General features: G+C 34.3%; 35 protein-coding genes, 1 tRNA gene and 2 pseudogenes (1 of these 38 running past the window's edge). 28 read left to right on the forward strand and 10 right to left on the reverse strand.

What is annotated here, in order from left to right:
• Positions 1 to 67 precede the first annotated feature (67 nt).
• The 3 genes and pseudogenes from Q4Q39_RS00005 to Q4Q39_RS00015 form a co-directional block, all read right to left on the reverse strand.
• Positions 68 to 919: pseudogene (locus tag Q4Q39_RS00005) on the reverse strand (DUF4407 domain-containing protein); the annotation flags it as partial.
• An 84-nt stretch (positions 920 to 1003) separates the two neighbouring features.
• Complete coding sequence (locus Q4Q39_RS00010) at positions 1004 to 1864, reverse strand: DMT family transporter (RefSeq protein WP_303280321.1); 861 nt, start codon at positions 1862 to 1864, stop codon at positions 1004 to 1006.
• Between the two features lie 139 nt (positions 1865 to 2003).
• Complete coding sequence (locus Q4Q39_RS00015) at positions 2004 to 3392, reverse strand: dipeptidase (protein WP_303280322.1); 1389 nt, start codon at positions 3390 to 3392, stop codon at positions 2004 to 2006.
• A gap of 161 nt (positions 3393 to 3553) precedes the next feature.
• Here Q4Q39_RS00015 and Q4Q39_RS00020 point away from each other — a divergent pair.
• Positions 3554 to 3635: transfer RNA gene (locus tag Q4Q39_RS00020), tRNA-Leu, on the forward strand.
• A gap of 1779 nt (positions 3636 to 5414) precedes the next feature.
• Here Q4Q39_RS00020 and Q4Q39_RS00025 read toward each other — a convergent pair.
• From Q4Q39_RS00025 to Q4Q39_RS00040, 4 genes are all read right to left on the reverse strand, one after another.
• A complete protein-coding gene (locus tag Q4Q39_RS00025) occupies positions 5415 to 8393 on the reverse strand; it encodes a TonB-dependent receptor domain-containing protein (protein ID WP_303280323.1) in 2979 nt (992 codons plus the stop codon).
• A 101-nt stretch (positions 8394 to 8494) separates the two neighbouring features.
• A complete protein-coding gene (locus Q4Q39_RS00030; RefSeq protein ID WP_303280324.1) occupies positions 8495 to 9637 on the reverse strand; it encodes a FecR family protein in 1143 nt (380 codons plus the stop codon).
• Between the two features lie 678 nt (positions 9638 to 10315).
• A complete protein-coding gene (locus Q4Q39_RS00035) occupies positions 10316 to 10843 on the reverse strand; it encodes an RNA polymerase sigma-70 factor (protein ID WP_303280325.1) in 528 nt (175 codons plus the stop codon).
• Positions 10844 to 11083: 240 nt separating this feature from the next.
• Entirely contained in the window at positions 11084 to 11851 is a 768-nt protein-coding gene (locus Q4Q39_RS00040) for an IclR family transcriptional regulator (protein WP_303280326.1), read from the reverse strand.
• A 148-nt stretch (positions 11852 to 11999) separates the two neighbouring features.
• Between Q4Q39_RS00040 and Q4Q39_RS00045 the strand changes: the two genes are divergently transcribed.
• The 20 genes and pseudogenes from Q4Q39_RS00045 to Q4Q39_RS00140 all read left to right on the forward strand — a co-directional run bounded on the left by Q4Q39_RS00045 (position 12000) and on the right by Q4Q39_RS00140 (position 42581).
• Positions 12000 to 13070 (forward strand): L-rhamnose/proton symporter RhaT, encoded by a 1071-nt coding sequence (locus Q4Q39_RS00045; RefSeq protein ID WP_303280327.1) that lies wholly within the window; start codon positions 12000 to 12002, stop codon positions 13068 to 13070.
• Positions 13071 to 13295: 225 nt separating this feature from the next.
• On the forward strand, positions 13296 to 14447 hold the full coding sequence (locus Q4Q39_RS00050) for an ABC transporter substrate-binding protein (protein ID WP_303280328.1): 1152 nt from the start codon (positions 13296 to 13298) through the stop codon (positions 14445 to 14447).
• A 4-nt stretch (positions 14448 to 14451) separates the two neighbouring features.
• Positions 14452 to 15594 (forward strand): CaiB/BaiF CoA transferase family protein, encoded by a 1143-nt coding sequence (locus Q4Q39_RS00055; RefSeq protein ID WP_303280329.1) that lies wholly within the window; start codon positions 14452 to 14454, stop codon positions 15592 to 15594.
• A 6-nt stretch (positions 15595 to 15600) separates the two neighbouring features.
• A complete protein-coding gene (locus tag Q4Q39_RS00060; RefSeq protein WP_303280330.1) occupies positions 15601 to 16746 on the forward strand; it encodes a CaiB/BaiF CoA transferase family protein in 1146 nt (381 codons plus the stop codon).
• The gene (locus Q4Q39_RS00065) at positions 16746 to 17978 is read left to right on the forward strand and encodes an ABC transporter substrate-binding protein (protein ID WP_303280331.1); all 1233 of its coding nucleotides are present in this window, start codon (positions 16746 to 16748) and stop codon (positions 17976 to 17978) included. The genes Q4Q39_RS00060 and Q4Q39_RS00065 overlap by 1 nt, the downstream gene beginning before the upstream one ends.
• Positions 17979 to 17980: 2 nt before the next feature.
• Positions 17981 to 19051 carry a Gfo/Idh/MocA family protein gene (locus tag Q4Q39_RS00070; RefSeq protein ID WP_303280332.1) on the forward strand — a complete coding sequence of 357 codons (1071 nt, stop codon included), beginning with the start codon at positions 17981 to 17983 and terminating at the stop codon, positions 19049 to 19051.
• A gap of 12 nt (positions 19052 to 19063) precedes the next feature.
• Positions 19064 to 20080 carry a zinc-dependent alcohol dehydrogenase gene (locus tag Q4Q39_RS00075; protein WP_303280333.1) on the forward strand — a complete coding sequence of 339 codons (1017 nt, stop codon included), beginning with the start codon at positions 19064 to 19066 and terminating at the stop codon, positions 20078 to 20080.
• 76 nt (positions 20081 to 20156) lie between these two features.
• A complete protein-coding gene (locus Q4Q39_RS00080; RefSeq protein WP_303281294.1) occupies positions 20157 to 20921 on the forward strand; it encodes an SDR family NAD(P)-dependent oxidoreductase in 765 nt (254 codons plus the stop codon).
• A gap of 21 nt (positions 20922 to 20942) precedes the next feature.
• Positions 20943 to 21395: a MaoC family dehydratase gene (locus Q4Q39_RS00085; RefSeq protein WP_303280334.1), complete on the forward strand. Its 453-nt coding sequence runs from the start codon at positions 20943 to 20945 to the stop codon at positions 21393 to 21395.
• A 56-nt stretch (positions 21396 to 21451) separates the two neighbouring features.
• Entirely contained in the window at positions 21452 to 22108 is a 657-nt protein-coding gene (locus Q4Q39_RS00090; protein WP_303280335.1) for an RraA family protein, read from the forward strand.
• Between the two features lie 191 nt (positions 22109 to 22299).
• Positions 22300 to 23136, forward strand: a pseudogene (locus Q4Q39_RS00095) (phosphohexomutase domain-containing protein); the annotation flags it as partial.
• A gap of 779 nt (positions 23137 to 23915) precedes the next feature.
• Positions 23916 to 26510, forward strand: coding sequence for a T9SS type A sorting domain-containing protein (locus tag Q4Q39_RS00100; protein ID WP_303280336.1), 2595 nt, complete (start codon positions 23916 to 23918; stop codon positions 26508 to 26510).
• Positions 26511 to 26954: 444 nt separating this feature from the next.
• Positions 26955 to 29195 carry a T9SS type A sorting domain-containing protein gene (locus Q4Q39_RS00105; RefSeq protein ID WP_303280337.1) on the forward strand — a complete coding sequence of 747 codons (2241 nt, stop codon included), beginning with the start codon at positions 26955 to 26957 and terminating at the stop codon, positions 29193 to 29195.
• Positions 29196 to 29394: 199 nt separating this feature from the next.
• Positions 29395 to 31257, forward strand: coding sequence for a tetratricopeptide repeat-containing sensor histidine kinase (locus tag Q4Q39_RS00110; RefSeq protein ID WP_303280338.1), 1863 nt, complete (start codon positions 29395 to 29397; stop codon positions 31255 to 31257).
• A 1-nt stretch (position 31258) separates the two neighbouring features.
• On the forward strand, positions 31259 to 32020 hold the full coding sequence (locus Q4Q39_RS00115) for a LytR/AlgR family response regulator transcription factor (RefSeq protein WP_303280339.1): 762 nt from the start codon (positions 31259 to 31261) through the stop codon (positions 32018 to 32020).
• 149 nt (positions 32021 to 32169) lie between these two features.
• Positions 32170 to 35217, forward strand: coding sequence for a T9SS type A sorting domain-containing protein (locus tag Q4Q39_RS00120; protein ID WP_303280340.1), 3048 nt, complete (start codon positions 32170 to 32172; stop codon positions 35215 to 35217).
• A 252-nt stretch (positions 35218 to 35469) separates the two neighbouring features.
• The gene (locus Q4Q39_RS00125; protein ID WP_303280341.1) at positions 35470 to 38820 is read left to right on the forward strand and encodes a SusC/RagA family TonB-linked outer membrane protein; all 3351 of its coding nucleotides are present in this window, start codon (positions 35470 to 35472) and stop codon (positions 38818 to 38820) included.
• A 9-nt stretch (positions 38821 to 38829) separates the two neighbouring features.
• Positions 38830 to 40329, forward strand: a complete 1500-nt coding sequence (locus Q4Q39_RS00130) for a RagB/SusD family nutrient uptake outer membrane protein (protein ID WP_303280342.1) — start codon at positions 38830 to 38832, stop codon at positions 40327 to 40329.
• A gap of 15 nt (positions 40330 to 40344) precedes the next feature.
• The gene (locus Q4Q39_RS00135) at positions 40345 to 41226 is read left to right on the forward strand and encodes a substrate import-associated zinc metallohydrolase lipoprotein (protein ID WP_303280343.1); all 882 of its coding nucleotides are present in this window, start codon (positions 40345 to 40347) and stop codon (positions 41224 to 41226) included.
• An 11-nt stretch (positions 41227 to 41237) separates the two neighbouring features.
• On the forward strand, positions 41238 to 42581 hold the full coding sequence (locus Q4Q39_RS00140) for a DUF4302 domain-containing protein (RefSeq protein WP_303280344.1): 1344 nt from the start codon (positions 41238 to 41240) through the stop codon (positions 42579 to 42581).
• A 200-nt stretch (positions 42582 to 42781) separates the two neighbouring features.
• Here the strand turns inward: Q4Q39_RS00140 and Q4Q39_RS00145 are convergent, their stop codons facing one another.
• From Q4Q39_RS00145 to Q4Q39_RS00155, 3 genes are all read right to left on the reverse strand, one after another.
• A complete protein-coding gene (locus tag Q4Q39_RS00145; protein ID WP_303280345.1) occupies positions 42782 to 43852 on the reverse strand; it encodes an isoaspartyl peptidase/L-asparaginase family protein in 1071 nt (356 codons plus the stop codon).
• Between the two features lie 82 nt (positions 43853 to 43934).
• Positions 43935 to 45404 (reverse strand): T9SS type A sorting domain-containing protein, encoded by a 1470-nt coding sequence (locus Q4Q39_RS00150; RefSeq protein WP_303280346.1) that lies wholly within the window; start codon positions 45402 to 45404, stop codon positions 43935 to 43937.
• 199 nt (positions 45405 to 45603) lie between these two features.
• On the reverse strand, positions 45604 to 46188 hold the full coding sequence (locus Q4Q39_RS00155; RefSeq protein WP_303280347.1) for an RNA polymerase sigma factor: 585 nt from the start codon (positions 46186 to 46188) through the stop codon (positions 45604 to 45606).
• A gap of 123 nt (positions 46189 to 46311) precedes the next feature.
• Here Q4Q39_RS00155 and Q4Q39_RS00160 point away from each other — a divergent pair, with 123 nt between their 5' ends.
• The 7 genes from Q4Q39_RS00160 to Q4Q39_RS00190 all read left to right on the forward strand — a co-directional run.
• Positions 46312 to 47442, forward strand: a complete 1131-nt coding sequence (locus Q4Q39_RS00160; protein ID WP_303280348.1) for a FecR family protein — start codon at positions 46312 to 46314, stop codon at positions 47440 to 47442.
• A gap of 214 nt (positions 47443 to 47656) precedes the next feature.
• Positions 47657 to 50992: a SusC/RagA family TonB-linked outer membrane protein gene (locus tag Q4Q39_RS00165; protein WP_303280349.1), complete on the forward strand. Its 3336-nt coding sequence runs from the start codon at positions 47657 to 47659 to the stop codon at positions 50990 to 50992.
• A gap of 12 nt (positions 50993 to 51004) precedes the next feature.
• Complete coding sequence (locus Q4Q39_RS00170; protein WP_303280350.1) at positions 51005 to 52591, forward strand: SusD/RagB family nutrient-binding outer membrane lipoprotein; 1587 nt, start codon at positions 51005 to 51007, stop codon at positions 52589 to 52591.
• A gap of 10 nt (positions 52592 to 52601) precedes the next feature.
• On the forward strand, positions 52602 to 53759 hold the full coding sequence (locus tag Q4Q39_RS00175) for a hypothetical protein (RefSeq protein WP_303280351.1): 1158 nt from the start codon (positions 52602 to 52604) through the stop codon (positions 53757 to 53759).
• A gap of 19 nt (positions 53760 to 53778) precedes the next feature.
• Positions 53779 to 55215, forward strand: coding sequence for an IPT/TIG domain-containing protein (locus Q4Q39_RS00180; protein ID WP_303280352.1), 1437 nt, complete (start codon positions 53779 to 53781; stop codon positions 55213 to 55215).
• 95 nt (positions 55216 to 55310) lie between these two features.
• The gene (locus Q4Q39_RS00185; RefSeq protein WP_303280353.1) at positions 55311 to 56789 is read left to right on the forward strand and encodes a hypothetical protein; all 1479 of its coding nucleotides are present in this window, start codon (positions 55311 to 55313) and stop codon (positions 56787 to 56789) included.
• Positions 56790 to 56997: 208 nt separating this feature from the next.
• Positions 56998 to 57671: the 5' portion of a hypothetical protein gene (locus Q4Q39_RS00190; RefSeq protein WP_303280354.1), read on the forward strand. The gene runs 349 nt beyond the window's last position; the window shows 674 of its 1023 coding nt (coding positions 1-674); its start codon is at positions 56998 to 57000; its stop codon lies beyond the right edge, outside the window.

Raw genomic sequence — 57671 nt, forward strand, 5'->3', positions numbered from 1 at the left:
TGAAAATGGAAATTAGGAACCTTGCAATTGCAATAATTATAACTCATACTGGAGGTGATCCCAATATGATTTTTAAAAAAGAAACATAAAAAAAGTGGTCAGAATTTCTTCCGACCACTACTAGTAACCAAGGTAGCTTTCCTAATGCGTTTACACGAGCCATTAAACCATCAAAATTATTAATGACGGGTTGTGTGGTTACAATTTTAGATTCATAATTACCTTTAAGTGTCGCAATTTGATTTTCTGCAGCAGTGATTTTTGACTTATTCTCAGCTTTTAACTGTTGTAATTCGGCCAACAAAGCGTCGTGCTTTTCTCGTTTTTCTTTATAAACAGGGCCTTTACCTAATAGTTTAGTCCCTGCTGTACCTTCAGCTTCGGCAATATAAGTGTCGTATAAGGCATTTACCTCAGTTTCTTTTGTATCTATTTGTTGTTGTAAAGTAGCAATGTCATTATTTAAACCTTGGATTGCTGGAGTAAATTGCTCGGCAATTTGATTTTTATTTGCTAAGGTTAGTTCATTCTTTTGTTCTAATAATACCTGATTGATTTCTTTTTCAAAAATCTTCAATTCTAATGGCTTAGAAATAACAATGGCAATAATAACGGCTAGTACTATTCTGGGAGATGCTTGTATGAGTTCATCTATTACATTTCCTGTTTTTTTAATAGTAGAAACAATATATCGGTCTAAATTAAAGATAAGTAAGCCCCAAATAAAACCAAAGCCAATGGCAATAAATACATTGTCGAAAACAGTGTAAAGGGCATAACTAGCAGCTATAAAGGCCATAACAGCAGTAAAGAAAACAGTAGCGCCAATACCTGCATATTTGTTTTGTTCACCTTTAGAACATTGCTCTAAAATATCGGTATCCGAACCCGAGCAGATAATAAAAAATTGCTTTAACATAATGTGATTTATTTTGATTGATTGACTATTAGAACGTTTAGGCGATCAATTTGTTACATGATTTCATAAAAAATGGAGTAATACTTACCTCTTTTTAGATAAGATGCTTTCGACAATAACTGTAGAAACAATCAAAGTACCACCAATAAAAATGTTTGAATCTGGTATTTCTTTTAAAAAAATAAAAGCCAGAATAATAGCGTAAAGCGGCTGTGTGCTAATAATAATGCTTGCTGTACTTGCAGAAAAGTGTTTAAGACTTTTTATAAACAAACTATGTCCAATGGCAGTAGCTAGTAAGGCTAACATTATTATGTACGGGTACTGTGTTTTGATTTCTGAAATACCCAAAAAGTATAAAACCGGAGAAAGTACAATAGTAACTATTAAAAGCTGGTACATCATAATCATGGTACCATTGTATTTTTGAGAACTATTTTTTATAATGATGTTTCTTAACGAAAAGAATAAAGCAGAGAAGACACCCCAAAGTATACCTTTTACGTCAGAATTCTCAATATTAAATTCTGGTACTAGCATATAAATTCCAATTAAGACCAAAACCCCCATTAACAAATGGATTTTATTAACTTTTGTTCTTGTAAACAAAGGTTCTAAAATAGACGTTATAGCTGGAAATGTAAATAATGAAAGTATACCAATGGAAACATTTGATAATTTTATAGAATAGAAATAAGTAAGCCAATGAGCTCCTAAAAATAATGCACTTAAAAAGAATGTTGATTTATCTTTTGTAGAGTATATCTTTAGACTAATTTTTTTAATTCTACAAAAAACATACAATATAATTAAAGCCAGCGAAGCTCTCCACCAAATAATTAGAGGAGTAGGCATATCTATATATTTTCCTAAAACGGCAGACGAACTTACTATTAACGTTGCAAAACTAAGCTCTAGAACGTTTTTTATATGTTGGTTATTCATAATTGTGTTAGCGATTGCAATGGAAATCCTTTTTAAGAGGCACGAGTAAAAAGATTGTAACCTTTCGACTATGCTCAAGATAAATTCCAAGAGCTATCGTTTGCTTTGAGCTTAGTCAAAGCAAACGGTAACATCTAGATTATTTTGATAGTTCGGTGAAATATTTATAGAATAAAGGAATGGTTTCGATACCTTTTAAATAATTGAAAATCCCAAAATGCTCGTTCGGTGAGTGAATGGCATCACTATCTAAACCAAAGCCCATAAGTATGGTTTTACTTTTTAGCTCTTGCTCAAAAAGAGATACAATGGGAATGCTACCACCACTACGTTGTGGGATAGGCGTTTTGCCAAAAGTATCTTGGTAAGCTTTACTGGCAGCTTTATAACCAATACTGTTTATAGGAGTTACATAACCTTGACCTCCATGATGCGGTGTTACTTTTACAGTAACCCCTTCTGGAGCAATACTTTCAAAATGATTTTTAAATAACTGAGTAATGTCCTCCCAATCTTGATGAGGTACTAAACGCATAGAAATTTTAGCATAGGCTTTGCTTGCTATAACCGTTTTTGCTCCTTCACCAATATAACCTCCCCAAATACCATTAACATCTAAAGTAGGTCGAATGGAGTTACGCTCATTAGTAGTATATCCAGTTTCTCCATATACAGCTTGTATATCTAAAGCTTTTTTATAAGCATCTAAACTAAATGGTGCTTTAGCCATTTCTGCACGTTCTTCTTTAGAGAGTTCTTCCACCTTATCATAAAAACCTGGAATAGTAATATGATTATTTTCGTCATGAAGTGACGCAATCATTTTTGTTAAAATATTTATTGGGTTTGCCACGGCACCTCCATACAGTCCAGAATGTAAATCACGATTAGGCCCAGTAACTTCAACCTCTACATAGCTTAGTCCACGTAAGCCAGTTGTAATAGAAGGAACATCTTGAGCAATCATTCCCGTATCAGAAATAAGAATAACATCATTTTTTAGTTTTTCCTGATTGTTTTTTACAAAAACAGCAAGGTTAGAGCTGCCTACCTCTTCTTCACCTTCAATCATAAATTTTACATTACAAGGTAGTTGGTCTGTAGAAGTCATAAACTCCAAAGCCTTTACATGCATATACATTTGCCCTTTATCATCACATGCACCACGAGCAAAAATAGCACCTTCAGGATGTAATGCTGTTTTTTTAATCACAGGCTCAAAAGGGGGCGAGTTCCAAAGATCTAATGGGTCTGGTGGTTGTACATCATAGTGTCCGTAAACCAAAACAGTTGGCAAGTTTTTATCTATGATTTTTTCACCGTAAACAATAGGGTATCCATCTGTTTTACAAATTTCAACCATATCGCATCCAGCTTTTACTAAACTAGCCTTGATAATTGCAGCCGTTTTTAAAACATCATTTTTATAAGTCGAATCTGCACTTATAGAAGGTATTTTAAGGAGTTCTATTAATTCATTTAGAAATCGGTCTTTATTTTCTTTTATATAAGATTGAATGTTATTCATGAAGTAATTGTATAGTTCGTTCAAAAGTATAAAAAAAGAATGTTTTAAATGGTTAATACTAATTTGATTATGAAATGAACGATTTCAGATAAATTTATTTTAATTAAATTACGCTATTGAGTTTGGAATTTAAAAATCTTGTTTATATTTGCAGTCCTTTTGCGGGCGTGGTGGAATTGGTAGACACGCTAGACTTAGGATCTAGTGCCGCGAGGTGTGGGAGTTCGAGTCTCCCCGCCCGCACAAAAAGTCGGAGAGTAATTTTCGACTTTTTTCTTTTAAAATAACCCTCATTTTTTACTCAGGTACAACATAGGTACAACATTTTGTACTTTTTCATTGTGTAATTCAATTTGATGTTGTTTGGATTTATTTGGTATTAAATAAAAAGGTAATAAGAGCTAACTAATCGTAGTTTGATAAAGTTCAGTTCCCTCCAGTAGTTTGCTGTTTTGTACTTGCGTGTACTTGCGTACATCTCTATCCACACTAGCTAACCTATTTAAACTTTAAAATGTACTTCTTTATACTTTTGCAATTGAGTATTCGAGAGCATATAATAGAGCTATCTATTGTTTCGTGAAATCTTAACAAAGCACTCTATTTTTTAACTAAGATTATCAGCATTTGGGTAATCTAAACCATTGTTTACGGATAATGACACGAAAATTATCCAATAAAGCATATAAGCATTCCACGATTAAGATTTTTATAGTTCTTAAAAAAATGAAGATTCTACTAAATTTAAATAATAACTTTTTAAATCTATATTTTGGGTAAATATTGCAATTTAGGTCTAACAAATGCGTATATAAACACTTAAAAAAGTGATTTTTACAAAATGGTACAGTTAATACAAGCATTTAAAAACTATCTATACTTTACGTGTATTCCAAAATAATTAGCTATTTTCTTTAAACATTTGTTTGTTTTTTAGTTTGGGCTTATCGTTAAACTTTTTTGTCCTTGTCAGCTTTTGTTACTTACTTTAGTCGTTTATAATTTCCCAAGCTTATAGCAATAAAGGCGTATTTATAATTTCATTAGTTTTCTCTCTCGTTTGTTGCATATCCAATAGTTATTATCTATTCCAACAGTTATTTAGTCAATGTTAGTTCTTTTAAGGTCTTTTTATTTTTGTCCTCTCTCAAATACCGAGATTTAATAGCGTTATCTGATATTACCTTATACTCCTCTATTAATTCTTTATGATTATCAAGTATTCTGTTATAAACTTAATCAAGATAAGAGTTCAATACTCGTATCCTTTCCAAGTTACCCTTAACCCCTTATTTTTTTGTAGAGTCCCATTCTTTTTCCCGAAAATTTAGTTTAACGCTTATCTCAGAATATTTGCCGTTTACGATGACTAACATAGATGGAAAGTTGGTTGGTCTTTCGCAGTGGTTTTTAGTAAAGTATGAACATCAAATTCATTAATCAAAGTCGCTCTAATTCGTTCTTCCGATTTTTTCCTTTCATGTACTATTCGAAGGTAGAGCGGGCATCGGTTGTCTATTGTACTTTTTTCGCCCTTGTGAATAAAAAACTTTATTGTCGTCCCCGTAGTTTTCTAATTTTGCCGAAACATTGGTAGAACAAAAATGACATTAAACGAATTGTTTCAAAATCAACTAAAAACAAACCCCCCGCAGTTCCTATAAACTGAGGGCAATGAATTAAACTGTATTTTACGTAATAATGTTATAACAGGATTCGAAATTTTTCTAAAAACCCTGCATTTATACTGTATTTTTACACTTTAATAATAAGACGAAACAATGGTGAAACGTCAATTTTTCACACCTAACCAAATATACATAAAACTATTTATCATAGTTTAATAAATAAAATACTAGGCTTTTTATTATAAAAATACCGATAGGCAGTACATTAGTAAATTGCTATCATAAAAAACGATGCCAAGTACAATAAAAGTTGATTCCTTGACTTTTATTGTACTTGGCACCTTTACAGACAATATCAGTTCTTAGCCGAACTGTATTATCAATAGAATTTATATTAAAACTTAAAAATTAAAGACGTACTAATTACAGTACCTGGAAGTGCTTGGGCAAGTGCGTACTTACCACCTACTAACACATCTACAGGACCATTACCATCATTAGGATTACCTTGCGTATAAGCTAATACATTTGTTAGGTTTGTAGCTTGTAAAGACAACATTAGATTATCAGTAAAGTCATAGTTAACACCTGCATCAAAAGATGTATACGGGTCGAACTCTAAAGAATTAGCACCATCTGCAAATCGGTTACCTACATACTGTGCACTAACATAAGCTTTTCCTTTATTAAAATTAAATGTTGGAACAAATCGTAATTGTGTATTAGGAATCCTTGCAGGTCTTTTTCCAACGATAAGGTCGTTTGAAGCTGTTTTCTCTATTTTAGAACTTTGGATAACACCACTAAATTCAAAAGAAAGCTCGGTAATAGGCTTCCACGTACTTGAGAATTCAATACCTGAAGTCTTATTATCTGCTGCTGTAAAATCTAATGCTGCTGTTTCTGGGTCTATAGACCTAACTGGGAAGCCCAAGTTTTCCGAGAAGAATGCCGTCGCCCAAAAGGCTAAAGTCTTACTTTGATAACGTAGCCCTATTTCTCCAAAATTAAGTTTTGCTGGGTCATTAACCAATCCAAGGTTTGGTGTTCCAGCGTTAAAATAACTAAATTCATTACTAGCTGCAAAGTCATGAGCCTTGGTATATCTACCATAAACTGCAAAATTATCGCTAAACTTAAAATTAGCTCCTACCGTCCAAGTAGTTTCGGAAGCACTAATAGTCCCGTTATACAATTGACCGTTCCTAGCAAACCAACCATATGCTCTATTGGCCAAAATATTAGAGCTAGGGTCTAAAGGTGCGGAACCATCAGCACCTTCTCCTGTTGCGTTAAACCTCACGGTTTCATGTCTAATACCAGCATCTAACCATAAACCTTCTATAGGCTGAACCTGAATATTAAGATATGGATTGGTAGACCTTGTATCTAATGAACCATGATTATCCAATAAACTATGGGTAACAACACCAGCATCGGTTAAATGACCAACAGCATCGCCATTTGCATCCAAAGCTTCAATGTCATAACGTTCAGACTGGTGTTTAGCATCCGTTAAAAAATGCCCTGAAACATAGCTTGATTTCGTAGCCATATCCCAATACTGCAATCCTGCAGTAGCGATAAAATTATCTTTTTCATAAGTCAACTGGAAGTCATTAATAAAATTCCTGTGCTCTTTTTGATACGAAAGCATCTCTTGAAGTAAGAGCAGACCATTTCCATTCAATGTAGAAGGGTTATTAACCACCTGACCATCATTTACCCTTACCAATTGAGTACTAACAGCACTAGGGAAGGCATCTAGTAAAACTGTGGTTTGGTCTGCAACATAATCTGAAGCTACCAACATAGAATTAAACCAACGCGTGCGTAAATCTACGCCATTTGTATTTATGTTAGAAATACGGGCATGCTCCTTTACACGAAACCCACTACCCAAATCGTAATTAAACTTAACAGAAAATTGGTCGGTAATAGATTCTTGACCAGTATCTAAATCAATGATTTGGGTACCATTCCTTGTTTTTAAGTGCATGGTTTTAACGTCTGGCCCCATGAGGCTTTCATTTCTTGGGTCTAATCCAGGAATAGCCTTAGGGTTTCCGTCTCCACTGGCATCGGTTGGTACTGCCCAGTAAAAAATAGAATGGTCTCGAATACCCTTATAGCTAAAGGTAACGTCTCCGTTTTCAAAAACTTTTTTAAGGTTTGCTCTTATTTGCCCACCATGGTCTCCTGTAAAACCAACATCTCTAACGCCATCACCTCTTCTATAATATCCCCCAATAGTAGCATACCAACCATTATCGTTAATTGGTCCACCGTAAAAAAGGTCTGTACGAATACGTCCGTAATCTGTAACGGCAAGACGCACTTCGCCTCTAACACTTTTTGGAATACGGCTGATAAAATTCACAGATGCGGCTGCTCCTTGAGCCGTAAATATTCCCGAAGGCCCGCCTAATACTGTTTCAATTCTATCATAAGTAGCATCCGGACGAATTTCATATTCTGTTAAAAATGGGGTATACAATACGGGCAATCCGTCTTCCTGAAGACTTATAAACGAATTAAACCCTCCCGTAGTACCACGGGCCGTTAAAAGTGTATTAACATCTCCACCTGAAGGCTCTCCATATAAACCAGGAACAGCATCTATTAAATCTACAACCCCAACAGGCATCTCTCTATCCATAACAGCTGGCCCTAAAATAGCTACGCCATACGAGGTCTCTAAGGCCGTTTGTGTCTTTCTGGCTGTTCCTGTAATAATCACATTACTTAAAGCTAGTGAATCTTCTTCAAGAACTACGTTTACTGTGTCCTTTTCACCAACTATTATTTCAACAGTCTTCATTCCTACATAGGAAAACCGTAGTACATCGCCTTTGTTGGCATTGATTATATAATTTCCGTCAAAATCTGAAGTAGTACCATTGGTTGTCCCAACAATAATAATACTTACTCCAGATAAGGGGTCTCCTTGACTGCTTGTAACACTACCCTTTATTTCTCTTTGTACAGGCTTAACATCTTTAATAACAGGCTTTTTCTTAATTAATATGGTATTGCGCTCAGTAAATTCAAAACTAAGATTGATACTCAATAAGCTCTGATTTAATAATTCTGACACACTTATCTTTCCTTTCTTTAATGAGACTTTAGGTTTATTTAAGAATAGTTTTTTAGGGTATACAAAACTATAATCGGTTTGTTTTTTTATGATTTTAAATACTTCATCAATGACAACCGATTCATTTTTCTCAATGACAACCTCAACCTGAGAAAATGAGTTGTCTGTCGTTAGACAGAAAACGGTTGTACACATAAAAAAAATCATCACTCTCATAATTACGATTAGGCACTTCTTTCCTGCTGGAAAGTGGCTTTTAATTAATTTAATTTCCATAAATTTACATAGTTTAGTTAGACTTCTGTTTAATTAAATGAACTCGGGGGATGTGAAGTCTTTGACACCGCTAAATGTTTGACCTTCAGTCCCCTTTTCTTTTATTCTAATATTACTTTTTTATCATCTATTTCGAAATTTTTAATAACGCCGAAGTTTTTAATACTTCTAAGAATATCCTCTAAATTTTCGTTTTTTCTTAGGATTCCTACAAACTCTTCGTTTTCAATTGTTTTATTTTTAAATACTATATCCATATCGTACCATCTGGAAAGTACCTTCATCATTTCTTTAAGTGATTTAGAATTAAAACTAAACACACCTTCCTTCCAGGATACTTCATTATATACATCTACCTCTAAAACGGAAGATACACCCGTATTCACATCTAGATTTAGCTGTTGATTGGGGGTTAAGACCTGATTTCCATTTTCAGTATTCACATCAACTTTGCCTTCTACCAGAGTGGTATAAACATTCGTTTCGTCTTTATAAGCCTTTATATTAAATTCTGTTCCAAGTACATATACATCTTGTTCATTACAACTTACCCTAAAGCCATCACCATGATTTTTTTCACTTGTGGACACATCAAAATAAGCTTCTCCATAAACTAATTCAACTTGCCTAACCTCTCCTTCTTTAAAGTGAACCGGGTACTTTAATTGAGATTCTGAATTCAACCATACTTGTGTTCCATCCGAAAGTTTAACAGAGAATTGCCCTCCTCTTGGTATGGTGAGATGATTATATACCGTCTTTGTGTGCGTTTTTGCCCCAGTTTCATACACAATTTCCTCTCCATTACTATTCGCATTATTAGTTTGAAAAGACATCCCACTTTCTAAAACTACTTGAGAACCATCTTCTAATGTTAATGTTGCCTTATCAACACCTGGCGCAACACTCGTATTTACAGTAACTGGGGCAATAGGTTGTTGTTCGTTTTTTTCATTAAAAAATAGGGTAAGCCCAAAAATAAGTAGTACCGATGCAGCAGCTATGTACTTTAGGTAACCGCCAAATAAATTTTTCACTTTTTTATCCTTATTATTAACGTAAGGCTCTATTTTTGTCCATGATTTCTTTTTAAACGTTTCTTCGCTATCAATTTTGAATTTTGGCCAAACATGCTCTTTATCTTGATAAGAATCTAAAAACGCATCCAATAATTCTTGTTCTTCTTTAGAACACTCATTATTAATATATTTTGTGAAAAGCTTTTTCACCTCTTTTTCATTCATGTTTTATGCATTAATCCACCTTTTAAGTGTTGGGGTTTTATAATAGGTAACAAAATAAACGTCTTGGTACATGTCTAAAGTCATTTTTTTTTTAATTTTTTTATTTAGGAAGTAAAATTCTAGTCTATATATAATAGATTTAAGACCAATTTTTCCAATTATAGTGCGCTTTAGGAGCTGTAATATTATTGTTTGATTTATAGCCACACTCCCGTTCCTACTAAAAACAAAAAAATATTAGAATGAATAAAATTGGTCTAAGAATAAAACTCGTTTTAGAGCTGGTTTGTCATTTCGAACGCTACTGAAATCAAAATATATTTTTATTGATAAGTATATTGCGTAGCATTCATGGATTAAATCAAATTGGATTTAATGGAAGCATCGGTATGTCTAATTGCGGAAACTTATCATTTCAATTATTTGGTATAGATGATAAGTCAGATGAATTTTGCAAATAGTATTTGGGTCTGTTAGATGTATTTTGCAGAGGTATTGATTTGTCTGATGGAGCAACCTTATCTAAACAAGCGTTCGATTTTTATGTCCATTTATTAATCGAGAAAAAAAGCCTTAGATAAAGGAGGCAACTTTATGGGCTACGACGATGCTCCATAAATAGCTAATAACTCTATTAATCTATCAAGCAAGGCGCTTTATTGATAAGTTTCTGTGCTTTTAATTCTGAAGTTCTTTTCTTAAAAATACCAAAGCTTTCGAAATTTGATTTTTAACTGCTTGAATTGAAATTTCTAATTCTTCCGAAATTTCTTTGTGAGATTTATGTTGAAACCTACTCAACTCGAATATTTCCCTGCATCGTTTAGACAGCTTCATAACAGAAGCTAATATGGTTTCCTCCAGTTCTAGGTATTCCATTTTTCTTGAAGCATTGGGAGACATCTCCAATATATTAAGCCGGGTAATATCTTCTTTTGTAATTTTCTTATCCCTAAAATAATTGAAAACCTGATATTTTACAGCCACAAACAAGTAAGACTTAACATTAGTTATCTTCATGTCTTTACGTTTCAGCCAAAAGTCAACAAAAATATTCTGTACAATATCTTCACAAGATTCTTTATGATTTAAGATATTAAAAGCATAAAGAAACATGTCTCTTGCATACAAATCGTGCAATGCCTTAAACGCTATTGGGTTATCAAGAGCGATTTCTTCAAGAAGTTCTTTATCACTATAAAACATTGACCTCATTCTAGAAAACAGAAAGGATTAGTTAAAATATATCTTAAATTAAAAAATTTCTTGAAACGAACTATCCTCGAGGCAGAGCCATAGGAGTATTTCGCTTGTCTTATTTTGGCTTTAGATTCCCATTTTATTCATAAATTCTTATTTCACATTTTTGAATTCATGAATCTTCGATTTAATGGGAATAACAATTCCAAGGAAACCCAACGCAAAGCGTCGAGAAATTCTTTTCGATTAAAGCCCAATCAAACTATTGATTTTCTTTTGGGTGTCCTTCAAAGCATTAATGATATCTTCAAGGTTTTTCTTTTTTTCAAGGTTAGATGAGAACACAGAGACTCCCAATACACTGCTCACTTCAGAACCTTTTGACCCTATTGGAATTGCAATATCGGTCACGCCTCCCGTCAATTCACTCTCGGCAAATAAATACCCTTTTTCCTTAGCTTCATTTATCTCCTTATTTATGACTTCTTTCTGGGCTTTGCTCCATTTCTTATAATGCATATCTCTTGCCAAAATGTTTTTTATTGTTTCCGAAGAAAAACAAGATAGCAGCACTTTTCCTGAAATAGTCATTGATAGTGGAAAGTGCCTCCCCTCTTCAATTGATAAGGACACGGGATTAGGGCTTGATGCTTGCGAAATAACCAAAAGCTGATTCTTATGCATAATACTCAAGTGACAAGATTCCCTGACCTTTTCTGCTAATAATTGCATCGGGTAATGCGCCGCTCGTTTTAGCTCATAAAAAGGTGTATGCCTATGGGATAGCTCATACATCTTTAACGACAGTCTATATTTCCCTGCGTTTGAGCCTCTTATAATATATCCTCTCTCTTCCAGGCGCATTAACATTCTATATATCTCGCTAGACTTCTTATTAATCCCCTGGGCTATTTCCAACTGTGTTAAAGGAACCCCTTCTAGAGATAAATACTCAAGAATATCTAACCCCCTATCCAGAGCTGGCGCAGCATAACTTGTTGTTTTTGCAGTCATTTTATTAAGTCATTATAAAACAATATTAATAAAACTATTTAAATATTAAAATTTTCATATATAAAAATAATTTTTATATTTGTATTTTCATATTTGAAATCTATTTTTGTATATAGAAATAAATTTCTTTAAAAAGACCAATAATATTATGTCAAATCCAGTTTTAGGCACCATAATACATGCTATTGGAGGCGTAGCCGCGTCAACCTGTTACGTTCCCTTTCAAAAAGTAAAAAAATGGTCTTGGGATTCTTATTGGATTGTACAAGCGTCTTTCGCTTGGTTTATCTTTCCGTTTTTAATAGGATTTTTAACCGTTCCAAACTTAATGAGTGTCTTTACTGATGCTTCTTCTACAGTATTATTTAATGCCACTTTACTAGGAGCTATTTATGGTTTTGGAGGGATGTGTTTTGGCTTTGCCATTCGCCATATAGGTTACTCATTAACCTATACCATTTCCATTGGTATATCAGCCATTTTAGGAACTATCGTCCCTTTAATTATGCACGGAACTTTTATGGAGAAGTTTAACGGCCCTGGGGGCTATACTATTTTCTTCGGCATGTTTTTAGCACTTATAGGTATTATTATTTGTGGTATTGCAGGATATAGAAAGGAAAAAGATTTAAAAAGCAACAAGGCCAATAGTGGAGAACCTTTAACGTTTAACATGAAAAAAGGGTTAACACTTACCATTATAGCAGGGGTGTTATCTGCTGTTTTTGGAATTTCTTTAGAAGTTGGAGCCCCTGTAGCTGAAATTGCAGGAAATTACGGTGCCGGAAATTTTGAAGGTAATGCAAATTTAATCCTATCTACAGGCGGCGCCTTTATCACCAATTTTGTTTGGTTTACCGTAGTTGGGCTTAAAAACAATACATTAAAGGAGCTCGTGGATATAAAAGGAGTAGGCAAACAAAATTACTATCTAAATTTAGGCATGTCTGTTTTAAGTGGGGCTTTATGGTACGGACAGTTTTTCTTCTATGGCATTGGTCATGTACAAATGGGAGCATATAAATTTGCCAGTTGGGTATTGCACATGTCCATGCTTATATTCTTCAGTTATATAGTAGGTATTGTATTAAAAGAATGGAAACAGGTAACCAAACGCACCTATTTCACACTGATTATTGCCTTGGTGGTTTTGGTAGTATCATTCATCATCATTGCCTACGGAAGTAAACTGGGCAGTGATGTAACTAATGGCCATTAAAAATGAAACCAATATACCTTAAAAATAAATAGGTCAGATTTTGAATAAAATTCGATGAAAACAAAAAATAGAAGACAGAAGACGGAGGACTGAACTTCCTGTTAGTATCTACTTAGGTCAGTAGTCATCCGCCATCTGTCCAAAAATAATTTCATCTATCGAAACTAAAACAGGTTCAATAAATTACAAGTTTTTAACCTATAACCAGATAATAAAAAACATAAAATGAGTACTGAACGTATACAACTAAAAGGAATTACATGGAATCATAGTAGGGGATTTACATCTGTAGTAGCAACAGCACAACGTTTCTGTGAACTAAATCCTAACGTAGATATTGTGTGGGAGAAACGTTCACTTCAAGCCTTTGCAGACGAGCCCATAGACCAATTAGCAAAACGATACGATTTGTTAATAATTGACCATCCCTGGGCAGGATTTGCAGGTAAAAACAATGTGATTTTGCCCTTAGATGAGTACCTCCCTAAAGCATTCATGAAAGACCTTGAAGAAAATACAGTTGGTCGTTCCCATGAGAGTTATTCGTCAAACGGACATCAATGGGCTTTGGCCGTAGATGCCGCTACACCGGTAGCTGCCAGTCGCCCCGATATTTTTGAAAAAAAAGGTTTAGATTTACCTAAAACTTATGATGATTTATTAGCGCTTGCAAAACAAGGATTGGTTATCATGCCTGGGATTCCACAAGATACCCTGATGAATTTTTACATGATGTGCTGCAATTTGGGCGAAGAAGTTTGTTCCTCTCCAGATTATGTGGTTAGTGAAGCCATTGGAATAAAAGCATTACAAATGTTAAGGGAACTGGCCATAGAAATGGACCCACAGATTTTTGATTGGAACCCCATTCAAATCTTCGAGGCCATGACTCAAACCGACAAATATGCTTATTGTCCGTGGGCTTATGGCTATACCAATTATAGCAGAAAAGGTTATGCCCGCAAACAGTTGCACTTCCATGATATGATAGAGATTAATGGTGTTGGTGCTATTTCCACTCTAGGGGGTACTGGATTAGCCGTTTCTGCCCAAACAAATGACATTGAAACCGTTATGAAATATGTAGAGTATACAGGGTCGGAAGCCTGTCAAAAAACTGTATTTTTTGACAACGGCGGACAACCTGGTCATAGAAAAGCCTGGATCGACGCACATACTAACGAAGTGTCGGCAAATTTCTTTAAAAATACTTTACCAGCATTAGATAGAGCATTCTTAAGACCAAGATATAACGGGCATATTTATTTTCAAGATAGGGCGGGTGCACCAATATCAGATTATATGATGAACGGAGGTGATGAAAAAGCCCTACTCTCTCAACTAAATAAATTGTATAAAAAATCATTGGAAATCTAAATAGATGAAACTATTAGAAGGTATAACAATTCTGGAATTCTCCCAATTCATGGCAGGGCCTTCGGCTGGTTTAAAGTTAGCCGACCTTGGAGCACGTGTTATAAAAATTGAACGCCCTGTTCAAGGTGAAGGCTGTAGACAAATTGCTTTAAAGAATTTATTCTTAGACGGTAGCAGCCTAGTATTCCATACTGTTAATCGAGATAAAGAGTCTTATGCTGCAAACCTTAAAGACCCAGAAGATTTAGAACGCATAAAAAAATTGATTGCGCGAGCAGATGTGATGACCCACAATTTTCGTCCAGGAGTGATGGAAAAAATCGGGTTGGATTATAATACGGTTCAACAAATAAACGCAAAATTGATTTATGCTACAGTAACCGGATATGGTACTACTGGGCCATGGGCTAAAAAACCCGGGCAAGATTTGTTGATTCAATGCATGTCTGGCCTTGCAAATTTAACTGGAAATAAAGATGACAACCCGATACCCGTAGGAGTTGCCGTCTCCGATTTAATAACCGGAACCCATTTAGTACAAGGCATTATAGCAAGTTTAATTAGAAAAGAAAAAACCGGAAAAGGCGCCCTTGTTGAAGTAAGCCTGTTAGAATCTACTTTAGATTTTCAATTTGAAGTTATTACCACATATTTAAATGATGGCAACAAACAGCCTGTTAGAGCCAAACAAGGGGCTGCACACGCTTACCTTGGTACGCCATATGGCATTTACAAAACCAAAGACGGGTATTTGTCTTTGGCCATGGGAGATTTGTCAAAGCTTGGCCAGGTATTGCAATGTGAGCCACTAGCTGAATACTCAAATCCAGAATCATGGTTTACAGAACGAGATGCTATTATGGATATTCTGCGTTCGTTCTTAATAAAAGAAACCACATCACATTGGTTGGAAATATTGGAGCAGAAAGGTATTTGGTGCTCTGATGTTTATGATTATAAGACCTTATTAAATCATAACGCATATAAAGTACTCCAATGGGACCAGAAATTATCTTTACTTTCAGGAGAAGAGGTACATACAACCCGTTGTCCGATTCGCATAAATGACAAACGTATTTTTGCCAGCAAACCCGCTCCAAGAGTAGGACAACATACAGAAGACATCGTTAAAGAATTTAATCTATAATAGAAAATGAAACCATTACAAGACATATTAATTATAGATTTAAGCCAGTTTTTATCAGCGCCATCGGCAACCTTACGTCTGGCAGACCTTGGTGCCAGAGTTATTAAAGTTGAACGCCCTGAAATAGGAGATATTTGTAGGCAACTATACGTTTCCAACACTATTTTAAATGGAGAATCATCAGTATTTAGAGCTATCAACAGAAACAAAGAAAGTTTTCAGGCAGATTTAAAATACGATGTTGACAAGCAGCGTGTTCTAAAGCTCATAAAAAAAGCAGATGTTTTAGTTCATAATTTCCGCCCAGGAGTAATAGATAGACTTGGCTTTGATTATGACACTATAAAAAAAATAAATCCGAAAATAGTTTACGGCGAAATTTCGGGATATGGTTCTGAAGGTCCTTGGACTAAAAAACCAGGGCAAGATTTATTATTACAGTCTTTATCCGGCCTAACCTGGTTAAGTGGGAATGAAGGCAATGGTCCAACACCGGTAGGCTTAGCTATAGCAGACATTTTATCTGGAGCACATTTGGTTCAAGGTATTTTAGCCGGTTTATTACAACAAACAAAAACAGGAGTGGGCTGTAAAGTTTCGGTGAGTATGCTAGAATCTATCTTAGATTTTCAATTTGAATTCATTACCACTTTTTATCACGATGGCGGACAACCAACAATTAGGCCTAAACAACACAGTGCCCATGCCTACTTAGGTGCTCCTTATGGGGTTTATCCAACTGTTAATGGTTATTTGGCTCTTGCCATGGGTTCCATACCTTTTTTAGGAGAATTATTAGGCAATGAAAAACTTAAAGAGTTTAAAGAAATTGAAAGCTGGTATAATCAAAGGGACGAAATCAAAGCTCAATTGGCAGGTACCCTTGCACAGAAAACTACCGAGTATTGGCTATCTATTTTAGAGCCAGCAGACATTTGGTGCGCCAATGTCATGGATTGGGATGAGTTATTTCAACATGAAGGCTTTAAAGTATTAGATATGATTCAGAATGTAAGAATGGGAGACGGTTTTGAATACCAGACCACACGCTGCCCTATTAGAATTGATGGTGAAATTTTAAAATCACCTTTAGGCTCCCCTGCATTGGGCGAGCATACACAGAATATCATAAACGAATTAATTTCTGCATAATGACAACAAAATTTAGTATTGCAGTACGAAAATTTGACGCCTTTGAATCGGCAATCGATAAAATATGGAAAAAATATTGCCAAGAAACAGGTTGTGACTTGGAGTTAGAAGCTGTTTCTTTGGATTTACACCCTTTACATGATACTATTTTAAAAGACGAAGGTTTAAAAAATGGCGATTGGGATGTATCACTCATAAACACCGATTGGATTACCGAGGCTTACACATCTGGCTCTATAGAAGATTTAACCCCATTAATTGAAAAAAATCCACCAGAAGATTTCCCATACGGATGGTCTGACTCCTTATTACAAAAACAAGTCTTTGAAGGAAAAACAGTAGCATTACCTTTTCATAATGGTCCCGAATGTTTAATTTACAGAAAAGATTTATTTGAATCTGTTGAAGAAGGTGTTAATTTCTATGAAAAACACGGTAAACCACTAGAGATACCGGAAACTTGGGATGACCTTATGGAAGTGGCAGAGTTTTTTAACAGGCCAGAAGAAGGTTTATACGGAACTACGTTTGCAGCTTATCCTGACGGACACAATACGGTTTTTGATTTCTGCTTGCAACTTTGGACACGAGGTGGAGAGCTTTTTGACGACAATAAGAACATTAAGTTAAACTCACAAGCTGCTATTGAGGGAATGACTTTTTATAGAAAAGCCTTAAAGAATGATAAAGCTATGCATCCAGAATCTCGAGACTTCGACTCTGTAAAGTCAGGGATGGCATTTGCAAATGGAAATTTGGCCATGATGGTTAATTGGTTCGGATTTGCCTCTATGTGTGAGTTTTTTGAAGGGTCTAAAGTAAAAGGCAAAGTAGATATTGCCAATGTACCTGCTGGACCAAATGGAGAAGGCAGCTCTTTAAACGCCTATTGGATGTACGTGATTGGTAGTGGCAGTAAACACAAAGATTTGGCATATGACTTCATCAAATTTGCTATCAATGCCGAAAATGACAAACTACTTACTTTAGAGGGTGCCGGAGGTTGTAGAAAATCTACGTGGCACGATACCGATGTAAACAAAGAAGTTCCCTATTATTACAAGTTGGAAACACTCCACCAAAACACCAAGTCGTTGCCCAGAAAATCAAATTGGTCTGAAGTTGCCGATGTTATAGACCAATTGGTTTTAGACGTTATAAACACCTCGGAACCTATTGAAAACATCTTGAACCGAGCTCAAGAAAAAATCAATCGTATAGAAAATATTTAATTATGGAACTCATTTATAAGCCAGAATTACCAAAAGAAAAAAGGCCCATTTATATTATTGGTGCAGGTGGTATTGTTCGTGACGCACATTTACCCGCCTATAAAAAAGTAGGTTTTAATGTAACCGGAATCACTAATAGGACCAAACAACGTGCATTGGATTTAGCAGAAACATTCAACATTCCTAATGTTTATGATTCTGTTGAAGATATGGTAGCAGATGCTCCAGAAAATGCGGTATTCGACTTAACATTAATGCCTAGCCAATTTGTAGCAGTCCTCGAATTATTACCCGATGAAGCCGCAGTGTTGATTCAAAAGCCTATGGGGGATAATTATGAGCAAACCTTAGAAATTTTGAGCGTTTGCCGCAGAAAAAAGTTAAAAGCAGCTATTAACTGTCAAATGCGTTTTGCACCTTACATAATGGCCGCTAAATATTTAATAGAAAACGGGTTTATTGGAGAACTATATGACTTTGAAGTTAGGTTGTCCACGTATACACCATGGGAATACTTCCCTAATGTGATGCATCACCCGCGTTTGGAAATCCAACAACACAGTATTCACTATATAGATTTAATTCGTTCGTTCTTAGGAAACCCTAAAAAAGTTTATTCAAAAACGCTTAAAAATCCTGCCAAAACCATGTCGTCTACCAGAACTACTACTATAATGGATTATAGTAATGCCATGCGAGCTATTATCAATACCAATCACGACCACAATTTTGGTGAAAAGAATCAGGAGAGTTTTGTAAAATGGGAAGGTACCAAAGGCGCCATTAAAGCCAGAATTGGCCTCTTACTAGATTACCCAAACGGAAAACCAGACCTTTTTCAATACTGCATTTTAAAAGAAGGCGAAGCACCTCAATGGGTCGAAGTAAACCTGGAAGGTTCTTGGTTCCCGGATGCTTTTATTGGCACCATGGCATCTTTGATGCGATATGTAGAGGGTTCATCCAACATGCTTCATACCAATGTTGAAGATGTGGTGCATTCCATGGCCATAGTAGAAGCCGCTTACAAATCCAACAATGATGGTGGCGTTTCACCCTATTACAATATATAAAACTGAACCCAAATGATAGCAACGCAATACAAAGGGAATAAGACATTTTCGGTTATAGAAAAAGAAATCGAAGCTCCGGCAGAAGGTGACGTAAGAATCAAAGTAGCCTACTCAGGAGTTTGTGGCACAGATGTTCATATCTATCATGGTATGATGGATAAAAGGGTGGCCATGCCCCAAACCATAGGTCATGAAATGTCAGGCGTTATCGATGCCGTAGGGAGTGGTGTGAAAGGGTTTAAAAAGGGAGATAAAGTTGTAGTACGCCCCTTAGACGACAGGAAAGCCAAACCTTCAGACAAAGGATTCAACCACATTTGTGAAGAATTGAATTTTATAGGGATTGATAGTCCCGGTTCCATGCAGCAATATTGGAATGTACCAGCATTCACTTTACATAAATTAAAAGAGAACACAGATTTAAAGTTGGCGGCTTTAATCGAACCCTTATCGGTAGCCACCCATGATGTTAGATTGAGCGGGTTGCAAGCTGGCGAAACCGCTATAGTGCTTGGCGGTGGCCCTATCGGACTTTTAGTGGCTATGGTAGCTAAAGAAGTAGGAGCTCAGGTAATTATTTCCGAGGTGAACCCAACAAGGATTGAAAAAGCCAAATCCATGGGGCTAGAAGCAGTAAGTCCAATCGATGTGGACCTGGTAGAATATGTGCATTCTAAAACCGAGGGAAGACTGGCCGATGTCGTTTTTGAGGTAGCAGGCGTACAACCAACATTAAATATTATGACCGAAGTGGCCGGTATCAGAGGCCGTATCGTCATGGTGGCCATTCATGGGCAGCCAAAACCTGTGAACTTATTCAAGTTCTTTTGGAAGGAATTAAAGTTAATAGGCGCACGAGTTTATGAAAAAGAAGATTATGAAAAATCCATTGCGCTGATTACTGCCAATGAATCGCCCTTTGAGGATATGATAACTGATGTACAACCATTATCAAACATTCAACAAGTATTCGAAAACATTGATGAAAATCCTGACGGCATGAAAGTCTTAATGGACTGCCAACTTTAAAAATAAATGTCACGCTGAGCGCAGTAGAAGCATCTTCACAAAATCTTTAAATAAAACAAAAACATTAAAAATGAGTATCCTAAATAAATTCAGTTTAGAAGGAAAAACAGCTTTGGTAACCGGTTGTAAACGAGGCATTGGTAAAGCCATGGCCATTGGTTTGGCAGAAGCAGGAGCCAATATTATTGGCGTATCGGCTTCATTGGAACCGGAAGGAAGTGAAGTTTCTAAAGCAGTAGAAGCAAAAGGGAAAAGCTTTAGCGCATACCAATGTGATTTTTCAGATAGAAAATCATTATATGCTTTTATCGAGGCGGTTAAAGCAGACCACCCACAAATCGATATTTTGGTAAATAATGCGGGAACCATCTTAAGAACTCCTGCCGCTGAGCACCCGGATGATATGTGGGACAAGGTGATTGAAGTCAATCAAAATGCACAATTTATTCTGACTAGGGAAATTGGTAAAGAAATGGTAGCAAGAGAATACGGTAAAATTATTTTCACAGCTTCATTATTGACTTTCCAAGGCGGTATTACGGTGCCAGGATATGCAGCAAGTAAAGGAGCTGTAGGCCAGTTAACCATGGCATTTGCAAATGAATGGGCAGGAAAAGGTGTTAATGTTAACGCTATTGCGCCAGGATATATTTCAACAGATAACACAGAAGCTTTGCGCAACGACCCTGTAAGAGCCGAATCCATTTTATCAAGAATACCAGCAGGGCGCTGGGGAGAGCCTCAAGATTTTGCTGGACCGACCGTATTTCTAGCTTCAGATTCGGCAGCTTATATGAACGGGGCTATTGTTCTTGTTGACGGGGGCTGGATGGGCAGATAATAAGATTTAAAAACTAAAATAATGCATATAAAATCACAGTTTTACGAAGATTATGAATTAGGTCATAAAAGAGAAACTTTAGGGCGTACTATTACTGAAACGGACTTTGTGGTTCACGCAGGACATACCGGTGATTTTTTTCCACATCATATGGATTCAGAATGGTGCAAAACCCAACCCTTTAAACAACGTATCGCTCATGGCACCCTAACTTTTTCAGTTGGTATTGGTATGACCGCTACCGAAATAAATCCAGAAGCATTCTCAAAAGGCTATGACCGCCTGCGCTTTATAAAACCAGTACATATTGGAGATACCATTAAGGTGGTGGTAACCATAAGCGAAAAAAAGGATTCCAAACATGCACATTTAGGGCATGTAACAGAACACGTAGAAATCTTCAATCAACATGGTGAACTAGTGTTGGTTTGCGACCATATTTTACTAGCAAAAAGAAAACACCACAACAAGTAGTTACATATCATTAAAAAAACCAGTAATAAAAACAGATTGACCATAAAACAAAAATTATGAATAAAAGTATTGAATTATCAAACAGATTGGAAAAATGCTACTCAGGAGCCGTATACGATGTACTTAGAGCCATGGGCTACCCTAACCAAACATTACCCAATAATATTCGCCCTTTGGACATTGATAAAAAATTAGCAGGAACTGTTTTCACCGTAAGCGGACGTTATGACGATACTTTAGACCCTCATGAAACGCTACTGCAATGGACCGCTTTGCTCTCCAAAGCACCTAAAGGAAGTGTCATAATTTGTCAACCTAACGACGATAAGCTTTCGCATATGGGAGAATTATCTTCTGAAACACTCCAATTAAAGGGTGTTAGAGGGTATATTGTAGACGGCGGATGTAGAGATTCTGATTTTATAAATAAAATCGGCTTTAAAGTATTTTGTAAATATTACACGCCTGTAGATATTGTTGGCAGGTGGGTTGCAGATAGCTTTGAGGAACCTATTAAAATTGGAGACGTTAATATCAATACAGGGGATTATGTTATGGCCGACAGAGATGGCATTGTTGTAATACCTCAAAATATATCGGAAGAAGTCATCGAAAAAGTAGAAGAAGTTTTAAGAACCGAAAGCTTAGTTAGAAAGGCAATTATGAATGGGGTCGACCCTCAAGAAGCTTATCTAAAATATGGGAAGTTTTAAGGTCTCTTTTACTTCAAACTAATACACGCACTCAACTTATAATTCGTCTAATTACAACATTATTTTTAACCCTTTTATTAAACGCACAAACAAAGAGAGACCTACTAAAAGAGATTAGAGCATTCAAAGCTAATTTGGTTAGCAATGCCTCTTTTGATAAAGATTTCGATGAAGTCTGGGACGCCATGTATGTCATAGCCACAGATCCTGATTGCGATCGATTAGGTGTTGCTATTCGTAACTACAAAAATGAACTACAGTTATTGAACGGTAACCAGACTATGCTTTTGATGACTGATTTTTTATTAAAACAATGGGAATCTCAAGGTAAGATTACTGGTAAGGAGTTCATTGCATCAACTATAGTTTCCACCCCAATGCTAGGCAAAATGGCATTACACTATGGAGTTGAAAGTAAAACGGTACTAACAGGTTTCAAGTGGATTGCCAAATTGATTAAAGACAATCCTGAATTAAGTTTTATTGGTGGTGGAGAGGAAAGCTTTGGCTATATGGTAGGTGATTTTGTTCGTGATAAGGATGCAGTAACATCTACCTTATTGGCAGTAGAAATTGTGGCACAAGCCAAACAAAGAGATATTTTAGCCTATCAGCAGTTAATAAAACTGTATGTAAAACATGGTTTATATAAGGAACATCTTGTTTCATTGACAAAGAAAGGCATGGACGGTGCAGAGGAGATTAGCCAAATGATGAAGAATGCCAGAAAATTTCCTTTAACGGATATTAACGGGATCAAGGTAGTAAGGGTAGATGATTACAAGCTCTCTGATTCTAAAAACCTAGTTTCAGGATCAGAAAGTCCAATAGATTTACCAAAATCTAACGTATTAGTTTATCATACTGAAGATGGAAGTCAGATAGCCCTAAGGCCAAGTGGGACGGAACCGAAGATTAAATTTTATATGAGCGTAAATTGTCCATTACCATCTGCATCTAAATTTGAAGAAATAAGTGAGCAGCTGGACAAGAAAATTATTAATATCGTTGAAGATTTGAAATTGTAAAAACACTTTAAAGATTCATTGATTTGGTTTATGCAAAACTAAAATTTGAATAAAGATTTCTAAGAAAAATGATTCCGTATATAGATTGATAGTTGACCATATTTAAGAGCACTAGTATAAATGATTGATTACTTTATTCCGTATTTAGGCTAGCTGTCGTGAAAAAAATGAGGTTCTAATAGGAACTCTTGATACTGAGAATAATAGTAAATATGAGAATTTAGTAAATATTTGTACTCTAATAAATATTTTAGATTAACCATCTAGCGTGTTTTAGAATTTTAAAATCACAGGTTTATAAGATTTACTTGCCCTTGTATGGGATTAGGGGATAGTATTAAAAGGTTTCGTCTTTCGGGTACAACATAGGTACAACAAATGCTCATTTTGGATGATTTTAATAGGCTTCGAATGGAATTAAACAAAATGTAATTCATTGGAAATCATATTATTTCTATTCAAAACAGATTAAAACGCTAGACTTAGGATCTAGTGCCGCGAGGTGTGGGAGTTCGAGTCTCCCCGCCCGCACTTTTTTAAACTACAAATAAGTAGCCAAAAGCCTCTCAGAAATGAGAAGCTTTTTTTGTTTAGGACAACATTTTGTTATTTTCGATTGCTCAATTTTAATTATAACTAAATGGACTGTTTGTAAAGATAAGCTTCAAAATAAATTTATTGTGATTTTACTTACAACGACTAAATATTTATCCTGAAAGACTTACATGCGCTTGTTGATTACTAACTTATAATATTATTAATCGTAATCAATTATAACCATGAAGTTTTACAAAAGTATCTATCAAAATCTTTTCCCCTTATTTTTTATGCTTTTTGCAATCAGTTGGCATGTAAAGGCTCAAAACGAGGGTAATTTTTATACAGACAAAATCAATCTTGTAAACCAGACAGTAGATCTTGTTGCAGATTACGGGGCAAATGGCAATGATGCAGTAGATGATTCAGCAGCTTTGAAAAGTGCAATTGCTGACATGACAGCATTAACTAATGGAGGGAAAATTACCATTCCTGCAGGGACTTTTTATATTAGTAAAGTACAATTGGCTAATAATATACACATTGTGGTAGATAAGGACGCCATTTTAAAACCTGTAATAGGCAAGGGAGCTCCTATGCTAAAGATTGGAGCCATTAAAAACAATGTACCTGAGTTATTAGATGTGATTCAGAATGTAAGTATTAGATGTGCTCAACCAGGACAAAAATTTACAGTTGATATTTCTGATGCTAATTGGGCAGGAAAAAATCAAAATTTTTTCAATAGCCAAACTGGAGATAATTTTATGGTGTCAGATTTTCATGTATTAGATAATTATAGTAGGATTTCTTGTGTTACTGTAAATCATGCTGTTTATAATGGCGTAGGGCAAATGAGTAAAAATGGATTGGTGAAAAACATTTCTGGAGAAAAGATGGCTTATGGATATGGTATTATGCAAATGAAAGCAGGCACCAATATTTTCTTTAAAAATTTAAGTGGCGAGGGAGGTGCGACTCTAAGATTAGAATCTGGAGGTAGTATTTGGACAGCACCAACAAACTTACTAATAGACCAGGTTTTTGCAAGGGATATTTCATGTATTAATGGTAAAACAGCAGCCATGGTTTCTCCTCATACTAGAGATAATGGTTCAGCTACTATTGTAAATGTAACGGCTACCAATTGTAGTTTTGCTGCAGAAGCTTCTAATGGTTTTGTTGCAGCAGATGAAACTGGAACTCCTGGTAGCTTTGCATCTGTAACTTTTACCAATGTACATGGTATATATGGATCTACAGCCCAGGTAAAAAGTAAGCATTTTAAATATGTCCCTTGTGCGATCAAAGGACTTATTTCAAGTGGTTTAGGGCCAGATAACGAAAGTCATATTGGACCATCGATCTCCGCTGTATTATATGATGCAGATACAAATGATTCTGGAGGAAATGAAGCAGGAGATTATGTGGCAAGTTTTAACAATGTTACAGACGAAGGTTTCTTACATCGTTTTGAATTATTCACAAATCATGATGATAACTTTAAAAATTGTAATGCTAATCCTGTAAATGGTATTTCTATTAACCTGTCTTCTGCAGATTTAGAAATAGGTGAAACAGTTCAACTATCGGAAACAATTAGTCCATCTAATGCAACTGATCCATCTGTAACTTGGTCTACAAGCGACGCTTCTGTGGCGACTGTAAATTCTAATGGTTTGGTAACCGCCCAGGGAAATGGTACGGTTACTATAACGGTAACGGCCACAGATGGAGGGTACCCTGCTACCTGTACTGTCAATGTAGGAAGTATTACAAATGTTACAGGGGTTTCTGTGTCTCCAACAAGCGCTAGTTTACTAGTTGGGCAAACTATAGGCCTAACCGAAACAGTAAATCCAAATAATGCGAATGATAAAACTGTTGTTTGGAGTTCCAATAATACTTCTGTAGCTACAGTAAACTCTAATGGACTGGTAACTGCAATTGGCGATGGTAGTGCTACAATTACCGTAACCACTAACGATGGAGGTTTCACTGCCACGAGCACTATCACAGTTACTTCTTCTGGTGGCGGAGGTTTTACAGAAATATTATACGATGATTTTGAATCAGGCTTCGGAAATTGGAATGATGGAGGTAGTGATGCTTTATTATACACTGGTGGTACTTTTGCTCACCAAGGAAATAATGCTGCTAATATTCAAGATAATACAAGTACTTCTGTAATCACCACTAATAATCTTGCCTTATCAGGAAGTAATGAAATAAAAGTAGAGTTTTGGTATAGACCAGAGAGTATGGATAATAGTAATGAAGATTTTTGGTTGCAAATATCTACCAATGGAGGGGCAAGCTATACCACTGTTCAAACATGGGCAAGAAATATAGACTTCCAAAATGGTCAATTCTATTCAGAATCGGTAACCATTAGTGGGTTTACACTAACAAACCAAACTCGTTTACGTTTTAGATGTGACGCAAGTGGCAATAAAGATGATGTTTATATTGATGAAATAAGGGTTTCTGTTTCAGGAAGTGGTTCCACATCTAAGAATACTAGTAGTAAAGAAGATACTAATGTGGCTTTAGTAGAAGATAATATTAAAACAGAGGCGAGCTTTAAAATTTATCCAAATCCTATTGATGATAATTTCAATGTAGCTATTAAGATGTATGAAAAGAGTAATCTTGATATAAATATCTATACTATTAACGGAGTTTTAGTTAAGTCTAAAAAGTTTGGAGATTATCGTTCAGGAACTCACAAGATTAACCTAAGTAAGTTTGATCTAAACATGGCAAATTCAGGCATATATATATTAGAATTAAGAGCTAATAATTTAGTAAAACATATGCGAGTTATAGTTAAGTAAGATCTTAAAGGATATAAAACACCATTAGTCACAGAACTAGTTTAGATAAATTATACTCATGACTAATTTGTGGTTATTCCACTAAAAAAAAGCAAGAATAAATGTATTCTTGCTTTTTTTAATTGTCTTGTTATCAAATAATTACAATAACTACTAAAAGAACTACAAGATATTTCAATTTAACAGAGTCAATTATAGCTTCAATCTAAATTTAATTTATAGAAATCAGGTTTTAAGTAATTTTTAAATTTTGAAAACGGACACAAGTATAAATGTCATAAAACTAAAGGTATGGCTTTTATTAGATGACGATATGAAACTATAATGCCAGTTTTTCAAAAGAGAAAATACAATTAATACATTAAAAGTGTCACTTCACACATTTTAAATAAAGATTAGAGGATTTATACCCTAATTTGAGAGAGAATTAAAAAAATAAAACCAATGAAAACAATTTTACTCTCTCTCTTATTTGTTACTTCTTTACCAATTACCAGTAATGCTATAAATGGTAATGTTGAAAATAAGTACAATAGTGATTTCATTTCAACCCTCACAGCATTTACAGGGGGCGATGGTTGTACTAGTGCAACTATAATCGGTTGTGGAGGTTTCGAAACTGGTGATACTAGTGGATTTACAGATACTGGAGGTGCTAATTCATTTCCAGATGAATGGTATGTTTTTGAAGCAAATGGCAATCGTGAACAAGTGTTTGTAGATTTAACTTCAGGTAACGAATCTGTGCTTACTGTATATGAAGGTTCATGTGGCGGTTTAACATTAGTAGATTCGCAAGTAACAAATTTTGGTTATGCAGGTATTAGTTTTGAATCTAATGGTACATCAGACTACTATTGGGTGGTGGAAGGTAATACCGCTTCAGGTTCGGGGGTTTATAATCTTTCTTCATTTTGTCAAGAAATTCCAGGCGACTCGTGTTCAGCTCCAAAAAACCTTTTTTGTGACAGTGTATCTACAGGTAATACAATGAACAATACAGACACTGGTGGGGAAAATGCTTCTCCTGAAGAGTGGTTTGTATATTTTGGATCTAGTCGACTTAAGATAATTACGGTATCACTTTGTGGTGTAGATACGGATTTTGATTCACTATTAACGGTTTATGCTAGTAATGATTGTTCTGGCTTCACAACAGTAGCAACAAGCGATAATGATTGCGGTGATGATGGTGAAATCACCTTTACGACAGAACCAAATCAAACCTATTATGTTGTAGTAGAAGGGGCAACAGCAACTGATGTTGGAAATTATTCCTTATCTGTATCTTGTGAAGATACAGGAGGAGAAGATTGTAACAGTGCTGTTCCATTAATTTGCGGAATACCAGTTAATGCCAATACATTGAGTAGTACAGATAATGGTGGCTTAACAAGTGCTCCAGACCAATGGTTTCAATATAGGAGCTTTGATAATCCAGAATTGGTTACTTTATCACTTTGTAATAACACAGATTTTGATTCTTCAATAGCGGTATACGTAGGGTTTTGTGGCGGGCCACTTTTAGTCTCAAATGACAATACTTGTGGAGATGATGCTGAGGTAGTATTTGCAACAATTCCTAATGGAGTATATTATATTGTAGTTGAAGGTGCTACAAGCACAGATGTAGGGAATTATTCTTTGTCTGCAAGTTGTGTTAATACTGGTGCCGATAGTTGTGGCTCTGCAGTGAGTACATTTTGTGGTGCTACAATAGAAGGAAATACAACAATTGGTACAGATACTGGAGGGCAAAATGCATCGCCAGATAATTGGATTGGTTATTTTCCGCGTTCAGAGGAACAATCACAAATAATTACACTATCGCTTTGTGGTGGTACAGATTTCGATTCTTTGTTGAGTGTTTATGAGGGCTCATGTGGTAGTCTAAATTTAATAGCATCTAGTGATAATGATTGTGGTGATGATGGTGAATTAACATTTACTGCATTGGGAGGAGATGTTGCAGATTATTATTTTGTAGTAGAAGGAGCTACAGCTTCAGATGCTGGATACTATACGTTGTCAATTACTGGTTGTACACCAATTCCTGGCGATTTCTGTAGAACAGCATTACCAGTTTTTACAGGGAGTGTAATTTCTGCAGAGACCTCTACTAGTACAGACCAAGGAGGAGAAAGTGCTGCACCAGACAACTGGTTTGTATATTATTCTTCTGGTGTAGCTGAAAATTTAAAATTTTCGCTTTGTGATCCTGCTACCGATTTTGATTCCTCTATAGCAATTTATGAAGGTGTTTTTTGCTTTAATCCTCTCAATTTAGTAGCTTCTAATGATAGTTTTTGTGGAAACAATGCAGAAATAACATTTACTACGGGAACTAATTTTGAAACGTATTTTATAGTTGTTGAAGGAGCAACAAATTCAGATTTTGGTAATTATACATTATCGGTTTCAAATGCAACATTAAGCACAGATGCTTTTGAACTAGAAAACGCTATTGAATTTTATCCAAATCCTGCAAATACTATAGTTAATATAAAATCACAGGGATTAATTACAGGAATAGACATATTTAACATGATAGGGCAAAAAGTAATATCAAGAAAAATTAATAGTAATATCATTGAATTAAATGTGGACACTTTGGTTAGCGGTACTTATTTTATGAAAGTTAGTAGTAGAGATTCATCTTCTATTCATAAGATACTTATAAATTAGATTATTAGTATTAAATTAACGAAGCAGGAATCTTTTATAAGATTTCTGCTTTGTATTTATTTTGTTTTACCAACCAATCCTAATGCTTTGCTTTAGGATATATTATATTTAAGACTTTAAATTTTATATGCGTTATAAACTGTTTACATACATTCTTTTCAGTTTTTTATTAAGCAGCATCAACTGTGGTGCGCTAAAATTGGCGAGACATTTTAATCAAGGCAAATTTTTAAAAGCGAGTTCGCTTTCACAGAATGCTATAAAAGATAGTACTGATGTAGAAGTAGAGAAGGCGCTCCTTAAGGCTCTTGATAAAGCAAACAGATCAAATGATATTAATGCTATTGTAACCACTAACCTTAATTTAATAAGATATTACAGACAACAGGATATTGATGAAACGGAGATGTTAAATCTATTCGATGCCTTCAATAAAAGTTGTGAAAAATTTCAAGACACTACATGTTTTACCCAATATAAGCTGAGTTTAGGAGAATTTTACTTTAAAAAAACCAGTTATACAGATGCTATAGATGAGTTAAATCAAGCATTAGAATATGCCAAAATCATTGAGGACAAAAGCTTAATTTTAGCTGTAAAAAATACTAAAGGAAGACTATTTACTACCATAGGTGAACAGGAAAAAGGGAGAAAAGAGTTTAGGGGTATGATTAAATATTTAGATGTAGAGGAAAAAGATTATGAAATTTGGTTTAATGCTGCCTATATGAATATTGCATATACCTATAAAAATCCCGACTCTTTAATTTTTTATTCATCAATAGTAGCCGATAAGTGTAAATCTGGAGAAATGGAAGTAGGATGTGATGACCTTTACAATAATATAGCATACGCTTACCTACGAAAAAACATGCCTGAAAAAGCATTACACACTATCCAAAATAATATTGATTTGGATAACCTTAGATATAGTAGTGATGATGATAATTTTTATACAAGTTTAACGCATACACTTGGAACCACTTATTTTAAATTAGAGCAATATGAGGCGTCTATTAAGTACTATAAAAAAAGTTTGTATTATTCTGAAATAGAGAATAATCTGCCAGATATTATTGAAACCAAAGAGGACCTGGCATTGAGTTATGAAAGAATAGGAGATAAAACCACAGCGTTACGATTATTAAGGGAAACTAGAATTTTAATTGAACAATACAATAACCAAAGGCTTAAAGAAGAAATAGCTAATGTAAAGTCTAAGTATGAGTTGCAAGAAAAAGAGCAAGAGATAATAAGTTTAGAAAAGGAAAATGAAGAATTTAAATTTGCTACAAGTAAGGCTAAGTCTATAAGCTACATACTTTTTGTGTCTTTAATAGTAATACTGCTTGCCCTTTATTATTACAAGCAAAAAAATAAATTAAAATTTTATAAATTAAATGAAGAATTAACGATTAACAGGTTAAAATCATTACGATCTGTAATGAATCCTCATTTCTTATTTAATTCGTTTAGTACATTACAAAACTATATTTTAAAAAAGGAGAGTATCAAAGCCAATGATTATATGACTGATATTTCAAACCTAATACGTGAGGTATTGGCAGGTTCAGATAATATTTACACAAAGTTTAATGACGAATTGGCATTAATAAAATCGTATTTAAAAATTGAGCAAGGGCGTTTTGATCCAGAGTTTAAAGTAATTTACAATATAGATTCAGAATTAATTAATACAAACCCCATTATACCGTCTATGATTATTCAGCCTCATATTGAAAATGCAATACTTCATGGCATATCTAATAATCTAGAAGATGCTGTTATAAAAGTATCTTTAAATAAAAAAGGGAAACTTGTTATATGTATCATAGAAGATAACGGTGTTGGTAGGGAAAAAGCGGGGTTTATTAAAGACCATAATAATACACCCATTCATTTATCTATAGCTTCAAAAAATATTCAAGAACGTCTCAGAATATTATCAAAAATAGGATTCAAAAATACATCAATAAATGTTATAGATATTTATGATGATGAAGGGATGCCTAGTGGCACCAAAGTAGTGATAACATTACCTACTCAAAAAAAACTTAATTAGTTTGGAGAATAAGCTTACTTGCATAATAATAGATGACGAAAAAAAAGATAGGGAAAACCTAAGACTCTTGCTAAATTCGTATTGTCCAGAAATTACAGTTTTAGATGAAGCCCATAATAAAAGAACAATTTTAAGTGTTTTAGAAAAGCATTCACCAGATATTGTTTTTTTCGATATCCAACTTGGGAATATATCTATTTTCGATATACTCAATGAGTTAAAAAACATTTACTTTAATATCGTTTTTGTTTCAGCTTACGATAAGTATGCTATAAAAGGCTATCAATATAATGCCATAGATTATTTACTAAAACCCGTAAAGTCTGATCGTTTAAAAGACGTTATTAAAAAAATTAACATTATAAAAAATACTTTAGATAGAGAAGATACATTTAAATCTGATTATAAAAAATTACAATCAAGATACAATCAGTCTTCAAAAATATCGGTAACAGACTCTAGGGGTATTCATTTACTATCTCCCAAAGAGATATTGTATTGCATGAGCGATGGTAACTATACCACGTTATATTTAATTAATGACAAGAAAATGGTAATTTCAAAGAACCTTAAACATTTTGAAAACCTTTTACTTGATTTTAACTTCTTTAGAATTTATCGTTCTTATTTAATCAATTTACATGCTATAGACTTTGTGCTTAAAGAAGACGGGGGAAGCGTTGTAATGAAAAATGGAAATGCATTACCAATATCAAGAACTGTTAAAAAAGAATTCTTCAATAAATTAAGGCAAGTTATTTAAGATTTTAAAAAAAACACCTATTAATACAACCAAACTTTCAGTTTATACAATGAAGTAGATTGGTAAGGTGAATTTATTCTAAATTGCTGTAGACTTTATGTATATGTATTATATACTCTCAAAAAAATGTTCATTTAATTCAAAAATATATGAAGAATATTCTACACTTTTTTTTATTAATCATTACAATTAATTATAGCAATGCATCAGGTTTTGATGAAGCTAATCTTGCTGCTAATACGAACACTGCCCTGTTTGTGAGTAACGATTGTGCAAATGCAATACCTGTTACTTGTGGAGAAACGGTAGTTGGTAGTACCACCGATAATACAAGTACTGGTGGTTTTACTTTAGCTCCAGATGAATGGTACAAGTACGAGGCAACAGGTTCTCCACAAACAGTAACCTTTTCTTTATGCTCAGGAACTGATTATGATTCTTCTATAGCGCTTTATAAAGGTAATTGTGTTAATTTAATAGCAGGTTTTAATGATAGTAGTTGTGGAGACGATCCAGAGATAACTATTAATACTGATGGTGTTTCAGATTATTATATAGCTATTGAGGGGCCATTGGATACCTCTGTAGGTAACTTTACTTTAACCGTATCTTGTGTACCGATAACATTGGCTAGTAATAATACATGTGCTACTGCTACACCCATGAATTGTAATGATTCTATAACAGGTTCAACCACCGAAAATACTGATGAGGGTGGAGATAGTCTAGCGCCAGATGCATGGTTTACGTATACAGGTAGTGGTAGTGCAGAACGTTTAACATTTTCATTGTGTAACAGTACAAATTTTGATACTGTATTGACCATTTATGATGCTTGTGATGGCAATATTGTAGCGATAGATGATGATGGTATTTGTGCACCTGCCTCGGAAGTTATAATAGATACAGATGGTAGAAGTACGTATTATATTGCTATAGAAGGTTTCGGTATTACTGATGTGGGAGATTATACGCTAACTTTAAGTTGTCAATCAATTGCATCTACAGGAGGAAATGATACGTGCGAAGGCGCTACGCCCTTAACTTGTGGCACTCCTGTTATAGGTACTTTATTAGACAATACAGACCAAAAAGGGTTTTCAGACGCTCCAGATGAATGGTATGTGTATGAGGCTAATGGTACTCCGGAAACAGTAACCCTTTCACTTTGTAATGGCACTGATTATAACTCTGCATTGGTACTTTTAAAAGGAGATTGTTCTAATAATGAATTCCTAGCGTTATCTGATGATTTTTGTGGAGAAGACGCGCAAATTATTTTTAATACTGATGGTTTTTCAGATTATTATGTAGCCGTAACGGCGGCTTTTGGAGATGCCATCGGCGGTAATTTCACATTAAATGTATCATGTGTACCAATACCTCTTGTTAGTAACAACGACTGCGCTAATGCTATGGCTGTTTCTTGTGGCGATACAATATTTGGTAGTACAGGCGACAGTTCAGATACAGGAGGTATCAATGATTCTGCAGACGTATGGTATAAGTACACAGGTACAGGCAGTTCAGAATTAGTAACTTTCTCTTTATGTAATACTACAGATTTTGCTACTGGATTAGTAGTTTATGATGCGTGTGGAGGAGAGATTATGGACTATAACAATGAATTTTGCAGTAATTTCCAGTCAGAGATAACTTTAGCAATAAGTGGTACAGAAACGTATTATATAGCTATAGAAGGAGCGTTTAGTGCGTCACAATATGGAGATTACACTTTAGATATAAGTTGCCAACCGCCTATTGGAGGTAATGACCTTTGTGAAGATGCAACCCCCATAGCATGCGGAGAAGTTGTATCTGGTGATACAACAGAGAATACAGATTCAGATAGTTATAATGAACAACTTGGGCTTGGTCAGCGTAGATCCAGAGACGAATGGTTTACATTTACAACACCACCTAGTGATGAGCCTCAAATAATATATTTGCGAACGTTTAATTCTGAATTTGAAGTATTCTTAACAGTATATGATACATGTGGAGGTAACGTAGTGGCAAAAAATGATGGTTTGGGAGTTCCGGCCCCTGAAACTGATGCAACTTTTGTAGCAGAAAGTGAAACAACATATCTTATTAAAGTAGAGGCCTTTTTTAATAATAGTTATGGTAAATTTAATCTGACTTTGTTTTGTACGCCTTCCATTGGGGGAAATGATACTTGTATTGGAGCTACCGAAATAACCTGCGGCGATATTATTAATGGCGATACATCTAATAATACAAATACAGGAGGTCTTAATGAAAGTAAAGATCAATGGTTCAAATATGTAGGTACTGGTACTCCAGAGAATGTAATCATTAGTACATGTGGAACTAGTTATGATTCTGTTTTAACCGTCTTTAGTAGTTGTGATGACTCTTCTACTATAATACATACTAATGATGATTTTTGTGGAACCGGTCAATCGGCATTAAGTTTTGTGTCTGATGGGGTTTCAGAATATTGGATTGCTCTAGAAGGTTTTTCAAATTTAAACGCAGGGGCTTATACCCTAGAAGTGACATGTACAGATATTATCACAGGGAATGATGCTTGTTCTGGAGCTATTCCATTACAGTGTAATGAGATAAAAATAGGAGATACTTCTCAAAATACTACTGATACTGGTGGAGAAACAGCAGCACCAGACCATTGGTATAGCTATACAGGAAATGGTACGGCAGAGACCATTACGGTTTCCACTTGCCTTGGAACACAGTTAGCAGGAGTAGTAGGTTTTGATACATTTCTTACGGTATATGATGCCTGCGATGGTTCTGTAATTACAAGTAACGATTTTGGAATTTGTGGAGGTCAATCTCAGTCCGCTAGAGTAGAGTTTCAATCTAATGGCACTTCTACATATATAATAAGTGTTGAAGGCTCTAAACCAAACGATGTTGGTATCTATTGGTTAGATGTAAGCTGTGAGAATAGTTCATTATCTGTAAACGAGGTTGAAACTGTTGACATTAGTGTTTATCCAAACCCAGCAAATGATATTGTGAATATAAATTCTAAAGAAATAATTAATAGTGTTACTATATACAGCATACTCGGTGAAAAAGTGATGACAGCCAATATAGATGCTTCTTCTGCAACTATAGATATAACACCACTCCAGAACAAAGGTGTATACTTTTTGAATTTTAATACAGATACAGGTGTAGCTGTTAAAAAAATAGTAATTAAATAGACTAAAATTTAATTATTGAATTAGTCAGTGAGAGATATAGGCAGAATTATTAACCAATAATTCTGTTTAATCTTAAAAATCTTAAAACTCTAAATTTATGATTATAGTATATCTTGTTTTAATAGAAGTAACTTTTATTGGTATATATCTGCGATTTTCCAAGAGTGATTCATAAGGTTCATTTTATAATCACATATCAGCACTAAGTATGTATTAGGTTGATACAAATTAACTAACTAAATATTTATTTATATGAAATTAAAATTGATTTGGATGATACTCTTATTTGTATTATCAGTCCAATTATCTAATGCTCAACAACCAAAAGTAACTGGTAATGTAAAAGATGAGGCAAATGTTCCGTTGGGTGGTGTTACAATAATTGTAGATAGTGCAAATAAGGGGGTGGTTACCGATTTTGATGGGAATTTTTCAATTTCAGCAAAATCCGGTGATGTGTTAAGGTTCAGTTTCGTTGGTATGAAAACCGAGATAGTTACAGTTGGTGAAGACTTAATTGTGAATCTGGTAATGGTTGAAGACATAGAGAGTTTAGATGCTGTTGTTGTTACGGGGTATCAAAATGTAGATAGGGAATTATTTACAGGCGCATCTCAAAGCCTAAAAGCGGTAGATATTAAACTAGATGCAGTGCCAGATGTAACCAGAAGTTTAGAAGGCAGAGTTGCTGGTGTAAGTGTGCAAAATGTAACAGGAACCTTTGGTGCCGCTCCAAGAATTACCATAAGGGGCTCATCTTCTATTTTAGGAGATACAAAGCCTATTTGGGTAATTGATGGAGCAATACAAGAGGAAATTGTAGATATATCATTTCAGGATTTGGTAGCTGGAGATATTAATAGCTTGTTAAGTTCTGCATTAGCTGGGTTAAATGCAAATGATATAGAGAGTTTTGAAATACTAAGAGATGCTTCTGCAAGTGCCCAATATGGTGCAAGAGCACTTAATGGTGTTGTGGTAATAACTACAAAGTCTGGTAAAAGAAATCAAAAGCCTACGTTTAACTATTCTTCAGAATATGCGGTTAGAGCTATTCCTCGCTATAGTGAATATAATCTTTTGAATTCTCAAGAAACAATTTCAATTTATAGACAATTGGCAAGTCTTCAGGTAGGTCAGATAACCAATACAGATGTTATTAATGGCAGAAATGGAGGGGTTTACAATTTAATGTATAATGCTATAGATACTTATAATGAAACATCAGGGCAGTTTGGGTTAGAAAACACTCCTGAAGCTAGAGCACGTTTTTTACAACAGTACGAATTGGCAAATACTGATTGGTTTAAAGCATTATTTAGGTCTACACCTACCCAAACACACACATTAAGTTTTTCTAGCGGAGGTGAAAAAAGTACAACTTATGCGTCTCTGGGGTATTTTACTGATCCTGGATGGACTATAGCAGATAGAACTAGAAGGTTGACTGGTAATTTGCGAAATACATTTTATTTAGGTGATGACGATAGATTTAAAATAACAACACAACTAAATGCCTCTATAAGAAATCAATTTGCACCAGGAACCCTAAGTCGGGAAGCAGATCAATTTTCTGGATCGTTTAATAGAGAATTTGATACAAACCCTTTTAACTATGCGCTTAATACAAGTAGAGCAATTCGACCAAGGGATAATAATGGTAATTTGGAATTTGTTCGTAATAACTGGGCACCTTTTAATATCTTAAATGAGATAGATAATAATCATGTTGAATTAAATGTTAATGATATTCGTTTTCAAGCACAATTAGATTATGATATTAATGATAACCTTCAATATTCTTTCTTAGGGACAGCGCGTTACGCAAATTCAAATAGTGATCATTCTACAACAGAATTTTCAAATGCAGCCGCTGCCTATAGGGCAAACGATAATACATTAGTAAGAGATGCCAATACATTTTTATTTCAAGACCCCGAACTTCCAAACTCAAGCCCTAGGGTAGTATTACCTGTAGGTGGTATTTTGAGAAATAATAGAAATACCATTACAACATATACCTTTAGAAATACTTTAGAGTATAAGAAAAGGTTTAAAGGTGATTTACATGGATTAACACTTTATGGAGGTCAAGAGTACAGACATACGGATCGCTCTGCTGGATTTAGTACGGGTTATGGATATCAATTTTCGAGAGGCGGTAGTGTTTTTACAGACCCTGATATTCTAAGAAAAGCTATTTTAGAAGGTAACGATTATTTTGGTTACCAAGAAACCAGAAATAGGGAAATTACGTTTTTTGCCAATGCAACTTACGATTATGACAAAAAATATGTTTTGAATCTTTCAGGCAATTATGAAGGTTCCAATAGAGCAGGAAAAGCTGAAGGCACAAGGTGGTTGCCAACCTATACAATTTCTGGAAGATGGAATGTTCATAGTGAAGACTTTATCAATAATTCTGGTACTTTAAATAATTTAGTATTGAGAGGTTCTTATGGTTTGTCAGCATTAATTGCTAATACAGCATCCAATAATGAAGCTATATTTAGAAATCAAGTTACAGACAGAGGTCTTATATCTGATAGAGAAAATGCGATAGATATAGCAGATTTAAAAAATTCTGAGCTAACATGGGAAAAACAAATAGAGTATAACTTAGGACTGGATATAGGTTTATTTGGCAATAGAATTGCAATGAATATAGATGCCTATTTTAGGGATGGAACGGACTTAATAGATTTTATTAGAACCTCAGGTATTGGAGGGCAATCTATAAAATTAGGAAATTTCTCTTCTTTAGAAACCAAAGGTATAGAATTTCAGCTTAATACTGTAAATGTATCAAATGATGATTTTCAATGGAATTCAGGTTTTAATATATCATTGCTTGACCAAAAAATAACAGAATTACAACAAGAGCCCAATGTATTCGATTTGGTAACTGGAGGGCAGTTTGGTAATGCAGTAGGCTTTGCGCCCAATTCGCTATTTTCTTTCAATTTTGAAGGTTTAGATGATAATGGATACCCAACATTTACCTTGCCGGAAGATGGAATAATAGATTTTCAATCAACAGACGAACCGTTATCTTATCTAAAGCATGAAGGTCCAACATTACCAACTGCCACTGGTGGATTGGCTAATAATTTCAAATATAAAAATTGGGATTTTAGTTTTTTCATTTCTTTTTCTGCAGGAAATAAAATAAGATTAGACCCAGCATATTCATCAAACTATTCAGATTTATCTGTTTTTCCAACTGAGTTTATCAACAGATGGTTAACTTCTGGAGATGAAAGTTTTACTGATATACCAGTAATCCCCTCAACACAGCTTATACAGAGGCGTGGCGTTACAAATTCTATAAGAGATTTCAATGCATATAATTTTTCTACGGCGCGTATAGCCGATGGAGATTTTATAAGAATGAAAAATATCACCCTTGGTTATTCATTGAATAAAAATATTACTGAAAAATTAGGGATGACACGTTTTAGGTTAAGCTTACAAACAACGAACCCATTTTTAATTTATTCCGATAAAAAATTAGCAGGACAAGACCCAGAGTTTATTAGGTCTGGTGGTGTTGCGTTTCCAATAACCAGATTATATACGTTTACTGTAAATGTTGGATTTTAATAAAAAACTATGAAAAAATATAATTTAATAAAGCAAACCATTTTAGCAGTGTTTTTAGTTTTTACGTCATGTGATGATATATTAGACGAGTCTCCAGATAACAGAACTGAAATCGATTCATTAGAGAAGATAAGTGAACTTTTGGTTAATGCATACCCTCAAGCCATTTATGCCTCTTTCTTAGAGCCATTAACAGATAATGCTGACGATAAAAGTTTATCTGCAACTCAAACACAATTAAATGATTTCATGTACGAATGGAGTGATTTTTTTGTTGATGAAAATGATACACCTACAAATTACTGGAATGAAGCATATGAAGCAATATCTCAAGCAAATCAAGCTCTAGCTTCGTTAGATGAACTTGGTTTTACAGATGTAAATCAAAGAGGAGAAGCACTATTATGCAGAGCGTATGCACATTTTATGTTGGTAAATATTTTTGCAAAAGCTTATAACCCATCAACAGCTTCATCAGATTTAGGAATTATATATGTAACAGAATCAGAGACCATATTGTTACCAGAATATAAGAGAAGCACAGTACAAGAGATTTACGACAGTATTGAAGCAGATTTGGTTGAAGGTTTAAAGTACATAGGGAACGATTTAAATTACAGCGAACCAAAATTTCACTTTACGTTAAGGGCGGCCCAAGCATTTGCATCACGGTTCTACTTGGTTAAAGGTGAGTGGCAAAAGGTTGTAGATTATAGTAACGCTGTTTTAGGAAATGGATCAGGAGTGGCAGATATACGCGATTATAGAAATGACTACAGAGGAGCTGGGTTAAGCTATAGTGCAATATCGCTTAGGTTTTCTTCTGCCATAGAACCAGCTAATCTATTACTAGCTGGAGGACCTTCTATATATGCAAGGGAGCATTTTTTACTGCGCTTTCAACTAAGTGGTGATTTAGCGGCAGAACTTTTTTTCCGTGGTAATGCAGCTGGACTTGAGTGGTCTGAGCAGGTATTTGGTCAGGACTTATTTCTTAACGTCCCTAAATATGATGAGTATTTTAAAATTACAAATCAGGCAGCTGGAGTTGGAGAGGCGTTTGTACAAGTGCCAATTTTAACAACAGATGAAACCATGTTTAATAGGGCAGAAGCATACGTAATGTTAGGAGAGTTCCAATTGGCCGCAGACGATTTAAATACATTGCTATCTGTAAAATCTCAAAGATATTCAAATGCTGCAGTGTTATCTCTCAATGATATTACGACCAATTTTGGAGTAGACTCAAATACTTATACGCCATTTTATCAAATACCAGTAGCTGCTTTGCCTTTTATAAATGTAATTTTAAGAACAAAGCGATCTGTATTCTATAACGAAGGGCTACGTTGGTTTGATATTAAAAGACATGATATAATTGTAGAGCATGAAAGAGATATCACACCTAGAGTTTCAGAAACACTAGTCTTACCTAAAGGAGATAATAGACGGGCATTACAAATACCTACTGAAGCTCAGTCTAGAGGTATTTTACCAAATCCAAGATAATTAAAACAATTAAAGATGAAACATATTAAAAAAATACGATTAGCAGGTTTTCTATTTGTTGCCTTGTTGTTAAATTCATGTAATAATTCTTCCGATACAATAGGAGAGAGCCAAATTGATGCGAGTACTCCAGTCTTATCAGATTTAGATTTATGGTTAAGAGCTAATTTTGTTGCACCATACAATATAGATATCTCTTATTTATGGGGAGCAAGTAATACAGATATTGCTAGGTTCCTATATCCTATGCAAGAAGAAGGTGTAAAACGTTGGTCAGAAACAATAAAGAAAACCTGGATTGATCCTTATAATGAATTAGGAGGTGATGACTTTATTTCAAAAATTACTCCGCGCCAAATGGTGTATTCAGGCGGGTTTAATTTTAACCCTAACAGTCCAACCATAACATTGGGTCTTGCAGAGGCTGGTACCAGAATTACATTTTTTAATTTAGACTTTTTAGATTATTCTAATGTTAATAGTATAAGGGAACCATTAAAAACCTTGCACCATGAATATGGGCATATTTTAAATCAAAAAATACCTTTTACTGATGATTTTGGTCTAATAACCCCTGGAAATTATACAGCACAATGGTTTAATTTAGGCTTTGATGATTTTGGAAACCCTGACCCCAGAACGTATTTAAATTTAGGATTTATTACGCCGTATGCTGCTAGTCAAGACAGTGAAGATTTTGTTGAGATTTTATCAATGATGCTAACTTACAGTAAGGGTGAATTTGATACTATAGTAAGTTCTGGCAACTCTACAGGTCAAGCGCAAATAAGAGAAAAACAGAAAATAGTTGTGGACTATTTTCAGGATAACTTTGGAATAGATCTTTTTGAACTTCAAAAATTAACAAATCAAGCGCTTTTAGATAGTTTGGATTAAAAACATAACACATGAAAAAAATAATTTATACCACATTCAATTTATTTATACTTACTCTAGTTTTAAACTCTTGTGAAGTTGATGCTGTTGATCCTGTTTTTGACGAACCGCCAGCTTTAAGAATACGAAAAGACATTCAAGAGCTAAAAACAATACTGTTATCAGAACCACAAGGGTTTTCGGGGATTTATTTTCCTAATAATTCAGTAGTGGGAGGCATAAATTTCCATATGCAATTTACAGAAGATTTAAGGGTTAAAATGACATCAGATTTTAAAGAGGATACCGCTCTTACTGATAGTAGATACGATATAATTGCAGGTACTAATGCTGCAGAGTTAATATTCACTACTGGTTCAAGGCATATTACTGATTTGGTTCAAGATGGTGCCCAATTCTTTAATACTTTTTTTGGTGCTAATTCTTTTCAATATGTAGGTGAGGAAAATGGAGTAATCACCTTTAAAGAAATTCGAAGTGATGGTATTTTTAAAATGTCTCCTTCAGGTTTTACAGATTTCGATACTGAAAGTGTCGCTAGTGCTAATACTACTTATGCTAACAGACAAGAGTTTATAAGTACACCTTTAGCAACGGCCTTTCCTTTTCTCTCAATGGAAAAAGATGGAGAAATACAAGGTTATGACTTGAATTATAACCAGTTTAATATATATGCATTGCCATCTGGTTTTGATAGCAATGATTCGCCAGTAGAAGAAAAATTTGGAGTGGCATTTACAGAAACAGGAATCATTATTAGTCCTGCTGTAGAATTTAATGGTATTCAATTTGAAGAGTTTACTTTAGATACAAGTTCGGGCTTTGAATACATTTCTCAAGTAGAAGGCGCAACAGCAAAAATTGGTTATAGTAATTCACCACCAACCCCTTTGGATATATATGGATACGATAGTGAAAATGAAGCAGCCGTATTAAATATGGATGAACCGTATAAACATAGTGGACCGTATAATACTTTTTTTGAGAGTTTTTCGAATGATATATTTTTTAATTCATCATTACCAGGTCTCCAAATAACAAATGTTATTTTTTGGGAGTTAAATACGGGAGGTATTTCATTCATAGATATTAGAACAACTTATGGTAATGTTTTTTATGATATTAGTTTTGATTTTGATGAGACTACGGGAATTGTAAAGTTTGAGCTTACAGGAGTTACCAATGCACCATCTTTCTTTACGGATGCTATTCAACCACTTTTAGATATATTAATTGGCTCCGAAGCTGGTTATTATACTGTAAATTCAGGAAATTACTTTAATTTTCCCAACAAAACATTTGGATTAATAAATATTGATGATCCAAGGATGAAAATAGATTTTTGGACGTTTTAATCAGAAATTATTTATGTATCTCTCTTAAGATTTAATATTAAACCTTAAGAGAGATATGATATGGATCCAATATTTTTACTCTGGAAGGTTCAAAATCATATACATAATTAGAACTTTTCCTAACACCTTTGTACCACTTATATGAAAATGGTTAGAATAGTGTTGCCATAACTATATTATGGAATTAATAATCTGTTTCATTATTCAAAAATTTTAATACTAAGTATACCTTTGTCATTCATAGTAGCTCTGTACATTCCTGAAGTGTTGAACTCTGTTACCATATTACCATTTTTATCAACAGCTATTATGCCACCATGGCCACCAAGGTCTTTTAACTTATGTTGAATAATTTCTTGCGCCGCATCTTTTAAACTTAAGCCTTTATATTCCATTAATGCGGATATGTTATGTGCAACTACAGTACGAATAAAAAACTCACCCCATCCTGTGCAAGAAACAGCACAAGTGTTGTTATTTGCATAAGTACCAGCACCTATAATTGGGGAATCTCCTATGCGCCCCCAACGTTTATTGGTCATGCCTCCCGTAGAAGTGCCAGCAGCTAGATTACCATTTTTGTCAAGAGCAACACAGCCTACAGTTCCAAATTTTGAGTTTTTGATATCTTCATCGTAGAAGTTGATAGATATTTTATCATCATGGTCTAGTTTTATGGCTTCAGCTTTTTTAGCTTTTTGTAAAGACCTAAAACGCCTTTCTGTAAAAAAGTAATCTGGAGAAACAATTTGCAGGCCTTGTTCCTTAGCAAAAGCATCTGCACCTTTGCCAGAAAGCATAACATGAGGAGAATTAGTCATAATTGCCTTTGCTAAATTAATAGGGTTTTTAACGACCGTAGTTCCAGCTGAAGCTCCAGCATTTAAAGTTTTACCATCCATTATTGAGGCATCGTGTTCATTGGTGGCAGTATTGGTAAGTACCGCGCCTTTTCCAGCGTTAAACAATGGAGAGTCTTCTAAAACATTAATAGTTTTAGTTACAGCATCAATGCTACTGCCTCCATTTTTTAAAATAGTATGGCCAGTTCTAATAGCTTCTTCTAATGTTTTATGATAAGCAGCTTCTTTTTCTGGTGACATATTCTTTTTTAAAATAGAGCCTGCTCCTCCATGAATAACAATTGCAAAGTCTGCTTTTTTAGATTGTTCTGATGATATAGGTTTGGTATGTATATCTTGCTTTTTATGTTCCTCTTTACAGTTTAAAAATAGCATTACAATTATGGTTAATAAGATACTTTTTTTCATAATAGGAATTTTAGGATATAAGAATACTTCAATATTTCGAGGTATTTCATTAAATAAAATAGCATGTAATTATTAATAGTTATTATTTTACAACTATTTTTTTAATTATAGTATTTTTTGCTTGAGTAAGTTTGACCATATAAACCCCCTTGTTTAAATCATTAATGTTTAGAACATTAACTGAATTACTCAATTTAGCACTAAGAACATTTTTTCCAGTCACATCATATAAGTCAACATCTAATATCTCTCTACTTAGTACAGAATTTATATATAACATATTATCTGTAACAGGGTTAGGGTATAAATTAATCTCACTTAACTTATTTGATTTATTGCTTAAGGTACTTCCTGCCACCACTTCTATATTGTCTATTTCATAATCTTCTGATGAATTATTATTTCTAGCTACTATTCTTAAAACAAGTTCAGATGCAGCTAGCCCATTCAACGTTTCAGAAAACTGCACATTTTTTGTTGATGGAGTATTATAATTTGCAGTTATATTAAGGCCACCAAAGGTGTTACCACTCCCATCATCTTGAACTAATGTATAAGTAGCACCACCATTAGTAGAATAAAATACATCTACATAATCTCCAGATTCATAGGTGGTCTCACCAAAAGTAATATCGAACCCAAAAGTTACTTGTGATTCTCCACTAATACTAATAGCTTGGCTTTGAAAAGTTATAGCTTCATTCACATCGTTGAGTTTATATACTTTAGTACCATTTTCAGATGCACTGGTTACAAAAGCATAATCTTCAGAGCCTTCCAATTGATTGTTGCTAAAAGTACTTAAAGTCCATTTTGTAACCCCTGATGGGTAATCCCCAGAGTTTTGAAAGTCCTCTGATCCTGTTCCTATAACTCCAGAGGGATCAGTATATGAAGCAAAATCATCACTCCAAAGTGATACTGCATTTCTGGAAATATCCAGATCATCAATTTCAAACTCTTCGTTAGCGCCGGTATTAAAAGCTTTTATTTGAAGTATTATAGACGTTGCTGCACCTGGCATAATGGTTTCTGTAAAAGAGGTGTTAAAGTCGCTCCCGGTAGCTAAACTCGCCGGTGTAATAAACGTATGCTCTATACTACCTTGCCCCATATGATCTGCAAAAAGTGTATATGTAACACCATTATCTAATGAATATAAAATATCTATATAGGCATTTGTATCCCAATCAGAAGTAGAAGATCTCATATTAAAATCTACACGTCCAAAAGTAATTGTGAGGTCACCCGTTTGGCTTGAAATATCTACAGGATTAAAAGTTACTATAGCTTCTCCATCTAAATCTCTAAGTAAAAACTCCCCGGTTGATGCTATGATATAATCATTAGCGCTATCGTTAAAGCTTGTATCTGTTGCGTCTATAGTAAATGGGGTGCTTAAAGGATAATCTCCCACACTATTACCGTCTATTCCTGTTATTCCTGTATTAACAGCGTAACTCTCAAAATTTTCTTCCCAAAGTATTTGAGCATAACTCGACATACCAATAAAAAATAGTACAATTAGATTAAGTAATTTTTTTTCCATCATTTTAAATTTAAATTTCACATCTTTTATTTAAGTACTTTTTGCGTACTTAATGTTTATTCTTATTTAAGATTGACAGAGCCATTTTGTATTACCCTAACTTTTCAATAAACTATTTTATTGGTTTTCATCTCATTAGAATTATAATCATGAAAATCTTTTAAAGGAAAGAAATAATTAAGAGGTGTTTGGGTATATTTTTTTATGCCTTCGAAGGATATCCCAAAAGCAAGAACAAAAAGGTATCTAATTTATCTCCTAATTTTTTTCTAAGTACAGAAAACGCTTTTGTTATGTGTGCTTCAACCGTTTTTGTAGATATATTTAAATGATCGGATATTTCTATATTAGTAAGTCCCTCTCTTCTGCTTAACATAAATACTTCCCTGCATTTTGGCGGTAGAGCTTGTATCTCGATAGTAATTCTATCTAATGCCTTTTTAAATGAGTTTTCATCATAATTAGCAGTAGTTCTTTCAAGAGACTGAAAGTATTTTTGCTCTAAAAGCATCGTAGATTTATGCTTTCTATAAAGGTTTAGAAATTCATTATAAACACTTTTGTACAGATAGTTTTGCACTGAAGTATTAATAGTAATAGTTTTTCTTTTTTCCCAAATTCGAAGAAATACATTTTGAATAATATCCTGCGCCATTATTTTATTGTTAGAAAGACTTAGCGCATACCCATATAATCTTTTATTATAAGTATTAATCAAATATATAAAGGCACGTTCTTCACCTTTTTTAAGTTCCTTTATTAGTTTGGTTTGATTGCTATAATCCATTGAGAGTTATATAAATAATTACAAATATGAAAAAAAAATCATATTTTAAAAATATTAAAAAAAAGTTACCAAAAAGTTAGGGTAATACAAAATGGTTCCATCAATAATATAAAAACAGATAATATGAATGCTCCAAAAGTTGAAAAAGCCTTGGCAAAGTACCTCATAAATGAGGCAAGTGCTGAAGATCTAGATTTTTTGTCTGAATGGATCAAAGATCCGGAAAACGAAAAAATCTTTGACACGTATGTTAAAATACATTATGAAACAATTGTAGTAATGAATCAGCCGGATGTAGATAGTATTAAAGAAAAACTTTTGAAAAAAATTAAAAGAGATAAAAACCTTTTTTATAGTAAGAAGTTTGTTAGAGTATTTAAATATGCTGCAATACTTATAGTCTCTTTAAGTCTGGGGTATATATATATAAATACTCAAAAGGAAGAAATAATCCCTAAGGAAGATTTTATTACTATTGAGTTGGATAATGGGCTTTTAGAAACTATAGATACTGAAGGAAACATAGAATTAAAAGATACAAATGGAAATATAATAGGCAAGCAAAACAAAACAAAACTTACTTATCATAATGATACTAATATTGAAAAGCTTGTGTATAATACTTTAAATGTGCCTTATGGAAAACAATTTGATCTTGTTTTATCTGATGGTACTCATGTGTATTTAAATGCAGGAACATCATTAAGATACCCAGTAAAATTCTTACAAGGTCAAAAAAGAGAAGTGTTTTTAAAAGGAGAAGCTTTTTTTGATGTAACAGCAGACAAAGCACATCCGTTCATTGTTAATGCAAATAGTTTAGATGTTGAGGTTTTAGGAACTCAGTTTGTGGTTTCATTATATGAAGAAGATAAAGTAACATCGGTAGTATTAGTAGAAGGTTCTGTAGACTTACATAAAGAAAATACATCAAATACTACAAGGTTAATTCCTGGAACCAGAGGCGTTTTAGATGGTCAAACAGGGGCAATTGAGAAAACAAAAGTTAATACAAATTTATATACAGCTTGGATGGATGGTGTTCTAATTTTTAGAAATCAAACCTTTGAGAATATTTCAAAAAAGTTAGAACGTATTTATAATGTATCTATAGTAAGTAGGAACACAGATTTTAGTAAAGAGGTGTTTAACGCAAGTTTTGACAATGAAACCATAGCAGATATACTAAGCTATTTTAAAGATAGTTATCACATGAATTATACCATTGAAAATAATATAATCTATATAAACTAAAGCCTATGATAAAAACTAATTAACTCAAAAAACAAAGACTATTTAAGTAAAACATAGGGAATAATAACAAACCGGAAAATGTAGCAGCATTTCCCGGTTAAAGTCAAATGATTATTCCGTATGAGAAATAACCAATAATTAACAGACTAAAAGTATGAAAAAAAATCCATTGGAAAGACGGCTTTATTTGCCAAATTTTAAATTTGATTTAAAAATGAAATTAACCACATTCTTCCTCATTACTATGGTGTTTTGTATGAACGCCAATGAGAGTTATTCACAGAAAACGAGAATAACCTTAAATGTTGCGGATGTTACTATAGCACAGATTTTAGATGAAATAGAGAATACTACTGAATTTAAGTTTATTTATAGTATTAAGAATGTAGATTTAAAACGCAGGGTATCCATTAATGTTGAGCAACTGCGTATCAAACAAATACTTCGTAACCTGTTTAATCAAACACAAACAGCCTATAAAGTAAGGGGGAAACAGGTTATTCTTAGCAAAACAGGACTAGAGGAGATTGAAGTAACCGTACCTCCTAAAGAAGCCACTATACAACAAAAAATAACAGTAAAAGGGCAGGTTTTAGACCATTTAAGTCTACCTCTTGCTGGTGTTTCTATCATAGAAAAAGGCACTAGCAATGGTGCATTTACAGATTTTGACGGGAACTTTGAAATTGAAGTTGCGCCAGAAGCAATTCTAGTATTTACCTATATCGGTTTTAATCCTCAGGAATTAATAGCGAGTACATCTTTCCTGAGTGTTTCTATGAAGGAAAATGTGAGTGAATTGGATGAGGTAATAGTAGTAGCGCAAGGTATTTCTAAATCCAGAAAAGCATTGGGGTATGCCATTTCACAAGTAGATACTAAAGAAACCGAAAACAGAGCGGAATCTGATATTGCAAGAACATTGGTAGGAAAGATTTCTGGTGTACGAATTGATGAAGCTTCAGGGAGCAGTGGTAGTGCACTAGGTATTACCATAAGAGGTAATTTATCTCTAACAGGAGATAATCAGGCTCTAATAGTAATAGATAATGTACCCTCCAGCGCAGGGCTTATAAATGTAGACCCCAACGATATTAAAAATATCACGGTTCTAAAAGGGTTAAACGCGGCGGTATTATATGGAAATCTAGGTAGAAATGGTGTTATTTTAATAGAGACAAAAAGTGGAAATCCGGAATTGGGTAAGAAGCGCTTTGATGTATCCATGTCTCAGGTTTTATACACTAATACGGCAGCGAGCTTACCAGACTTTCAGAATAAGTATGGTGTAGGAAATAATTTTGTGACAGATGCCTCCAGTTATGAAAATGTTGGTAGTCATGGGGCTGCATTTGAAGATTTAGATTTTATACCGCACCCACTTTTTCGTGATCAAAGATTCCCAGAGTTTGCCAATGCTTTGGTGCCTTATGAGGCGGCCAAGGACAATGTTAATGATTTTTTCAAGACAGGCATAGGTCAAGTAACATCTTTAAATATAAGAAGTACTGGCGAAAATGCCTCTTTTAATTTTGCCACTAATTATACTAGTGAAGATGGCATCATAGGGACAAACAATTTTAAAAGATTCAATATTAGCATTGGTGGTACAGCCAGGATAAGTAATAAGTTCAGGATATCTTCTTCGTTATCTTATATCACCAGGCACAGGAACAGACAAACGTCTAGTATTTTTGATGCACTTTACCTCATGCCAAGAAGTTTAGATATTCATAGTTTTCCTTTTCAAGATTCAGAGGGAAGAAACGTATATTACAATAGGAATACAGAAAACCCTCTTTGGACTATTAATAATACTGGAGACGATTTAATAACCAACAGGTTGGTAGGTGTAGTAAACTTAGATTATGCTATTAATAAAAACCATAACATAAAATACAGGGGAGGACTACAAACTAATAATTTTAGTGAATTTAGTTTTAGAAATAAAGGTGGTATTGGAGATACAGCTCAGTTTGGTTCTCTAGACTTAACAAGTAATGAAACTTTTACAATAGATAATTCGATAGTACTAAGTAGTAATTATAAATTATCAAAAACGATTGGTTTAGACTCTCAGTTTGGTATTAATTCCAGGTTCAGAAGAACAACATCTCTAGATTCAGAATATACAGATCAAATCGTATATAATTATTTTAGGCCTAACAATTTTAGAACTGTAGGTCAAGGAGATTACGATACAACTAGAAGTAATTTAGTTGGCATTTTTGGTCAACTTGATTTTGATTATAAAAACTATTTGTTTTTAAACGTATCTGGTAGATATGATGTATCATCTGTTGTAGAAAAAGAAAACCAAACATTATTTTATCCAGGCGTATCTGTATCATTTGTACCTACATCTGCATTCAAAAACTTTAAGAGTAAATATATTAATTATTTAAAACTAAGAGGTGCTTTTGCTACTTCGTCTGGGTTTCCAGACCTTTATGATACAAGAACAGCTTTATCTTCTAACCCCAGAGAATTTGACGACCCAGAAGCAGGTTTGTTGGTGACGAACTCTTTGTTTTCAAATTTAGCCAATCCCAATTTAAAACCTGAGTTGCATCGGGAATTTGAATTAGGTTTGGAAGGCAAATTCTTTAATAACACCATTACATTAGAGGCTTCTGTATTTTCACGTATTTCCAGAAATCAGATTTTTAATACTCAAATATCTCCGGATACTGGATTTGATTCTACTGTAATCAATGCTGGTAGATTAGATAGTCAAGGTATAGAAATAGACCTTGGTTTTGACCTATTTAAAAATTCAGAATTTAACTGGAATATGAGGAATACATTCACCTCATTTAAAACCGATGTTGTAGAATTAGCTAATGGCATTCAGCAACTCATTGGTAGGCATCTAAAAGTAGGTGAAGAGTTGGGGGTGTTTTTTGGAGATTACGTTGTAAGGGATTCTGAAGGAAATGCTCTGGTAAACCCAATAATTGGAGAGATTTTAGAAAGTAGCGATATTGGTCTAAATGATAGAATTATTGGGAATACACAACCGGACTTTAGATTAAGTAATATCCAAACATTAAACTATAAAAACTTTTCATTATCTGCACAATTTGAGTATACCCATGGCGGGCAGGTGCTATCAACATTTGCAGAAAGATTGATAGAAAGAGGGTTAACTACAGATACTGAGAATAGGGAAGGTAGTTTTATTATTCCTGGTGTTTTAGGAGATCCGGTAACAGGGGAGCCTATTTTAGATGATAACGGAAATACCATACCAAATACGATTCAGGTTACAGCAAATAGGTTTGCTTTAGGTAACTATTTTAACCCAAATGAGCACTTTACCTATGATGCTTCTGTTTTTAGGATAAGGGAAATAGCCCTTGGTTATACATTAGATAAAACAAACTTTAAAAAATTACCCTTTGAAAGTTTAGTCATGACCTTAAGTGGTAGAAATATTTTTTACCACGCACCAGATATACCCAGTGGTACTAATGTAGACCCAGAAGTGCCTAGTAGAACGGTGCCCACTACAAAAAGATATTCTTTTTCTATAGCTGTTAACTTTTAAAATTTAATTACCATGAAAAAAATAAAAATCAGTATTACTTTATTATTAGCCATAGTAATTAATTCTTGTGAGATTACAGATTTTGGTGATGAGTTTCAAACCAGTCCTAATCTTTTGAGCCCAGAAGGCGCTAATCCAAACTTTATATTGAACAATATCCAAATTGAAGCAGGACAATTTATGCAGAGTTTGAATAGAACCACAGATGAAGTCATGCGTTATACCAATTTAAATGAGAGCTATGCAGATGTTGCATCACCCAGTTCTCTGGAAGGGGAATATCAAGAAATGTATGCCATTTTTGAAGATTATAAGATTATAGAGGCTGCCGCTGAAGAAAATGAAGATTTTCTATTCCACAGAGGGATGGCCAAAATTTTAACAGCCTATATGATGGTAACCATGGTAGATTATTTAGGAGATATACCATTTACTGAAGCAAACAGTGCTAATGAAGGTATTTTTAATCCTAAGCAAGATGATGACGCGTTTATCTATGAAGAAATGATAAAAAGAATAGACGAAGGTATTGCTGATGTTATAGCTGGTCAAAATAGGCCACCATCATCTGATATATATTATGGAGGTGATATTGAAAAATGGGAACGTTTAGGCAATTCCTTGAAACTGAAAATGTATGTGAATACAGGTGATAGGGATGCCATAAATAGTTTAATAAGCCTAGATAAGTTTATAACGACAGCAGATGATTTTCAATTTAATTACAATACTACATCTACGGAGCCAGATAGTCGTCATCCAGATTTTAACACAGGGTATGATGTAACAGGCTTTGGACTGTTTTTGGGAAATTCATTTTTAAACATATTACTTAATGGGAAACTTTCACAAGACCCTAGAATACGTTATTATGTATATCGTCAATCTGATCAAGATCCTTCAGATACTAGTTTAGGATGTGTAGGGATATCTAATTTTAATTTCTGTTACCTAGGAGATTCTTATTATGGTAGAGATCATGGTGATAATAGGTCTAGGGGATCAGATGCACAATTTAGGGCAACTTATGGGTTGTACCCAGTAGGAGGTACATTTGACGATAATAATCCCGTTTTTCCTGCTTTTGAATCTAACCATTTAGGAGGGGCAGGCATTATGCCAATTTTGCTGTCTTCGTATGTTAATTTTTTAAGGGCAGAAGCAGCCTTATCGTTAGGAACTACAGATGATGCCTTAACATTTTTAGAATTGGGGATTAGAGAATCAATGTCTAAAGTATTAAACTTCAAGGGAGCAGTTCCAGAAAGTAACCCATTTGCAGCTACAACATCAGATATAGATGATTACGTCAATGAAGTTATTGTTAATTACAATGCAGCAGATAATGAACGAAAACTGGATATCATATTAGAAGAGTATTATTTAGCATCGTTTGGAAACTCTACTGAATCCTATAATGGCTATAGGAGAACGGGCTATCCAAGTAGTTTGAGACCTTCAGTATTTAATATAAATAGCCCTTTTCCAAGAGTTTTCTTTTATCCGGATGAAGTGGTGTTTACAAATGAATCTATTAACCAAAGACCCATTACAACGCAAGTTTTTTGGGATAAGAACCCAGCAGGTTTTATAGAATAAATACAAGATTATGAGAAAAATATATATAATAATGACCTTGCTAATAGTTTTAGCATGTTCTAATGAACAAACAGACGTATTCGACGAAAATGCCATTAGAGGAGGGTTGGTAACATTTACTAATGGTTTACCGGATACGAGGATTAATCTATTGAAAATAGATGAGTATGTATTTTCGGAGGATGTAGAAGACCCAAATAAAAACATTATTTCTTACGATTTAACATTAACCTATGGTAATATTTCGGTAGATAAATTTATAACCATTACATCTTTTCCTAATACTCTAGAATTCACAGGTCCAGAATTATTAGATGCTTTGGGTTTAAGTGAAGACCAATTGGACACGAGTGAAAGCTTGGAGTTTACAGCAATAATAACAACAACTACAGGTGTTTTTAATGGTGCATTATCAGATTTTGATGTTGATACTGCTATTCAAAATGGAGGAGACTCCGGAACCCGTCTTTTACTTTCCAATGCTGCATTTAATCAAGCTATAAGCTTTGGATTTAACTTCTTTATACCACCACCTAAAAAACTGAGAGGGACTTCTTTTGAAGAACCATCTGCAGGTTCAGGTAGATATAGTAGACCAGATGGTGTTGCTAATGACGCTGAAGGACCGTTATTGAATAACCCAGGAGATTCTAATGTTATGTATGTAGCTCAGGGAACAGGCACTGATGATGAATTAGGTTTCACAGCAGAGTTTATTGATACAGGAAGAGGTGGATTTGCTAGTGAACTTATGGGAGTAACTTCAAGTTCTGGAGATGTTGGAGCTTTTGTAGATGGTAATCAAGGGTATCGCTTACGAGACTCAGATGGTATTATAAGAATAACGTTTGATAGAGTAGTAGTACCTTCAAATATAACATCCTCTGGTGTGCAGATACAATTCTATATACCCAATGTTGGAAATAATATGGAGAGTTCGGACAGCTTGAATGTGTATGCTATCATTGAAAAAAATGGAACCGAGGAAACATTAGAATTACTTAATGAAGATGGACTCGTGTTAAATTCAATGCGTGATGCCTGGAATTTAATTGATTCAGGACTTTTAGATGATATTGAAGCCTATACCTTAGTTGTAGAACATGATACTAATGATAATGATGAAAGAATCTATTTTGATCAGATGCTGGTTTACATACCAGAATAATATTTAATAAATAAAGATTATGTGTAAAAAATATAAATTTTTAATAATAACCCTGGTAGCTATATTATCTGCTACAATATTCTATTCTTGCGAAGATGAGGACTATAAGGTTATACCACCTTCTCAATTAGAAAACCCGCACTCAATAATTAGCATTGTTCCTGATTTTGTTGATGTAGGAACAGAAGTGACATTACATGGAGCCAATTTTAGTCTATTAGAAAAGAACAATCAAGTACGTTTTAACGGAATCTTAGGAGACGTTCAAGAAGCAACTGATACGACCTTAGTAGTTATAGTTCCTGATGATGCAACAACAGGGGTAGTATCTGTCTCTATTGCCAAAGTTTTAGTTGAAGGGCCGGTTTTTAGTGTGGTACCAGCACCAAAGATTACTGATTTAAGTGTGACAGGAGCTGCCATAGGAGAAACTATAACTATTACTGGTGAAAATTTTAGAGAAACACCTTCTGAGAACATAGTAATGTTTAATGGTATTATTGCAGAGGTGATTGCAGCCTCTAAAACTGAGCTCACGGTAATTGTACCAGATGGTGCTACTACAGGAAGTTTGACTGTAGACGTATTAGGGCAAATTGATACTGCGTTTTTTACCATAGCGCCAACAATAACTTCTTTTACACCTGCTACAAGTATTCCAGGAACAGAAGTTATCATAAATGGAACTAATTTTAGCACAGACGCCAACGACAATAACGTTTCGTTTAATGGGACTTCATTCGCTTTGGTAGTATCAGCTACAACAACCCAGTTGGTTGTAATTGTTCCCAGTGACGCTACTACAGGACCTATTTCTGTTGAAATAGAGAGTCTATTAGCGGTAAGTTCTACACCATTTACTATAGATTCAACAACATTGGTTTATACAATTAATAGTGTTGAAGACGATGTTGAAGAAGCTGTAGACGGCAGGATGACATTAGATAGTGCGGATCTTGAATTGGGAGAGTTCGATACATTTGGAACACCAGATGTTGGATTACAGAAGATAGGACTACGATTTAATGGCGTAATGTTGCCATCGAACGCAACCATTTTAAATGCCAGTATTCAATTTGTAGCAGACCAAACACCAGGAAGCAACCCTACTGAAATGACAATATATGGAGAAGCTATAGGTGACGCATTACCTTACACCGATGTTATTAATAATTTGTCTGACAGAACCTTGACAACGTCTAGTGCTATTTGGAGCATTCCGCCGTGGAACGGAACGGAGGCTGGTCCTAATCAGCAAACAGTTGATATTTCCAATATTATCAGAGAGATTAGAGATCTTGGTGATTGGGCCTCTGGAAATAGTATGAATTTTATATTCGAAGCCACTGGAGTTTCAGCTGGGGCAACAGCTAATAATGTTGGACGTGAAGCTGAAACATATGATGATGCAAATCCACAAGAAGGGGCTCGTTTAATAATAACCATTAGTAATTAGAATACGGTTGATTAATAACGAAGGCCTAACGATCTGTTGGTTAAAGTTAGGCCTTCAATATCTCTAAATAAGAATAAGAGTAATCTTGAAAAATCATGAAACAACAAATAAAACCCATATACAGAATAATTGCATTTTTACTATTGCTAACATTTAGCTGTAATGAAAATGATGATGCAAACATATCAACTCCTCCAGAGGGACGTGTTTATTTTACGGTACAAGACATAGAAGTTAGTAATTCAAATGTACAATCTGTAATCGTAGAACTAAGGTATGAAGGTGTTAAGACTAATGAAAATGTAAACATACCATTTACAATTACTTTTCCAAATAATAATCGTGCCGTAGAAGGAGAAGATTTTATTCTGCCTAAATCAGATGCCTTTATGATCCGAAAAGGAGAAGCAATTACTAAAGTTGTACTATTACAACGCGTCATAAATAATGAGAGTGCTACTCAAAATAGATCTATAATATTTGAATTACAAGAAACAGAAGGTATTCGTATAGGTAATACATCTAATGCAGGTAATTCTATTACAGTAACAATTGTGCCAGAACCAGTAGTGGTTATAGATCCTAATGATCCTAATGATTTTATTGGAGATAAAAAATTTGCTTTCACTACTACGGGGGGATCTTCATTTAAAATACCTTACTTTTCTAATAGACAAGACATTCGAAACACTAACAATAGTGCTATTACAAGAGTCGTAATTGTACTACAAGGAGCTAATAGAAATGCCAGGAGTTATTATCAGAGCATGTTGGAAGCAGCCAAGATGGAATCTAATAATTTAGATTCATTGCTTATAGTATCTCCCCAATTTTTAGAAGAAGAAGATATTATAAGTTATGTTCTAGATGAAGAACATTTATATTGGAGTAGTGGATGGCGTTTGGGAAATACATCACGAGATGAACCAGCAAACCCAAGACCGGAACAAGTCTCTTCTTATACAATTATGGATTCTTTAATGGTAAAACTGTCGGAGTATCCTAACCTAAAGAAAATAGTGTTCACAGGGCATTCAGCAGGAGGGCAATTTGTTAATAGATATTCTGCCAGTTCACCAATACCGGATTTATTGGACACAAAGGGAGTTGATATATGTTTTATGGTAAATAACCCTTCGTCTTACGTGTATTTAGATGGTAAACGTAAGGTTCTTGGCACTCAAAATACTTATACAGTACCCCAAGCTTCTTCAATTGCTAATTGCCCAGAATATAATGAATATAGATATGGCTTGGAAGATTTGCCTTTTTATCTAAGAGAGGTAGGAGGAGTAGGTATCATAAGGGAAAGACTAGAGAAAAGGCACGTTATTTATTTAGTTGGTCAAAATGACAACAACCCCAATGGTAATTTATTTGACGTATCATGCGAAGCACAGTTTCAAGGTAGGGATAGGTTTGAAAGAGCACATAATTATTTTGATTATTTGATAGATTTCTATGGAGAGTCCATTAAGAACAATCAAAAATTGCATGTGGTGCCTGGAGTAGGACATAATAGTGCAGGAATGTTCCAATCTGAAGCAGGGCGTAAATATGCATTTAGAGAATAAGTGTTTAAAATTATGATGTATGCTACATCTATACAAAACACGAAAAATATCAATTTAAATCCCGCTGAAAAGCGGGATTGCCTTGGTAATTACTTAAAAAAACTTACAATTTAGAGTATGCCTTGCGGACTCTTCAAAATTGAAATTTATAGATAATCACATGAACGTAAAACATATATTTTTGATCTTCTTCTTAGGGGGATTTTTTTTGGCATGTAAATCATGGAATAATACTCAAATTAATGATGGTATTCGAGTTTTGTCACAATCAAAAAGTAATTCCCTGATGATGGTAAGTAATGGTAGTACATTGAAGGTGCCTTACTTTTCTAATTATGATTTTGAATCACCAAAAACATCAAATAATGCCATAGAACATGTGGTAGTTGTGGTTCATGGTAATAAAAGAAACGCAGATGTTTATTATAATAACATGGTGAAATCTGCTGAAGTTGGTGGTAAAAAACTTGATAATACTGTAATTGTTGCGCCTAATTTTTTAACTGAAGCAGATATCGTTTCAAAACAGTTGGATGATACTCATATATACTGGTCTAGTGGCGGTTGGAAATCGGGATCAAAATCCAAAAGCGAACTCGCACACCCAAGACCAGAGAATATATCATCCTACGCTGTTTTTGATACATTGCTTACTAGATTGTCATTGCATCTTCCTAAGTTAAAATCCATTGTATGTACAGGACATTCAGCTGGCGGTCAATTTATTACTAGATACGCAGGAAGTACGCCTATTATAGAGCGATTAGAACGCATGCATCAAATAGACATTAAGTTTATTGTGGCCAATCCGAGTTCTTATTTTTATTTGAATGATTTGCGCCCCAAAAGAGGTAGTACAGATGTTTTTGAGGTGCCAACTAT

This window comes from Flavivirga amylovorans (assembly GCF_030540875.1).
Lineage (GTDB): Bacteria > Bacteroidota > Bacteroidia > Flavobacteriales > Flavobacteriaceae > Flavivirga > Flavivirga amylovorans.

Excerpts from the sequence above, each read along its gene's own strand:
- Q4Q39_RS00010 (WP_303280321.1), bottom strand. The coding sequence starts at position 1,864 with ATGAATAACCAACATATAAAAAACGTTCTAGAGCTTAGTTTTGCAACG.
- Q4Q39_RS00015 (WP_303280322.1), bottom strand. The coding sequence starts at position 3,392 with ATGAATAACATTCAATCTTATATAAAAGAAAATAAAGACCGATTTCTA.
- Q4Q39_RS00025 (WP_303280323.1), bottom strand. The coding sequence starts at position 8,393 with ATGGAAATTAAATTAATTAAAAGCCACTTTCCAGCAGGAAAGAAGTGC.
- Q4Q39_RS00030 (WP_303280324.1), bottom strand. The coding sequence starts at position 9,637 with ATGAATGAAAAAGAGGTGAAAAAGCTTTTCACAAAATATATTAATAAT.
- Q4Q39_RS00035 (WP_303280325.1), bottom strand. The coding sequence starts at position 10,843 with ATGTTTTATAGTGATAAAGAACTTCTTGAAGAAATCGCTCTTGATAAC.
- Q4Q39_RS00040 (WP_303280326.1), bottom strand. The coding sequence starts at position 11,851 with ATGACTGCAAAAACAACAAGTTATGCTGCGCCAGCTCTGGATAGGGGG.
- Q4Q39_RS00045 (WP_303280327.1), top strand. The coding sequence starts at position 12,000 with ATGTCAAATCCAGTTTTAGGCACCATAATACATGCTATTGGAGGCGTA.
- Q4Q39_RS00050 (WP_303280328.1), top strand. The coding sequence starts at position 13,296 with ATGAGTACTGAACGTATACAACTAAAAGGAATTACATGGAATCATAGT.
- Q4Q39_RS00055 (WP_303280329.1), top strand. The coding sequence starts at position 14,452 with ATGAAACTATTAGAAGGTATAACAATTCTGGAATTCTCCCAATTCATG.
- Q4Q39_RS00060 (WP_303280330.1), top strand. The coding sequence starts at position 15,601 with ATGAAACCATTACAAGACATATTAATTATAGATTTAAGCCAGTTTTTA.
- Q4Q39_RS00065 (WP_303280331.1), top strand. The coding sequence starts at position 16,746 with ATGACAACAAAATTTAGTATTGCAGTACGAAAATTTGACGCCTTTGAA.
- Q4Q39_RS00070 (WP_303280332.1), top strand. The coding sequence starts at position 17,981 with ATGGAACTCATTTATAAGCCAGAATTACCAAAAGAAAAAAGGCCCATT.
- Q4Q39_RS00075 (WP_303280333.1), top strand. The coding sequence starts at position 19,064 with ATGATAGCAACGCAATACAAAGGGAATAAGACATTTTCGGTTATAGAA.
- Q4Q39_RS00085 (WP_303280334.1), top strand. The coding sequence starts at position 20,943 with ATGCATATAAAATCACAGTTTTACGAAGATTATGAATTAGGTCATAAA.
- Q4Q39_RS00090 (WP_303280335.1), top strand. The coding sequence starts at position 21,452 with ATGAATAAAAGTATTGAATTATCAAACAGATTGGAAAAATGCTACTCA.
- Q4Q39_RS00100 (WP_303280336.1), top strand. The coding sequence starts at position 23,916 with ATGAAGTTTTACAAAAGTATCTATCAAAATCTTTTCCCCTTATTTTTT.
- Q4Q39_RS00105 (WP_303280337.1), top strand. The coding sequence starts at position 26,955 with ATGAAAACAATTTTACTCTCTCTCTTATTTGTTACTTCTTTACCAATT.
- Q4Q39_RS00120 (WP_303280340.1), top strand. The coding sequence starts at position 32,170 with ATGAAGAATATTCTACACTTTTTTTTATTAATCATTACAATTAATTAT.
- Q4Q39_RS00125 (WP_303280341.1), top strand. The coding sequence starts at position 35,470 with ATGAAATTAAAATTGATTTGGATGATACTCTTATTTGTATTATCAGTC.
- Q4Q39_RS00130 (WP_303280342.1), top strand. The coding sequence starts at position 38,830 with ATGAAAAAATATAATTTAATAAAGCAAACCATTTTAGCAGTGTTTTTA.
- Q4Q39_RS00135 (WP_303280343.1), top strand. The coding sequence starts at position 40,345 with ATGAAACATATTAAAAAAATACGATTAGCAGGTTTTCTATTTGTTGCC.
- Q4Q39_RS00140 (WP_303280344.1), top strand. The coding sequence starts at position 41,238 with ATGAAAAAAATAATTTATACCACATTCAATTTATTTATACTTACTCTA.
- Q4Q39_RS00145 (WP_303280345.1), bottom strand. The coding sequence starts at position 43,852 with ATGAAAAAAAGTATCTTATTAACCATAATTGTAATGCTATTTTTAAAC.
- Q4Q39_RS00150 (WP_303280346.1), bottom strand. The coding sequence starts at position 45,404 with ATGATGGAAAAAAAATTACTTAATCTAATTGTACTATTTTTTATTGGT.
- Q4Q39_RS00155 (WP_303280347.1), bottom strand. The coding sequence starts at position 46,188 with ATGGATTATAGCAATCAAACCAAACTAATAAAGGAACTTAAAAAAGGT.
- Q4Q39_RS00160 (WP_303280348.1), top strand. The coding sequence starts at position 46,312 with ATGAATGCTCCAAAAGTTGAAAAAGCCTTGGCAAAGTACCTCATAAAT.
- Q4Q39_RS00165 (WP_303280349.1), top strand. The coding sequence starts at position 47,657 with ATGAAATTAACCACATTCTTCCTCATTACTATGGTGTTTTGTATGAAC.
- Q4Q39_RS00170 (WP_303280350.1), top strand. The coding sequence starts at position 51,005 with ATGAAAAAAATAAAAATCAGTATTACTTTATTATTAGCCATAGTAATT.
- Q4Q39_RS00175 (WP_303280351.1), top strand. The coding sequence starts at position 52,602 with ATGAGAAAAATATATATAATAATGACCTTGCTAATAGTTTTAGCATGT.
- Q4Q39_RS00180 (WP_303280352.1), top strand. The coding sequence starts at position 53,779 with ATGTGTAAAAAATATAAATTTTTAATAATAACCCTGGTAGCTATATTA.
- Q4Q39_RS00185 (WP_303280353.1), top strand. The coding sequence starts at position 55,311 with ATGAAACAACAAATAAAACCCATATACAGAATAATTGCATTTTTACTA.